Here is a 57671-nt window from a genome sequence, read left to right as displayed (position 1 = left end):
AGGCGATTCTCGATCACGAACGCGCCGCGTATGAGAAGGAATTCGGCCCGGTCACGCCGGCGGCGTTCCTGCAGATTCTGATCAACGGGTCCGGGTTTCGCTGGCTGACGCCGCTGTCGACGGTGATTGCGAGCGTCGACGAAATTCTCGACGACACGGAAGCCGACGAGGCCGACCGGCGCGCGACCGCTGAAGGCGTGGTCGGTCTGTTTTCGTCGGAGCAGCCGAACAACAGCTTCCTGCCGCGTTATCTGCCGCTGTTGCAGGCCGATCCGGCGATCCTGCATTACCACGGCGAAGTCGCGCGGCTGCTGCGCGGGGTGCAGGCATCGTCGTAGATACGTGTGCGCGACTGCGCGCTCCCGGATTTCCTCACCGTTAAAACGGCGGCTTCAACTCCGGGACGCGCGCCTGGCCCGCGCGCGGTTTAGCGCCTGCGTCTGGTCAATGAGTGGACAAGCGGCCGCACCCGATGCCCACGCCAACACGAATAGCCCTTATTCGAAGGCGTTTTGTACCAGGTACGTAAGAATGCGGACGCGCGGAAGTGGATTTTTGTCTTCCGCCGGTGGCGACGGATCCGCGCCCCGGCAAATTACCTGGCTTTGCTGAATAAAACCACGGTGAGCTTTTGCGGGATGCTCAACCGCGCGGCAGATACGGCAGCGGATCGACCGGCTTGCCGTCGCGCCGCAACTCGAAGCCGACCGACACCCGCGAATTGCTCTCGTCGCCCATCTCGGCGATCTGCTGCCCCTTGCGAACGACGTCGCCCATCTTGACCAGCAGCTTGCGGTTATGCGAGTACGCGGTCAGAAAATCCTTGTTGTGCTGCACGATGATCAGGCTGCCGTAGCTGTTGAGCCCGGTGCCCGCGTACATCACCTTGCCGTCGGCGGCGGCGCGCACCGGATCGCCGGCCTTGCCGCCAATCTCGATGCCGCGCGTCTCGCCCGGCTGGAACGCTTCGACGACGCGGCCCGTGGCGGGCCACGCGAGCGTCACGCTATTCGCGTGGCGGCGGGTTTCCTGTGTGACCTCGCGAACGTCGGCGGCGTCCACCGCTGGTGCGCCCGCCTGAGCCGACTGCTGCCCCGCAAGTTGTGACGAGGTCTGCGCACCGGCCTGCGCCGATGCCGCCGCCCGCGCGGCCGCCGCATTCGCATTCGCTTCGCGGACCGCGCGCGCCGTTTCGGGCGACGCAACGTGCAGCACCTGCCCCGGCTTGAGCCGCGCCGCTGCCTTCAGTCCGTTCCATGCCTGCAACTGCCTGACGCTCACGTGATGATGCTGCGCGACGCGGGCAAGCGTGTCGCCGCGCCTGACGCGATAGACGAGCGCCGGCGCTTTCTTCGACGCCGCGTTGCCGTCGGCGTCCAATGTGAGCGGCGCGGAGCCCGCAAACGTGGCCGCGGATCCGCCGACGCCATTCGCCGCCGCGCCGGCAGCAGCGGCGACACCCGTAGTCGCGCCGTCCTGCGCGTTCTGCTGGCCAATGTTCGCGCAACCGCCGAGCGCCAGTGCGACCCATACGCCCGCGACACTGGCCACTATCGTGCTGTCGAAACGTTTTCTCATTCTGTTCGACTCCTGCTTTTATAGATGCGTGGAATGCGTGAGCCGCCGTTCAAAAATCTGGCCGGATTGTAAAGTGCCTTTTAATACAAACGACCCGGTCCATACACTCTGAAACAGACGTTACGAGTGCTGTTCAAGTCGTAACGGCGACCGTGGCGAGTCGACCCGAAAGCACCCGTGCGAGCGCCGGCCGAACCTGCATTCACAGCTGTTGATAGTCGGCTTATCGGCAGACGCGCGCGGAACTTGAATTGCGCTCGGAAGCTGACCGGCAGGCGGCAAGGAATGGCCGGCAATGGGCAACAAAAAAGCCAGCCTTCGAAACCGAAGACTGGCTTTGCGCGACCTGGCGACCGCGTGCTGAAACCGGACTAGAACTTATGCCGGATCGCCGCGCGCACCACGACCTGCTTCGACGTCGACGACGGCGACTGCGTGCCCGGAATGAACGCGTAGTCGAGCACCGACAACGTCGAATCGCCGGTGATTTGCTGATACGCGCCTTGCAGATAGACGTCGGTGCGCTTGGACAGGTTGTAGTCCGCCATCAGCCCGAACGTATGGATGCGCGGCTTGACCCCGCCGTTCGACGCGTCGTAGGTCTCCATCGTGTACACGTACTGCGCGCCGACGAACAGCACCGGCGAGAACTGGTACTTGCCGTTGACTTCGAAATTCTGGTACTTCAGCGAATTGAGCAGCACGCCCGGCGGCGTGGCCGGCACGAGCGGCACCAGCGGCTCGATGCCGAGATAGCCGTTGGCGGTCGGCTGCAGATAGTTCGAATTGCTATAGACGAAGCCGGCCGTCGCCGGCCCGAACGAATACGTGATGCCGCCGCCGAACACGCGCATGCGGGTCGCGACGAAGCCGGCGTCGTTGGTGGTGATCGCGCCGTTCGAGCCGTGGCCCGGATTGTCGGCCTGCAGATAGGCGGCCGCGACCAGCAGGCCGCCGTACGCATACTGGCCGCCGACGCTATACGCGCGGTTGTTGGCGAAGCTGGTGTCGTTGCTGAAGCTGTAGGTGCCGCCGAACTGGAAGCCGGACAGCGACGGGCTCGTATATTTGACCGTGTTGTCGAGACGGAAAGTGTTGTCGGTGTTGTCGTTGTCGTACGGATGCGAGAACAGCTCGCCGCCCCAGTTGCCGTTGGCCGTGGTCTGCGCGAGGTAATCGACGACCGAATCGTATTGCCGGCCGAACGTCAGCGTGCCGTACGGCCGCGAACTGAGACCGACGAAGGCCTGGCGGCCGAACATCCGGCCGCCCTGGCCGAGCCGCCCGGAGTTCAGGTCGAAACCGCTCTCGAGCTGAAAGATCGCCTTGAGGCCGCCGCCCAGATCCTCCGCGCCTTTCAGCCCCCAGCGGCTGCCCTGTGCGAGACCGCTCGCGAGTTCATAAACATGTCCGCGGCCGACGTTGTTCGTGTAGTTGATCCCTTCATCGATCACGCCATACAGCGTGACGCTTGTCTGCGCGCCGGCGGGCGCGACGAAACCGGTAGACGCAGCAACGGAGACAGCCAGCGCGAACACTTGCTTGTTCATGATGATCTCCCTGCACCTCGAGTAATGGGACAACTCGATCCGGCCACTTATTCTTGATACCGCCTGTTTTCGTCACTTTCGCGCGGTTCTCGGGACCGCTCAATCAGTGCTTCGCCTTCCGGAAATCGTCACACGACAGTGACGGTCCGTCCATGAGAGGATGCGCCGATTTTTGAGATTGTTGCTAATTCTCCACTGCGTGCGGCTCCCTCTTTTTTCCGGGCGCGGCTTCGGGTAAGCGGCAACGCGATCTGCATCGCTCGCCCCGCTTTTGTCACGGAAAGAAATATAATCGGGGCGCTTTTGCTGCGGCGCAACGGAACTACTTGCCGCGGCAAGGGTCATCTTTACAACCCGCCGACACCGCGCCCCCAACTGAGCCCGGTCGAGCGCGGCGACGCGGGCCGCGGGCGCTCCCACAGTATCGAGCGCCGCGCCGCCGCAGTACCCAACCCCATATAAAAAGCCTTGTGAGACGCCCGCCGCGCTGCATCAGCGCGCCGTCGCACGGGGCTGCTTTTGACACGAACAATGCAAAAATCCTCGTCCCGTCTGATCGAGCTCGATTTTTTCCGCGGCCTGGTTCTGTTGATCATCGTTGTCGATCACATCGGCGGCAGCATCCTGTCGCGCGTCACGCTGCATGCGTACGCGCTGTGCGACGCGGCCGAGGTGTTCGTGTTCCTCGGCGGCTTCGCGACCGCCACCGCGTACGCGGCGCTCGCCGAGCGGCGTAACGAGACGATCGCGCGCGAGCGCTTCCTGCGCCGCTCGTTCGAAATCTACCGGGCGTTTCTGGTCACCGCCGGGCTGATGCTGCTGGTCAGCGCGGTGCTGACCGCGTTCAGCATCGACGGGCCGAATCTCGCCACCACCGATCTCGACGATCTGCTCACCACCCCGCTCGCCGCGCTGCGCGACATCCTGCTGCTGCGCCGCCAGCCGTACCTCGCGTCGGTGCTGCCGATGTACGCGTTCTTCGCGCTGCTGGTCCCGGCGATCCTGCCGCTCGCGCGGAGCAAGCCGTGGCTGCTGCTGGCCGGCAGCATCGGGCTGTGGGCCGCCGCGCCGATCATCGGCAAATACCTGCCGGCGGCGCCGGACATGCACTGGGACTTCAACCCGTTCGCATGGCAGCTGCTGTTCGTGCTCGGCGTGCTCGCGCGCTGCCAGCCGGTTTATCAGCGCATCAGCGCGCATCGGCTGGGCTGGCTCGTGAGCGTGCTCGCGCTCGTGGTGGTCGCAGGCGCCGCCTATTACAAGCTGGTGCTGATGCATACACCGCTGCCGGGCACCCTGAAGCAGAACCTGTCGTACCTGCGCGCGGGCAACTTCCTCGCGATCGCTTGGCTGACCGCGAATCTGATCGAACTCGGCTGGGCGAAGCGGATTGCTCGCCGGCTGCCGTGGGTCGGGCTGATCGGGCGTCAGGGGCTGCTGTGCTTTATCGCCGGCGCGGTGATCTCGCTGGTGATCGACTCCGTGCTGTATTGGGCCACCGACGGTTATCTGAACTACCCGCTCGGCCTGCTCGCCGATGCAGCGGCGGTCGGTGCGCTGTTCGCGGTCGCGCTCGGGGTGGAACCGTTCAAGCGGCTGGTCGGACGCTTCGTGGCGGGACGGCTGCGGACGTCGGCCTGAGCGGCCGGGTTCGGGGCTCCTGCTCGAAGAACTCTCGGCAGTCCTTCTAGCCCCTCGGGCGCTTCAGACGCTTCGGCCGCTCGCCGCTCTTCACATGCCCAGAAAAGTTTGCGCGCATAAAGCGCGGCCTGCCTCCCGCTGCGGCCACTACCGATCTCAAATCAGGCGTCAATGCTGATAGCATGGCGGCCGCCCGCGCCGCTCTTCGATACTGACATGCGTCGATTTCTCCGTTCCGCCCTCGTTCTGCTCGCCGTCATTGCCGCTGCGCCCGCGTTCGCCAGCACGGTCACGAGCCACAATTTTCATTCCGACGCGCTGGGCCGCGACTGGAACTACACGATCTATCTGCCGGCCGGTTATCGCGCGGACGGTCCGCGCCTGCCGGTGCTCTACCTGCTGCACGGCAATAACGGCGACGCCAACGACTGGATCACGCAAGGCCATCTGCAAACGGCCGCCGACGCGCTGATCGAGCACAAGGACATGCCGCCGGTAGTGATCGTGATGCCGCAAGGCGGCACCGACTGGTACGTCGATCGCAAGGAAAAGATGGAGACCGCGTTCTTCGACGATCTGCTGCCCGAGATCGAAACGCACTACGCGGTCGCGACGCAACGCGGCGGCCGGATGATCGGCGGTGTGTCGATGGGCGGTTTCGGCGCGCTGCGCTACGCGCTGACGCAGCCCGAGCTGTTCTGCGGCGCGCTGCTGCTCAGTCCGGCGATTTATTCGAACGAGCCGCCGCGCGCGTCGGCGGCGCGGCGGGTGGGCGTGTTCGGCGAACGGCAATTCGATCCGCATTTGTGGCACGAGTTGAACTACCCGGCGCAGTGGGATCGTTATATGAGCCGACCGTATCGCTTGCCGATGTTCATCGCATCGGGCGACGACGACCTCGATATTCAGGCCGAGGCTTCGCTGCTGTACACGCATCTGCGGCTCGCGGGCAATCCGGCGGCGCTGCGGATCATCGACGGCGGTCATACGTGGGACGTGTGGAGCGCGCTGCTGCCCACCGCGCTCAAATACACGCTTGGCTGCGTGAAGCCGCCGGCGACCGAGCACCCGTCGAATCAGCGGCCTTGAGGTGACGGCGGGACCGCGCCGGGCCGGCCGTGACGTCTTGCCGGCTCGCGCGACCTGACGGCCAGCAGCCCCGCGCGCCGACGCGCACTGCCCGCCAGGCTTCCCGTCACTACTCCACCAGATCGGTCCACAGCACCATCAGCACGGTCATCAGCGCCGGCCCGATGAAGATGCCGAGCAGCCCGAACGTCTCCGCGCCGCCGAGAATTCCGAACAGCACCAGCAGGAACGGCAGCCGCGTCGAATTACCGATCAGCACCGGCCGCACGAAATGTTCGGCGGCAAACACCACGATCGAGCCCCACACCGCAAGCCCGATCGCCCCGGCGAGCGAGCCCTGCGCGAGCAGCCACAGCGCCGCGAGGCCGAACGTGATCGGCGCGCAGAACGGCAGCATCGCGGCGATCGCGGTGATCAGGCCGAGCAGCGCCGCATGCGGCAGCCCGGTCACGAAATAGGCGATGCCGATCAGCACGCCCTCGCCGACGCCGACCACCACCAGCCCCGACACCGTGCCGCGCACCGCGGTCGCCATATGCGCGACGAGATCCGCGCCGCTGTCGCCGAAGCCGCGCCGCGCGGCCTTCAGCAGCGAGCCCGACAGCCGCGGCCCGGCCTGGAAAATCACGAACAGCGTGATCAGCATGAACGCGAACACCATCCCCGCGTGCAGTGCGCGCGCGCCGAAATGCCGGCCGAGCGACATCACCGTCGGGCTGTGCAGCCCCTTCATCGCGGCCGAATCGCGCAATGGCTGGGCCAGATTGGCCTGCCACCACGCGGTGATCTGCTGCACGCCGAACGGCAGCCGCTCGACGAATTGCGGAACCGCAATGCCGCTCTCGCGCACGCCCTGGAACCAGTCGTTCAATTCATGGGCTTCGTGCAGCGCCTGCGCGATCCCGACCCCGACCGGCAACACCACGAGCAACGCGATCACCAGTGTGAACACCGTCGCGAGCAGCGTCGTGCGGCCTCTGAACCAGCGGTTGTTCGCGACCTTGTGCAACAGCGGCCACAACGCGATCGCGACCACGCCGGCCCACGCGACCACCACGATGAAATCGCGTACGACCCACAGCGCCAGCAGGATCAGCCCGATGTAAAGCACGAGCGACGCGGCTTTCTGCTTTTTCAGGCGCTCCGGGGCAAGCGACGAGGATTCTCGGGAAGGAGGAACAGCGGGTGGGCGTGAACTCATGTGAACTCTGGTGTCTTCGGGGGTGTGCGCGAGCCGACCTGAAAAATTCAAACCAGCTAAACTGACGCCTCAGGTCGCCATTGCACAGCCACATCTTAAAGGAAGCGCTGGCGCCCTTACCGGGCCGGCTTCTCGTCGCGTGCCGGACAACACAGCGTTGCAAAAATGCGCATTATTAAAAACTCACATAAAAAAGCATTCAACGCCTGTTATTTCTCTCAATCGTGTTCCGCATCAGTAATTATTTCTGTTTAAAGAACAGTGTTTCAACGGTGGCACAATGGCTCTAATGCGCGCACAGGACTAAATTCGGCACTTCACAAAACGGAGCCGATGATGATGACCCTCGAGTCCATCCCCCTTGACGGTACCAATGGCGTGCGCATCGAAATTCTCGAAAGCTCCGACACGACGCTGGTTATCCGCTGGGTCGAGCCTGGTCGCTGCCATTATGGCGAGCAACGCTGGCGCCGCCGTTCGGCGCACTCCTCCGGCACCTGCGCGGTGTCGCGTCGCAAGATCCGCCGCGGTGACGCGGTGTTCAAGCCGGCGGAACGGCCGGCGCCGTCGAATGCATCGGCGATGATCTGCGCCGAAATCCTCGAACCGCTACTCGAAGCTGCCTGACACTGGCCTGCTGCCCCGGTCGAACTTGCCGTTCGCCGGGTTGGCCGCCGGCATGAGCGCTCTTTGCCGTTGCCGGCCGATGCTGCGCGCGGGATGATTTCGCCAGCTCGCGAACCTGTCATCCGCTCACGTTAATTGCGCCCCTACACGAGCACATGGCGGGCACATGGCGTGCCCGCAGCGCGCGTGCCCGGCCCACCGCGGCATGGCGACGCCGTGTGCCGTCGTCGCCCTCCGTCCGGTTGCCGCCCCGCGCCTCGTGCGTTAAGGTGGATTCGTTGCGCCCGCCCAGGTACCGGCCCGCCGCCGGTGCCCGGGCAGCGCGCCGTCCACCCACCGCGCCGCGTTCGCCGTGGCGCCGTCCAAGGGCTCATCATGGCAGAAGACACGCCGCAAACCCGCGCGGCCAACGCAGCGTCCAGTGCTTCACTTTCCTCCCCGCCGCCCGCGCCGCTGATCGCCCCGCAGCAGTTTTCGCTCGACGTGCTGCTCGAAAAATACGCGAAGGCCGACGAGCAATCGGCCGACGATGTCTACCGCCGCGTCGCGCGCGGCGTCGCCGAGGCCGAGCCGCCCGGGTTGCGCGCATCGGTCGAAGAACTGTTCGTCGACAACCTGAGACACGGCGCGCTCGGCGCGGGCCGCATCATGAGCGCGGCCGGCAGCGGCATCGCGGCCACGCTGATCAACTGCTTCGTGCAGCCGGTCGGCGACTCGATCCAGGGCGTCGACGAACAGGGGCTGCCCGGCATCTACGTCGCGCTGTTGCAGGCGGCCGAAACGATGCGCCGCGGCGGCGGGGTCGGCTACAACTTCTCCGCGATCCGGCCCAAAGGCGCGCGCGTTCACACCACCAGTTCGTCGGCCTCGGGCCCGTGCAGCTATATGGACGTGTTCGACGCGTCGTGCCGCACCGTCGAAAGCGCGGGCTCGCGGCGCGGCGCGCAGATGGCCGTGCTCGACTGCAACCATCCGGACCTGATCGAGTTCATCGAGGCCAAGCATTCGAAGGGGCGCTGGAACAACTTCAACGTGTCGGTCGGCGTCACCGACGAATTCATGCTCGCGGTCGAAAACGACGAGCCGTGGCAACTGGTGCACCGCGCCGAGCCGTCGCCGGCGTTGCGCACGGCCGGCGACGTGCAACAGCGTGACGATGGTCTGTGGATCTATAGCGAGCATCCGGCGCGCGCGATCTGGGACCGCATCATGCGCTCGACCTACGACGTCGCCGAGCCGGGCATCGTGTTCATCTCGCGGATGAACGAAGACAACAATCTGCGCGCGCTCGAAACGATCCGCGCGACCAATCCGTGCGGCGAGCAGCCGTTGCCCGCGTACGGCTGCTGCAATCTCGGGCCGTTGAACCTGACGCGCTTCGTCGTCGATCCGTTCGCGCAGTTGCAGGGCCGCCAGCCGTCGTTCGACTGGGACGGCCTCGCGCAGCGCACCCGCACCCAGGTGCGCTTTCTCGACAACGTGCTCGACGTGACGCTGTGGCCGCTGCCGCAGCAGTACGACGAATCGCGCGCGAAACGGCGGATCGGCGTCGGCTTCACCGGTCTCGGCGACACGCTCGTGATGCTCGGGCTGCGCCACAACTCGCCCGAAGGCCGCGACTTCGCGGTGCGCATCGCGCGGCTGATGCGCGACGAGGCGTATCGCGCGTCGGTCGAACTCGCGAAGGAGCGCGGCGCATTTCCGCTGTTCGACGCCGCGAGTTACCTGGAAGCCGGCACCTTCGCGTCGCGCCTGCCCGACGACCTGCAACAGGCGATCCGCCGCGACGGGATCCGCAACAGCCATCTGCTGTCGATCGCGCCGACCGGCACGGTCAGCCTCGCGTTCGCGGACAACGCGTCGAACGGCATCGAGCCGGCGTTTTCGTGGACCTACAAGCGCATGAAGGTGATGGCCGACGGCGGGCGCGAATCGTTCGATGTCGAGGACTACGCGTATCGCTTGTACCGCGAGCTCGGCGGCGACGTGAACCGGCTTCCCGACTACTTCGTCAGCGCGCTGGAAATGTCCGCGCGCGACCATCTCGACATGATGGCGGCGGTGCAGCCTTACGTCGACACGTCGATCTCGAAGACCGTCAACGTACCGGCCGACTATCCGTTCGATGCGTTCGAGAGCCTCTATTTCGATGCGTGGAAAAGCGGGCTGAAAGGCCTCGCGACCTATCGGCCGAACGACACGCTCGGCGCGGTGCTGAGCGTGACGCCCGCCCAGGCCGACGATACGCTCGCCGACAGCGATCTCGACCCGCTCAGGATTGCTATCGATCATCGGCCGAAAGGCGAATTGCCGGCCATCATCGAGAAAGTCGAATACCTGACTCAGGCCGGCAAGAAGTCGCTGTACGTGGCGGCGTCGTTTATCGAGGTGACCGGACGGCTCGGCGGCGAGGACGTGACGATCGAGCGGCCGATCGAGTTCTTCATCCCGACCGGTCAGCGCGACGAGTCGCAGCAGTGGATCACCGCGACGATGCGCTCGTTGTCGCTGGCCGCGCGTGGCGGCTTTGTCGCGCGTAATCTGCAGGACATGCGCAAGGTGTCGTGGGATCGCGGTCAGGTGCGGCTCGGCGAGGTGCAGCGTCTGGACGGTCATCGCGCGCCGCGCTGGCACGATTCGGAAGTCGCCGCGCTCGCGTTCGCGATCCAGCAGATCCTGTATCGACGCGGCTTTCTCGATGCCGAGGGCAACCAGGTCGCATCGCGGATGCTCGCGCGGCTGCCGCGCGGGCAGATGAAAACGGAGACGGCATTGGGCGCCGATTTCGGCATTCGCCCGGCTCCCGACGACAGCGCCGACACGTTGTTGCAGCCGAACGGCACCCAGGGACTGCATACGATGCTCGGGCGCAAATGCGGATCGTGCGGCGCGAATGCGGTGATTCGCAAGGATGGTTGCGATTTTTGTACCGCGTGCGGGGAAGTTGGCGCATGCGGTTAGTGTGAGCAGTGAAGCGCGCGGCCGGCCGTTGTGACCGGCGCGCGCTCATCCCCTCACCCCAGCCGCGCGTAATACAGATTCTGCGGATGCTTCGCCTCCGCGAAGAAAAACCAGCGCTCCGCAACCAGCCCCGCGTACTGCACGAGACACGCGGTGGCCAGCAGTCCGAACGAAACCCCGAGCGGCTGCAATCCCGCGCCGGCGACGACCAGCAAAACCGGCGCGATGAATGCACCCGCCAGAAAACCCCATTTGATATCACGCAGCGTGCGCGCCGATTTGCCGTGGAAAAACTCGCGCAGATTGAACGCGCCCGCGGTGAATCCGCGCGACACCTGCACGAGCTTCGGGTTGTGAATGCCGGTCGCGCTCTGCACAGTCGACTTCGGCCGCAGCCGCGCATTGCGCACCAGCGACGCCGAGCGGCTCGCGCAGCCGGCGAGCGTCAGCACGCATGCGCAAACGGCCAGCCCGATCGTCAACGCCGGCGCGAACCACGCGCTCAACGCGGTCGCCAGCGTGAAGCCCGATGCGCAGCCGAGCAGCACGAAGTTCACCAGCGTCAGCGGCGTCGCCCATTCCTGCAGGAAACGCAGACACGCGTAAATCATCGCGGTGCAAACGAACAACGCAGCGCTCGCGAGCACGCCGAGCCAACCCAATGCGAGCGACCACGGCGACGCGAACCAGTGCGCAACGCCGTACAGGAACGCGCAGCCGAGAAACGCCGGTAAACACAGGCATTCACGCGACAGCCACGAGGTGCGCCACATCGCGATCGCACGCCACGCGCGTTCCGGATGGCCGAGATGGAAGAACGACGCGATCAGGCCGAGGCCGCCGAGCAGCACCGCGAGCGCCGCGCCGGTCACATAAAACGCGGACGCCGGTTGAGCGATCACCCCGAGCGCCGCCGCGCTCTCCACACCGACGAGCGCAATCAGCAAGCCTTGCGCGGCGCCGCTCAAAGTCGTCAGGAACACTACGGAAAATGCCGGATTCATGTCGAGGCTCCGTCGTTATTCAGGCACATCAAACGCGGTTCGCAATCGACGCGAGATGCAACTGCCCGCGTTCAAGCTGCGCTTCGAGTTGCTCAGCCGGCGACGCGGGCGCTTGCGCTGCATCATCGGTTATCGCGGAGCCGGCCGATTTACACCCGCACGCGTCACTGCCGCAACCGGAGGCCGTAGTCGGCACGCGCGGCAAATAGTGATTCGCGGGACGCGTACCCCACTCCGGCATCAACTGATAACCGCCGCGCTCCCGGATTGCCTGCGACACGACCGACTCCGGATCGTGGATATCGCCGAACAGCCGCGCGGAAGTCGGACACGCGAGCACGCAGGCCGGCTTGCGATCGCGCTCCGACAGGTTCTGATCGTGAATGCGGTCGACGCACAGCGTGCACTTGGTCATCTCCTTGCGCGCTTCGTCGAGCTCGCGCGCGCCGTACGGGCAGGCCCACGCGCAATACTTGCAACCGATACAGCGATCGAAGTCCACCAGCACGAGGCCATCTTCCTTGCGCTTATAGCTCGCGCCGGTCGGACAGACCGGCACGCACGGCGGGTCCTCGCAGTGCAGACACGACTTCGGGAAGTGAATCATTTCGGTGTCCGGAAAGCTGCCGGCCTCGAAACTCTGCACCCGGTTAAAGAAGGTGCCGGACGGGTCCGCGTCGTACGGATTGAAGTCGGCGAGACTGCCCGACTCGCCCGACGTGTTCCATTCCTTGCAACTCGTCACGCACGCCTGGCAGCCCACGCATACGTTCAGATCGATTACCAACGCCATCTGGGTCATTGGAAGCTCCTTGCCGTTGACGTTGCCATTTACGTTGTTGCCATGGTCGGCATCGTTTGCGACGCGCTCACTTGCGTCGGCCCTCGCCGCGCAAACGCGCGGCGAACTCGCCGCGTCCCGCGAAATAGGTCTGCACGATTCGCGACACCACGCTCTTTTGCGCGACCGATCCCGGCAACTCGGACATCGCCGCGAATTGCGGCAGCGTATGCCGCGCATCGGCTTCGGCCGGATAGATGCGCACCCGCACGTCGTACCACGCGGCCTGGCCCGTCACCGGATCGGAGTTCGACAGCCGCGTCGCCGCTTCGCTGCCCGCCGGCAGTTCATCGGTAATCAGGTGATTGAGCAGGAAGCCGCGCCGCGCTTCGTTCGCGTTCGGGCCGAGATTCCATGCGCCCGCCGCTTTGCCGATCGCGTTCCACGTCCACACCGTTCCCGGCTCGACGGTCTCGCTATAGCGCGCAACGCAGCGCACGCGGCCCCATTGCGACTCGACGTAGATCCAGCCTCCATCGGCGATACCGTCCTGTGCGGCCGTCCGCGGATTCACATAAAGATAGTTCTCCCCATGAATCTGCCGCAGCCACGCATTTTGCGAATCCCACGAGTGATACATCGCCATCGGCCGCTGCGTAACAGCGGCGAGCGGAAACTGCGCGAGATCGGTCGCCGCGCTTTCGAGCGGCGCATACCAGAACGGCAGCGGATCGAAGTAGGTTTCGACGCGTGCGCGCAGATGCTCGGGCGGCTGCCGGCCGCTGCTGCGCCCTTGCGCGGCAAGCCGGAATTTCTGCATTACGTCCGAGTAAAGCTGGATCAGGATCGGTTCGTTGAATTTGCGAAAGCCGTTCTTCACCGCCCAGTCGAGATAGGGGCCATTGCAATTGCGCATGTATTGCAGCGTGTCGGGCAGCCGGTAATGAAATACACAGTTGTTGCTCGCGTACTGCTCCCATTGCTTCGGATTCGGTTCGCCGACCAACGCCTTGTCGCCGTCCTTGCCGCGCCAGCCGATCAGAAAGCCGACGCCGGAACCGGGCGAAGTCGTGTGATTGACGATGAAGTCCGGATAGTCGCGAAAGCGTCGTGCGCCGTCTGCGTTGGTGAAAGCCGGAAACTTCAGCCGCGACGCCAGCTCGATCAGCACTTCCTGGAACGGCTTGCATTCGCCGGTCGGCGGCACGACCGGCACGCGCACCGAATCGACCGGGCCGTCGAATTCGGAGATCGGCCGGTCGAGCATCGACATCGCGTCGTAGCGCTCCAGATAGGTCGTGTCGGGCAGGATCAGATCCGCGAACGCGGTCATCTCCGACTGGAACGCATCGCACACGACCAGAAACGGAATCTTGTACTCGCCGTCCGGATGTTTGTCGGCGAGCATCTCGCGCACCTTCATCGTATTCATCGACGAATTCCACGCCATGTTGGCCATGAAGATCATCAACGTGTCGATCGGATACGGATCGCCGCGCCACGCATTCGTGATCACGCTATGCATCACGCCGTGCACCGCGAGCGGATATTCCCACGAGAACGCCTTGTCGATCCGCACCGGGCCGCCGTGTTCGTCGATGAACAGATCTTCCGGCGCGGCCGGCCAGCCGAGCGGACCGGTCGCGAGCGGCGTGTTCGGTTTGACCGCGTCGGGACTGTTCGGCGGTTTCGCGGACGGCGGCACCGCGCGCGGAAACGGCGACTTGTGACGAAAGCCGCCGGGCCGGTCGATCGTGCCGAGCAGCGACATCAGCACGGCCAGCGCGCGAATCGACTGGAAGCCGTTCGAATGCGCGGCGAGTCCGCGCATCGCATGAAACGCGATCGGGTTGCCGGTGACCGTCTCATGAGTTTCGCCCCACGCGTCGGTCCAGCGGATCGGCAGCGTAATGCGATGCCGTCGGCTCGTGTCGATCATTTCGGCGGCGAGGCGGCGTATCGTGCCGGCGGCGATACCGGTGATCCCCGCGGCCCATTCCGGCGTGCATTCCGCCACCCGCTCGCGCAGCAACGCGAACGACGGCGCGACCGGTTTGCCGTTTTCGAGCGTATAGCGACCGTCGAGCGCGGGCGTCACACCCGGCGCATGATGCGGGACCGCGCGCGCGGTTTGCGGATCCCACCACAAGTGATTTTGCGGAAACAGCGGATTGCCGGCCGCTCTCGCCGGATCTTGCACGAATAGACCGAAGTTCTCGCTGCTGTCGTCGAGATCGATCAGCTCGGCCGCGTTCGTAAAGCGCTGCACGAATTCGTGATCCCATGCGTCGGCGGCAATCAGCTCGTGCAGGAAGGCCATGAACAGTGCGCCATCGGTGCCGGGCTTGATCGGCACCCATTCGTCGGCGATCGCCGCGTAACCGGTGCGAATTGGATTGATCGCGATAAAGCGGCCGCCCGCGCGCTTGAACTTTGCAATCGCGATCTTCAGCGGATTCGAATGATGATCTTCAGCGGTGCCGATCATGAAGAACAGCTTCGCGCTGTCCAGGTCCGGCCCGCCGAATTCCCAGAACGAACCGCCGATCGTGTAGATCATCCCGGCGGCCATGTTCGCGGAACAGAAACCGCCGTGCGCCGCATAGTTAGGGGTACCGAACTGCTTCGCGAACAGGCCGGTCAGCGCCTGCATCTGGTCGCGGCCGGTGAACAGCGCGAACTTCTTCGGGTCGGTCGCGCGAATTTTAGCCAGACGCTTTTCCAGCACGTCGAACGCCTGCTCCCACGTGACCGGTTCGAACTGCGCGCTGCCGCGCTCGGCGCCGGCCTTGCGCATCAACGGCTGGGTCAGCCGCGCGGGCGAGTACTGCTTCATGATCCCCGACGCGCCCTTCGCGCAGATCACCCCCTGATTCAGCGGATGTTCGGGATTGCCGTCGATATAACGCACCTCGCCGTCGCGCAGATGCACGCGGATGCCGCAACGGCACGCGCACATGTAGCAGGTGGTGGTCTTGACGTCGAGGCGTTCGTTCTGCGTGCGGGCGTGATGCTCCATACGGAATCTCCATCGCGGTGGCCGGTGAGCGCGAAGCGCTCGTCAGACGATGCTGTTCATCGTATGCGCGTCGGCGTCACAAGGGAAATCGCGATTTGCGACGGAAACTATCTGGTGCACCGATAGTTTCCGTTTCGCTTTCGGTTCGTCAGCCGCGCCCTTGCAGTTGCGCAATCAGTGCATCCGGAATCTCGACGCCTTCCTGATCCGCTGCCGCCGCCAGACGCTCGCGGCGATCGCCGGGCAAACGCACGTCGTCGTCGAGCAGCATCATTTCGATCAACGCGTCGACGCGCGACAGATACGCGTCGTCGCCGGCCAGCGCGCCCGGATCGATGGTCCAGAACAGATGGCCGATGCGCGAGCGCTCGCCCTCCTCGGTCAGGAACGAACCGGCCTCATAGCCGAAGTTCGCGCCGGTCAGCGCGGCGGCCAGCAGTTCGACCACCAGCGCGAGCATCGCCCCTTTGGCGCCGCCGAACGGCAGCATCATGCCGTCGAGCGCGGCGCGCGCGTCGGTGGTCGGCAGGCCGTCGCGGGTGGTCGCCCAGCCTTCGGGAATCGGTTTGCCGTCGCGCGCGGCGATCGCGATCTTGCCGCGCGCGATCTGCGACAGCGCGAGGTCGATCACCAGCGGCGCGCCGTGGCGGCGCGGAAACACCGCGGCGATCGGATTGGTCCCGAACAGCGCGCGGCGGCCGCCCCACGCGGGCATCGCGGCCGGCGAATTGCTGAACGCGAGCGCGACGAGGCCCGCTTCGCCGAGCGCGGCCAGGTGCGCCGCGCCGACGCCGAAATGATGGCTGCGGCAGATGCCCGCGACCGCGCTGCCGTATTGCCGCGCCCGTTCGGCGAGTGTCGCGATCGCGAGATCGCAGGCCGGGTATGCGAGACCGTCGGCGCCGTCGATCAACACGGTCGCGCCGCGATCCGCGACGATCGCCGGGTGCGCGGCGGGATCGACGCGGCCGTTGCGCAACTGCGCGCAGTACATCGGCAGGCGCGACACGCCGTGCGATGACAGACCGCGCACGTCGGCATAGACGAGCGCGCGGGCGGTCGATGCGGCGGTTGCCGGCAGCGCGCCCGCGCGTTGCAGCGCATCGATCGCAAGCGTGTTGAGCGCGTCGGGAAACAAACGGGCCATCTGGACTTCCTTGTGGTTGTTGTCGTCAGCGCATCACTGTGTCATTGGCGGCGGCAAGCGGCAAGCATCCAGTCCGGCGCCGCGCGCCTGTTCACTTCGCCGCTTTATTCAACAGCCCCGGCGCGCCGGCCAGCTCATGCTCCGCGGGCTCCGGCTGCCCCGCTTGCGACGGCTGCGGCTTGTGGGACGACTGCGGCTTCGCCTGCGCCTGCAGTTCGCGTGGCTGTGCGAGGAATTCGCGCGCCGCGCGGGCATCGAACGCGCCCTCCCAGCGCGCGACCACCAGCGTGGCGACCACATTGCCGATCATATTGGTCAGCGCGCGAATCTCGTTGAGCACCCGGTCGACGCCGAGAATCAGCGTGATGCCCGCGACCGGAATGATGTTGTGGGTCGACAGCGTCGCGGTCAACGCGACCAGCGCCGCGCCCGCCACGCCCGCGCCGCCCTTCGATGTCAGCATCAGGATCGCCAGCAGTCCCAACTGTTGCCACAGCGTCAGATGGATGTTGGTCGCCTGGGCGATGAAGAGCGAGGTCATCGTCAGATAGATCGCCGCGCCGTCGAGATTGAACGAATAGCCGGTCGGCAACACGAGCCCGACGATCGCGCGCGGACAGCCCATCCGTTCGAGCTTTTCCATCAGACGCGGCAGCACCGATTCGGTGGTCGACGTGCCGAGCACGATCAGCAGTTCCTCGCGGAAGTACTTCAGCAGCGGCCACAGCCCGACGCCCGCCCAGCGCGCGGCCGCGCCGAGCACGATCGCGATGAACAGGATGCTGGTGATGTAGAAGCACAGGATCAGCAAGCCCAGTTGCTGCAGCGTGCCGATCCCGTACTTGCCGACCGTGAACGCGATCGCGCCGAACGCACCCAAGGGTGCGAGCCGCATGATCATCTCGACGATCCGCATCAGCGCATCGCCGAACTGCTCGATGCTGCGCATCAGGAGCCGGCTGCGCTGCGACATGATCGACAACGCGATCCCGAACAGCACCGAGAACAGCAGCACCTGCAACAGGTCGCCGCGCGCGAACGCGCCGACCACCGAGTTCGGCACGATCATGTCGATGAAGCTAGACGACGCCGAATGCGCGGTCGCGACGTAATGGGTGACCGCCTGCGCGTCGAGCGACGCGGGATCGATATTGAGCCCGGCGCCCGGCCGCAGCACGTTGGCGACCACCAGACCGAGCACCAGCGCGATCGTCGTGACGACCTCGAAGTACAGCAGCGTCTTGAAGCCGACCCGGCCCACCTGCTTGAGGCTTTCCATTCGCGCGATGCCGACGGAAACCGTGCAGAAGATCACCAGCGTGATCAGCATCTTGATCAGACGGATGAAGGTGTCGCCGAGGGGTTTCATCTGCACCCCGAACGAAGGTGCGAAATGACCGACGATAATGCCAGCCGCAAGTCCGATCAGGACCTGCACATAGAGATGTTTGAGCACGCGCAAGATGGTGTCTCCTCCACTCGCTGCTGCCAGATATCGAGCCGGCGCCACTGCCGCCTGAGCTGCCGGTCACGTGGGGCATGTCCGCCCTTCTGCGTGCCGGCATGCGCCGGGAATGTGGGGCCGCTCCGCGCGAACCGCGCTGGCCGCGCGGCTCGCCGGAGCGGTACAGCCGCGCGCGTCAGGCGCTTTCGAACAGACGCGTCAGCACGAACTCGCGATGCCCGAGCGCTTCGGCCGACGTGAAGCGGCCGTTGACCGTCGCCATCATGCATTCGAGCAGTTTGTCGCCGCTCTGGTCGAGGTTCTGTTCGCGCTGCAGGATGCCGGTCACGTCGACGTCGATATGCTCGCCCATCGTGCGGACCGTGCGCGGATTCGCGCAGATCTTGATGACCGGCACGATCGGATTGCCGATCACGTTGCCCTGCCCGGTCGGGAAGAAATGCACGACGAAACCGGACGCCGCGCACAACGTCACCATCTCCGCGGCCGCCGACGACGAGTCCATGAACCACAGGCCCGCATGGGTCGGTTCCTCGGCTTTGTCGAGCACGCCGTCGACCATGCACTTCTTGCCGATCTTCTGGATGTTGCCGAGCGCCTTTTCCTCGATCGTGGTCAGCCCGCCGGCGATATTGCCCTTGGTCGGCTGCGACTCCGACAGGTCGTCGGTTTTCCAGCGGTTGATCATCTCCTGATAGCGGTTGAACATGAACTGGAAGCGCTCGCGCACGCCGTCATTCGCGCAGCGTGCGGCGACGATCTGCTCGCCGCCGGTCAGCTCCGAGGTTTCGCCGAACACGAGCGTGGTGCCGAGCCCATAGAGCTTGTCGAACGCATTGCCGACCGTCGGATTGGCGCCGCAGCCCGAGGTGGTGTCGGATTCGCCGCACTTGGTCGATACCCATAGCTCCGAAATCGAGCATTCCTCACGATCGAGCGAAGTCGCGTACTGGACCATTTCCTTCGCGGCCTTCGACGCGCGCAGGATCGTGTCGTGATCGCCGTGCAGTTCGATGCCGAAGCCCATTACCGGCTTGCCGGTTTTCGCAATGCCGTCGACCACGCGCTTGGTCCAGCCCTCCTCGATGCCGATCACGATCACCGCGGCCACGTTCGGATTGCTGCCCGCGCCGATCAGCGTGCGGAAATGCAGGTCGAGGTCGGCGCCGAACTGCAGCCGCCCATACGGGTGCGGCAGCGCCATCGTCCCTTTGATGTTGTGCTCGACCGCCTGCGCGGCGGCATTGGACAGATCGTCGACCGGCAGGATGATCACGTGGTTGCGTACGCCGACGCGGCCATTGTCGCGACGATAGCCGCGGAAAGTCGTACCCAGGTCAATCACGCTCATGGTGTCTCTCTCGTTCGAATTGGTGCAAGTGAGGGGCGGCTCGAGGCCGTAAAGCGGGCTGCGGGAAACCGACCGGCGCTGCGCTGACTGCGCGGAGAATGCGCTGAAACGCGCGCGCCGCGGCCGGTCCTTACCAGCGCTTGGTCTTGATGTTGTGCACGTGCGCGTGCTCGCCGGCCTTGATCGGCGCGACCACCTTGCCGATGTCGACGCCGTACTTGAACACCGTGTCGCCGACGGCCATTTCCTTCAGCGCGACTTTGTGACCGATCGGAATGTCCTGCTTCGCCTGCACGGTGACGACCTCGTCGTCGTCCATGATCCATGCGTTGAGCAGCGTGCCCGCCTTGATGCCCTCGACGACCGCCACGCCGACCGTGTCCTTCGCCTCGTGCAGCACGATGTGAATCGTTCTGCGCTCCGCGGACGCGCCCGCTGCGGGGTTATTGATGTCTGCCGTGGGATTGCTCATTAGCGTCTCCGTTCATGGTTTGAATGCGGTGTGAGGGCCGCCGGGGCAGCGCAGCCAGGTGCGCCGCGGTGAACTGATAGTAGGCGCCGTTTTCTTCGATGTCAACTAGGTCATCTATATGTGTTAGAAGAGTCTGATGAATGGCCGAATGATCCGGTTGCCGCCGGCGGCACGTTGCAGTTGCGCGCCGGCCACCTATGATTCATCCAGATGTACCAGATGACCTGGTCGTTTAGAATCGGGTCGGGTTCAATCCAGCGAGCGGCACGACTCGCATCTTCGGGAGGTTTTCATGAGCACGCTCGCCATCAATGGGCCCGCGCTGGGCGGCACGCGATACAAGGAAGTGAAGAGCGCGATTCTCGCGGCGCTCGCCGACGGCGAATGGAAAGGCGGCGAATGCATTCCTTCGGAAAAACGCCTCGCCGAACGCTTCGGCGTGTCGATCGGCACGCTGCGCAAAGCGATCGACGAACTGTGCGCGGAGAACATCCTGATCCGTCATCAGGGTCTGGGCACCTTCGTCGCGATGCATCAGCGCGACCGCCACTTCTTCCGTTTTTTCCGCGTGGTGCGGCGCGACGGCGACAAGGCTTATCCGGTCGTCACGCTGATCGAGTTCAGGAAGGCGCGCGCGTCGCGCGAGGTGGCGGCCGTGCTCGGTATCGAGACCGGCGCGCGGGTGCTGCAGTTCGTCAACGGTCTCGCGCTGCACGGCAAGACCGTGCTGATCGAACACATCACGGTGCCCGAAGCGCTGTTTGCGGGACTGACCGAAAGCAAGCTGCGCAACCGGCCGAATACGCTGTACAACTTCTACCAGGACGGTTTCGGCATCAACGTGGTCGATACCGACGAGCGCGTGAGCGTCGCGCTCGCCAATCCGCTCGAAAGCGAGCAGCTCGGTGTCGAAGTCGGCGCGCCGCTGCTGGAGATTCGCCGGATCGCGTATTCGTATCATCGCAGCACGGTCGAACTGCGGATTTCCCGGCTCAATACCGAGGAGTACGAATATATCGGCACGCGCGCGACGCGCGACGACGACAAGTAAGCTGCGCGAAAGCCCAGGCTCCGCTCGCCGGGGCTGGCTTCAGATCGGCGTCAGCACCGGCTCGCCGGCAAAATGGCGCCGCGCGTTTTCGAGGAAGTTATCGACCGACGCGGTGATCGCCTCCGGCGAGCGGCCGCCGATGTGCGGCGTCAGCACCACGTTGCGCAGTCCGACGAGCGCCGTCGGTGCGTCGGGCTCGCCTTCGTAGACGTCGAGCGCGGCGCCCGCCAGCGTTTGCCCCGCTAGTGCGCGAGCCAGCGCGGCGGTATCCACCACACTGCCGCGCGATACGTTGACGAGAAAGCCTTGCGGCCCGAGCGCCGCCAGCACCTGTTCGTCGATCAGATGACGGGTGGCCGCGCCGCCGGGCGTCGCGATCACGAGAAAGTCGCTCCATTGCGCAAGCGCGACGACGCTGTCGAAATAACGCAGCGACCGCGCATCCGCGCGCGGCTGGCGGTTGTGATAGCCGACCTCCATGTCGAAGCCGGCCGCGCGCCGCGCGAGCTTCGCGCCGATCTGGCCGAGTCCGACGATACCGAGGCGCCGCTTCGACACGCCCGGCAGCATCGGCAGATGATCGCGCCATGCACCTTCGCGGGTCGCGCGGTCGAGTTGCGGCACGTCGCGCACCACCGCGAGCAGCAACGCGAACGCGTGATCGGCGACGCAATCCGCGTTGGTGCCCGCACCATTGGCGAGCACGATGCCGCGCGAGCGCGCGTGATCGAGCGCGAGGTTTTCGTAGCCGGCGCCCAGCGCGCTGACCAGTTCGAGTTGCGGCATGCGGTCGATATCGGCGGCCGCGAGTCCCGTCGTGCCGTTGGTCAGCACCGCGCGGATCGTCGCGCCGTGGCTCGCGAGCGCGGCTTCACGGCGGGTGGGATCGGGGGCGTAGATGACGTCGAACGCGGCGTCGATGCTCGCGCGGCTCGCGTCGCTCAACTGGATCAGCACCAGTAACGATGGTTTCATGACGGCGTTTTCCCGGTAATTGGAGAAACGGAGTGCGGACCATGCGCTTAGGAACGCATGGCGATCGAGTGTAGCAAGGGCCGCTCGCGCACGCAGAACACCGACGCGGAGCACCCGCGCCGCCGCCCGGCTAAGCGAGGCGATCGCGGCGTAGGCACATCGGCGAAAAAGCCACACGCCATCGGTTCGCCAGTTCCGGCCAGCGTCTGGCCGACATAAAATAGCCGCACTTCCGATCCCGAGAACCCCATGCTGGATATCCTGAAGAGCGGCGCCGCGCCGATCAACGACGACTCCGGAATGTTCGAGCTCGCGCCCGTGTCGCTATGGCTCGAGGATTTCAGCGGCGTGCGCGCGCTGTTCGACGCGTGGCGCGCCGCCGGCGTGACCGACCTGCGCGCGCATTTCGCCGAAGATCCACGCCGCGTGGCCGAATGCGCGCATCGCATCCGCGTGATCAAGGTGAATCGCCAGACGCTCGCGCAGTTCGAGGCCGCCGATTTCAACGCGCTGACGACCAACCTCGCGTCGGTGTTTCGCGACGACATGCTGAAGACGCATCTCGAGGAACTCTGCCAGTTGTGGGCCGGGCAATTGCACTTCTCGAGCCACACGGTCAACTACACGCTCGGCGGCCGGCGGCTCGACGTGCTGCTCAAGGGCTCGGTGCTGCCCGGTCACGAGGAGCGCTGGGATCGCGTGCTGGTGTCGACCGAAGACATTACCGAACTCGAAAGCGCGCGGCGCCGCGTCACGCTCGCCGAGCAATACGCGCGCGGACTGTTCGAATATTCGCCGGTGTCGCTGTGGGTCGAGGATTTCAGCGCGGTCAAACGCCTGCTCGACGGTGCGCGCGCGGCCGGCATCAACGATTTCCGCGTGTTTACCGACGTCCACCCGGAATTCGTCGAACGCTGCATGGCGGAAATTCACGTGCTCGACGTAAACCAGCACACGCTGGAGATGTTCGCCGCGAAAGACAAGAAGACGCTGCTCTCGCGCGTGGCCGACGTGTTCCGCGACGACATGCGCGCGCATTTCCGCGAGCAGCTGATCGATCTGTGGGACAACAAACTATTCCAGCAACGCGAGGTGCTGAACTATTCGCTCGACGGCAGCGAGGTGCACGTGCACCTGCAATTCTCGGTGCTGCCCGGCCACGAAGACACCTGGGGTCTCGTGCTGGTCGCGCTGACCGACATCACCGCGCGCAAGAAGGCCGAGGCGTACCTCGAATTCCTCGGCAAGCACGACGTGCTGACCAAGCTGCGCAACCGCTCGTTCTACGTGGACGAACTGAACCGGCTCGAACGCAAGGGGCCGTGGCCGGTGACGATCATCATGGCCGACCTGAACGGTTTGAAACGCGTGAACGATCAACTGGGCCACGCGGCCGGCGACGCGCTGCTGCGCCGCGCCGGCGAAGTCCTCGCGAAGGCGACGGAAGCGCCGTTCCACGCGGCGCGGATCGGCGGCGACGAATTCGCGATCCTGATGCCCGACACCGACGAGCGCGGCGGCGCGGCGATGATCGACGCGATTCGTCAGTTGGTGGAACTGAACAATCAGTTCTATCCGGGCTCGCCGCTGAGCTTCTCGATGGGCGCTGCCACCTGTCAGCGCGGCGACCGGCTCGAAGCGGGCGTGCAACGCGCGGATCTGTTGATGTACGACGAGAAGCGCGCGCACTACGACGACCAGCGTGGGATCGGCGCGGCTGGCGCGTAAGCGGCCTTCAGCCGGGCAGTTTCGCCGCCAGCACGTCCAGCTTGACGATGTTCGGCGGCGTTGCCAGCAGGTCGCCGGCCTTCGCCATCAAGGCCGCCGCGACCTTGCCCTGCAGATGCGCGTCGCGGCCGGCTTCGTCGTCGAACGTGTCGAAAATGGCGTAGATCGACGGTTCGAGCATCAAAGCGAACCACGTAACGGTGGCCGGTTCCTGTTCGACCAGCGGCAGAGCGCCGAGCAAAAACGTTTCGACCTCTTTTTCCTTGCCGGGTTTGGCTTCCAGACGGACATACAGAGCGGGCTTGGCCATGATGCGACTCCTGGTGAGTGAAGCAGCGGGCAACGCTCAAAAAGTATAGGCCGGCACGAATGGAACACCTGGGCGCTTGCGGCTGCGTCAGACCGCAGTAACGTAACGCGGCACCGGCTTGACCGGACGCGGCGGCGCATCGTGAGCGACGCGCATCCGTTTGACTTCGTCGCCGGGACTCAGGCCGAACAGCCGCTTGAATTCGCGGCTGAATTGCGACGCGCTTTCATAGCCGACGCGCGCGGCGGCCGCGCCCGCGTTCAGGCCGTCCTGCACCATCAACAGCCGCGCGTGATGCAGGCGTGTGGTCTTCACGTATTGCATCGGCGAGGTGGTGGTCACCGCCTTGAACTGCGCATGAAACACCGCGAGGCTCATGCCGGCTTCGGCCGCGAGCGTATCGACGTCGAGCGAGCCGTGGTAATCCGCATGGATGCGGCGCAACGCCTTCGCGATCCGGCCGAAGTGATTCTGATGCGTGAGGGCCGCGCGAATCGCGTTGCCCTGCTCGCCGGTCAGCACCCGATAACAGATTTCGCGCACGATGCCCGGCGCCAGAATGCGCGCGTCGAGCGGCGCGGCGAGTGCTTCCATCAGACGCTGCACCGCGTTGCTGAGCGCGGGATCGAGCGGCGTCGAATAGATCCCGACCGGCTCGTGCTGCGCGATGCCCTGGCTTTCGTTGAGGGTCATCAGCAGTTCGGCGACCATGGTCAGATCGACGCGCACGGAGATGCCGAGGAACGGCTCCTGCTCGCTGGCCTCGGTCTCGCATTCGAACGGCAGCGGCACGGACAATACCAGGTACTGCTGCGCGTCGTAGCTGAACACCTGATCGCCGAGATAACCGCGTTTGCGTCCCTGGCAGACGATCACGATGCACGGCTCGTACATCACCGGCATGCGCGGCATCGGCCGGTTCGCGCGCATCAGGTTCACGCCCTCGACGCTCGAATGCGTGATGCCGGCATTGGGCGCGAGCAGATCGAACAGTTCGAGTACGCGCCGGTGCGCGGGGTCGTTTGTAATGGGAACGACAGCTTCAGTGACCATGACGATATAGTGACGGGCGAGAGAATAATGCTTGAAATTTAGCATCAAAAGATCTACTGCGCCGTCGCTCAGGAGTTTTAGGCAAAGCTTCAAGACGATCAGGCATTCCGCGAGCGCGGGCCGGCTCCTAAGATGGGAACCCTGCCGGATCGCCTTTTTTGCCGCGCAGCGTGCCGGTCTTCACCGCGATGGGATGTGTGTCCCGTCAGGTTGTGAACGACATCCACCTACGCTCGCGCCCGATCCCGGTTCATGCTGCGGCGCCCGCCTCCGCGACTCAGGTCGCGCATCGCCGACGCGCCGCACTCTTGCTCGACCACCCTCTTTTGCTGGAGTTACCCATGAGCACGACTTACGCCTATGCAGCGAGCGACGCCACCAAGCCGCTCGCCCCGTTCGAATTCCAGCGCCGCGCACCGCGCGCCCATGACGTGCAGATGGAAGTGTTGTTCTGCGGCGTGTGCCATTCCGATCTGCATCAGGCTCGCAACGAATGGAAGAACACGGTTTATCCGGTGGTGCCGGGTCATGAGATTGTTGGCCGCGTGACGGCGGTCGGTCCGGACGTGACGAAATACAAGGTGGGCGATCTGGTGGGCGTCGGCTGTCTGGTCGATTCGTGCCGCACCTGTTCGAGTTGCGAGGAAGGTCTCGAGCAGTATTGCGAGAATGGCTGGGTCGGTACTTATAACGGTGTGGACCGCGTCGACGGCCAGGTCACGTATGGCGGCTATTCCACGCAACTCGTGGTCGACGAAGAGTTCGTGCTGCGGGTGCCGACCAATCTCGATCCGGCCGGTGTTGCACCGTTGCTGTGCGCGGGGATCACCACGTATTCGCCGCTGCGCACGTGGGGTGCGGGTCCGGGCAAGAAAGTCGGGATCGTCGGCCTCGGTGGCCTCGGCCATATGGGTGTGAAGCTGGCGCGGGCGATGGGGGCGCATGTGGTGCTGTTTACGACGTCGCCGTCGAAGATCGAGGATGCGAAGCGGCTTGGCGCGCATGAAGTGGTCGTGTCGAAGAATGCCGCGGAGATGGAAGCGCATGTGAATAGCTTCGATTTCATTCTGAATACGGTGGCAGCGCAGCACGATCTGAATCCGTTTTTGAACCTGCTGAAGCGGGACGCGACGATGACGTTGGTGGGTGCTCCGGAGCACGATCATCCGTCGCCGCAGGTGTTCAATCTGATCTTCAAGCGGCGCCGGCTCGCTGGGTCGTTGATTGGCGGGATTGCCGAGACGCAGGAGATGCTCGATTTTTGTGGTGAGCATGGGATCACTTCTGATGTCGAGTTGATTCCTATGCAGAACATCAATGACGCTTATGAGCGGATGCTCAAGAGTGATGTGAAGTATCGGTTTGTAGTGGATATTGATTCGTTACGGAAGTAACTGGGGGTTCTTTTTTTTGCTCGCGCAGTGGGTGGGGGTTTTTGCGCCTGCGGCGCGGGCTTCTGTTTCTTCTTTTCGGTGCTCTATTGCTTTTGGCCTTTCCTTGTTTTCTTGTCGGTCTATTAGCGTTGCCCCTGTGCGGGGCGGCACCTACTTTCTTTGCTGCTGCAAAGAAAGATAGGCAAAGAAAGCAGCTTCACACCGCTAATTCTTAAGCGGGTCCCTCGGTCAACCACCGGTAGTGGTGCATCTGGAATCTGTGCTCCCGCACATTCCACCCCGGTGACAAAGCAGTCATTCTTCCGGCGACGCTCCGCGCGCCGAAATCCGGAAGCCAAACAATCGGCCGTTTTTCGCGTCTCGCCGAGGCGCAGCCGATGGCCCCCACAAACAATAAGAACACCACCGCTTTCCCTTGCATACCCGTCCGCGACGCACGCAGTGCGGAGTGGGAGCCGATGACGGCTTTGTCACTACCGCGGAGTGTGCGGAAACACGGATTCCAGATGCACCACTACCGGTGGCCCGCTACGGTTCCCGCTTAAGAGTTAGCGGTGTGAAGCTGCTTTCTTTGCCTATCTTTCTTTGCAGCAGCAAAGAAAGTAGGTGCCGCCCCGCACAGGGGCAACGCTAATAGACCAATAACAATTCAAGGAAAGGCCAACAACAACAGAACACCGAAAAGAAGAAAAACCACCAAAAGAACCAAAAAAAACAGCCCCACTGCCGCAGGCAAAAAAAACCACCACCATCAAGGAGTATGCCCCGTGATTGACAGAATAACTGCAATGCGCACATTCATCCGAATCGTGGACACCAACAGCTTCACCCGCGCAGCGGAGTCATTAAACATCCCGCGTGCAACCGCAACAACAATCGTCCAGAACCTGGAAGCCCTGCTGGGCACAGCACTATTAGTCCGTACAACCCGCCGCCTGAGCGTCACGCCGGAAGGCGCCGCGTACTATGAGCGTTGCGCGCAAATCCTCGCCGACATAGACGAAATGGAAGCCAGCATCCGTCACGCAACCGACAACCTGGCCGGCCGCCTCCGTATCGAAATGCCCAGCGCCGTCGCCGGCGCAATCGTGCTGCCAGCCCTCGACGACTTCCATGCCCGCTACCCGAACCTCGATCTCACCATCGGTGTCAGCAACCGGACCGTCGATCTGGTCTCCGAAGCAATCGACTGCAGCATCCAGCTCGGTGAATTGCCCGATTCGAATCTGGTCGCCAAACACCTCGGCACCCTCGAGCACGTCACCTGCGCGAGCCCCGACTACCTGGCCCGCCACGGTGCGCCCGCCGACCTCGCCGAGTTGCGCGCGCACGTCGCGGTCAATTGCGTGTCGCCGCATAACGGCCGCGAATGCGATTTCGACTTCGAAGTGGACGGCGAAGCGCTCAGCGTCAAGCTCAAAGGCTTCATCCAGGTCAGCGACGAACAGGCCTATCTGAGCTGCGGTCTGCAAGGCCTCGGGCTGATTCAGCCCGCGCGGGTCGCCGCGCAGCCCTACCTCGATTCGGGTCTGCTGCGCGAAGTGCTGCCGCAATGGAAACCGGTGCCGATGCCGGTCTCGGTCGCCTACGTGAAAAACCGTCGGGTGTCGCCCCGCGTGCGCGCATTCGTCGACTGGCTCGCGGAGCTGTTCGAGAAAGCCGGTCACGTCGAGCAGGATCTGTCGCGAGTGCGGCAGTTGTTGCGCGGCCTGCATCCCGCCTGAGGCGGGTGTAGGCCCGCGTGTAGACCCGTGTGTAGGCCCGTAACCCGCGCGCATTTAAAAAATCTTAGTCCGGTAATTTCACCGGCACCGGCCGCGTCAAAAGATCGACATAGAAATCGAAAAAGGCCGGATTGTCGAAACGTTTGACGATCGTCATTTTCTGCAACCCCGCCGGCGGCGAACTTTTATAGCCGGTTGCCTTGCCATCGTTGGCGCCGAAACCCGCATCCACGTCCACCCACTCGTCGACCGTCTGCGTCGCGAACGACGGATGCATGAGGTAAGCCAGCGTCAGCGTGTCCCAGATGTTGGTCGTGTAATTCGGGTTCGTCTCGAAGCCGTTCTTGCCATCGTAGCCATAGCCGTTCAGCGTTTTGAACAACTGCGTGACGATGGTCTGCTTCGCCGGATCGTGCGCGACGCGATCGTACAGCGCCTTGTCCATCTGCACGGTGTTGGTCACGTCGAGCGGAATCACCGTCTGTCTGATCGGCAAACGCAGCACCGTTTTCGCCGCCTCGGGATCGAACCACCAGTTGAACTCGGCGGTCGGCGTGGTATTGCCGGGCACCTCGATCGCGCCGCCCATGTAAATGATCTGCTTGATCAGCGGCACGATCTCCGGATGCTCGCGGGTCGCGAGCGCGATATTGGTCAGCGGCCCTATCGCGAGTATCGTGACCTCGCCCGGATAGCGCTTCACCGAGTCGACGATGAAATCGACCGCGCTCTGCCTTTGCACCTTCGTGTGCGTCGCAAAACCGTCCGGCGGCGCAACGAGGTCGCTCGCCGATTTCGGTTCGGGCATGCTCCACGCGCCGAGATAACCGTCGCCGCCGGGGAATGCTTTCAGTTCCTGCTGGATCGTCGCGTAGTTATGCGACAGCGGGTAATTGGCGCCCGCATACACGCCGATCCGATTTTCGACGCCCAGACGCTCGACCGATTTCAACGCATCGGCCACGCCCTGCATCAGCCACTGGTTGCCCGACACGACGGTAATGCCGAGTACTTTCAGCGCTCCGCGCGCCTGCAATTGCGCGGCCATCACGCCGAGCTGGCCGTCGTCGGAGAGCGTGTTGTAGTCGCTGTCGATGATCACCTTCGGCGCACCCGCCGCGGCATTGAGTTCGCTACCGCCGCAAGCGCCCGGATTGACCATGATTGCCACGCTCGCCGCCCAGCTCAATGCCACGAGAATTCGCCTCATCGATCTCCTCCTTAAAGGATGCCGCCGTACCGCGCGGAAAAGGAAAACAATCATAGGCTCAATCGCGATGAAATCAACGTGTTATGCAGAACCAATCAATCACGGAATCAACCGACGCCGCCGCAACTCGTCGAAAATACCGAACAGCATGGTTTCCGTGTCGACGAACTGGTGAAAGCCGAAGCGCCGCGCCTTCGAGCCATCGCCGAACATGTCGTAGTCCCAGGAGAAAACGAAGTCGGCGAATCGCCATGACGATAGCTGTTCGTAGGCGACCGGCTGCAAACCATGCTTGCGCGCCATCGCGTCCCACAGCGGCGCTTTGTCGGCCATCACCGTGGCCAGCGACAACGGCAACGGCGGCGCAACCTCGAGCCCGAAATAACGGGCGATTTTCGGCCACAAGTCGTTCCAGCGAAACAGATCGCCATTGCCGATATTGAACGCCTGGTTCGCCGCGCGCGGCTCGGTCGCGGCCCAGACGGTCGCGCGCGCGAGCAGACCGGCATCGGTCATTTCCAGCAGCTTGTCGTAGGCGCCCGGCTTGCCGGGAAAACGCAGCGGCAAACCCAGTTCTTTCGACATCGATGCATAGACGGCAATCGCCAGCGCGAGATTCATCGGATTGCCGAGCGCGATCCCGCCGACCACCGCGGGACGGATTGCCGACCAGTTCCAGCGCCCGTTCGTCCGCCGCGCTTCCAGCAGGCGTTGCTGATCGAACATGAATTCGGGCGGCATGAATTGCGCGTCGTCTTCGCGCGCCGGCGTCTTGAATGGCCCGAGATGACCGCCGTACACCTTGTAGCCCTGCATCAGACTCACGTGTTCGAGGCCCGCCGCGACCGGCTCGAGCGCGTCGAGCAGGTTCGTCAGCATCGCGAGATTCGGCGCGACCAGTTCGGCCCAGCTACCGCGGTCCTGGTAGGCCGCGTAAAACACATGCGTGACGTGATCGAGCGCGCGCAGCTTCGCGCGCGTGTCAGCCGCGTCGAGCAGATCGACGCCCACGTATTGCACGCGGCCGTGCGCAGCGCCCGCGCGCCGCGCGAGACCGATTACGTCCCACTCGTCGAGCGTGGCCAGATGGTCGATCAGATTGCGGCCGATCACGCCGTGCGCGCCGGCCGCCAATGCCACTTTCTTCGTTGTCTTTACCGTGTTCATCGCCAGACTCCGTCCGTTATGTCGAGTAAGCGGAAGATATCGGCGCGTACGGGGTTTCGGTAGACTGCCCGCTGGCACATCACCTGTGAACTGAACTCACGATGGCACGATTGGACGTGAACCGCTCCGGCGAACTCGAAGTGTTCGTGCGGGCAGTCGAGCTCGGCGGGTTTTCCGCGGCGGCGCGCGCACTCGGCATGGCGCCATCGGCGGTCAGCAAACTCGTGGCGCGCCTCGAAACGCGGCTGGGCGCGCGTCTGTTGAATCGCTCGACGCGCAATCTGCAACTCACGCCCGAGGGCTGCGTGTTCTACGAACGCGGCGTACGCGTGCTCGCCGAACTCGACGAGACCGAGCGTAGCGCCGCGGTCGGCGCTACGCCGCGCGGCCGTCTGCGCGTGCATGCGAACGTGCCGCTCGGCCGCCACTATCTGGTGCCGCTGCTGCCGGCCTTTCTCGACGCGCACCCGGACATTACGGTCGATCTCGTGCTGACCGATCAGGTCGTCGATCTGCTCGAACAACGCACGGATGTCGCGATTCGCAGCGGCCCGCTAAAGGACTCGCAGATGGTCGCGCGCAAGCTCGGCGACGCGGCGATGGTGATCGTCGGCGCGCCCGCGTATCTCGAGCGCCGCGGCACGCCGCGCACGCCGGCCGAGCTGCGCGCGCATAACCGGCTCGGCTTCGGTTTCTCACGCGCGGTCAACGGCTGGCCGTTGCTCGATCCGCGCGACGGCAGGATCGAAGTGCCGGTCGACGGCAACGCGCTCGCCAGCGACGGCGACACACTGCGGCAACTGGCGCTGGCGGGCGTGGGACTGGCGCGGCTCGCCGCGTTTCAGGTCCGCGACGACGTGCGCGCGGGACGTCTGACGGTGCTGCTCGACGAATTCGCCCCCGGCGACACCGAGCCGGTCAACGCGGTTTATCTCGGCCGCGGCGGCCCGCTGCCGGCGCGCGTGCGCGCGTGGCTGGATTTTCTCGCTCAACACGTGCGGATCGAATGATCCGGATGACTAATGATCGGCGCGGCCGCCCGACGTAGCCGGCCACCGAGGCCTGCCTGCGCCACTTAACCCGTAAACGACCGCGGCTCGTGACGTCCCTACGAACGTAACGAGCCGCCTGAATCCGCACGCCACCGACAAACCATCGGGCCGGCGCGCCCCTGCTCAACCCCACAGCGTTACTGCGATTCCTCCGCCCACACCGCGTTTTCGCGCGCCATCAGCGCGGTCGATGCCGCCGGCCCGAACGTGCCCGCCGAATACGAACGCGGCCGCTCGCCGGACTTCGCCCAGCCGTCGAGAATCGGCTCGGCCCACGCCCATGCGGCCTCGAGTTCGTCGCGCCGCATGAAGTGCGTGAGGCGGCCGCGAATCACATCGATCAACAGGCGCTCGTACGCTTCCGCGCGACGCTCGGTGAACGCCTGCTGCAAATCGAGATTCAGGTTCACCGGCAGCATATGCATGCCGCTGCCCGGCTCTTTCGCGAGCATCTGCAACTGGATCGATTCCTCCGGCTGCAACTGGATCACCAGACGGTTACCGTAAGTGCGCCCGCCGCTCGGAATGATCGAGAACGGCAATTCGGAGAATTCGATCACGATCTCCGACAGCTTCTTCTGCATCCGCTTGCCGGTACGCAGGAAGAACGGCACGTTGGCCCAGCGCCAGTTGTTGATCTTCGCGCGCAGCGCGACGAAGGTCTCCGCGCGGCTGCCGGCCGGCACGTTGTCTTCCTCGAGGTAGCCCTTGACCGCTTCGCCGTCGACCGCGCCGGCCGTGTACTGGCCGCGCACCGTGTCGCGCGCGATGTCCTCGGGCGTCATCGGCCGCAGCGAGCGCAGCACCTTGAGCTTTTCGTCGCGCACCGCGTCGGGGTCGAGCGACACCGGCGGCTCCATCGCGACGATGCATAGCAGCTGCAGCAGGTGGTTCTGCACCATGTCGCGCAGCGCGCCGGTCTTGTCGTAGAACCCCGCGCGGCTGCCGACGCCGACCGTTTCGGCCACCGTGATCTGCACGCTCTTGATATACGGCGCCTGCCACAGCGGCCCGAAAATCGGATTGCCGAAGCGCAGCACCATCAGGTTCTGCACGGTTTCCTTGCCGAGGTAGTGATCGATCCGGTAGATCTGCGCTTCGCTGAAATGCTTGCCGACCGCGGTGTTGATCGCCTGCGCGGACGCCAGATCGTGGCCGAGCGGCTTTTCGAGCACGACTCGCGAGTGAGCATCGACGAGCCCGGCCGTCGACAGGTTCTCGCAGATGTTGGTGAACAGATCCGGTGACGTGGCCAGATAGAACACCCGGCGCACGCCGTCGCGCGACGCTTCCTTCAGGCGCTGGTAGTCGTCCGGCGCATCGACGTCCATCCGCACGTATTCGAACAGCGCGAGAAATTTGTCCCACGCGGCCGCGTCGAACGCTTTCTTTTCGATGAAGGGCTTGGCCTTCTGCTCCATGAATTCGGCGATGTATTCGTCGCGCGACCACGGCTTGCGGCCGATCGTCAGAATGCGGGTTTCGGGCGGCAGATTGCAGTGCAGATGCGCCATGTAAAGCGCAGGCAGCAGCTTGCGGAACGACAGGTCGCCGGTGCCGCCGAAGATGATCATGTCGAGCGGCAGGTCGGGTGTGGCGGAAGCTTGTTGGGTCGTCATGGCACGGTCGCAGCGTCTAGAGAAAAGGCGTCGATCAGGAATCGGCGAATCGCGAACGGGTCAACGGCACACGTCCACGTGGCGCTTTTTCCGGCAAACGCCTATGGTGCAACGTTTTGGGATAGTTTGCACGGCAACATCTGCCGCAGCTTGGCGCAAGATGCCAACACCCTGCGGCAGAGGCCTGTTTTTAAGGGATTTTTTGCAATTCCGGCGGCGGCCGTCGGCGCCGCATTCACCGTATCAATTACCCGCCAGCGCCGCCCGCGCGACCCGGCACGCGGCGAGATCCCACGCCGCGCAGCCGACGCTCTTGAACACCACCGGTCCCGCCGGCAGCGGCTGCGCGTTCTGCAACACGGCCGCGATCCCGCCGACCCGCGCCCAGTCCACACCCGCCTGAATGAAATCGCCGGCCTCGTGCTTCGCGCCGGCCAGATCGTCGACGAACAACGCGCTGCCGGCGAGCGTGCTCGCGCCGATCTCGACCATCTCAGGCGTGAACGCGCCGACGCCGATCACGAGCCGCCCGGCGCGCGCCGCTTCGTCGTAGACCGGCTGCCGGCTGGTGGTCAGCGCGATCACCGCATCGATCGACTCGGGCAGCGCCGCGAGCCCGGGCGCGAGCGGCTGCAGTTCGCGCACCTTGCCGCGCTGCGCGGCGCAAAACGCGTCGGCGCGCGCCGGCGCGCTGCCCTTCACCCACACGCGCGCGTCCGGATACAGCTCGCCGATCGCTTCCAGATGATTGAGCGCCTGGGTGCCGGTGCCGATCAGCAGAAATTCGCGCGGCGCGCGCGCGGCGAATGTCGCGATGCCGAGCATCGACATCGCCGCGGTCCGGCGCCCGGTCACGGTCGGGCCGTCGAGCACGAACAGCGTCTCGCCGGTGTCGGCGTCGCAGGCCATCACCTGGCCGTGAATCGTCGGCAGATTGCGCGCGCCATTGCTCGCGCACACGTTGACGAGTTTGTGAATCGCGAGGTCGGGCGCGGTCGCGGGCATCGACAGCATGATGCCGCCGGCGTTCAGCGGTACGACGAGCCGTTCGGGACTGACGATGCGCTGCTGCGCGTAATCGATGCTCGCGCGCTTGAGCGCGTCGACGAGAGCGGCATACGGCATCAGGCGCGCGCTGGCGGCGGCGTCGAAGATCTGCGTGGTCGGGCGGCTCATGGGCGGGACGGTCCAGTGCTGGGTTGAGGTGGGTATGCGCCACCGTAACCGAGCGGAAATAAAACCGCCAGTCGCGCGCCGCGTTATTGCTTCGGGCTGTGCTCGCCCTTCTTGCCGCCCTTGAACATTGCCCGGCATGCCGGACTCAGCTCGTCGACGTGCTGCTTCATACAGGCGGTGATCTTCTCTTCGTTCGGAATTTCCGCGGCGCAGAAGTGCATCGCGTCGCCACGGCAGGCGTGGGCCTGTTCGTCGCGGCTCGCCGCGGCGGCTGAGCTGGAGGCGCCCAGCGCAACAAGGGCGGCGGCAAGCAGACACAAATTTTTGTTCATCGCAGCTCCGTGGGTCGAACGTCGATCCACGCCTGGTAGCACGAAACAGGCCTGCCCCGTCGGCACGACGTTATCGCGCGGGCAGGCTCAGCGTCATCCCCCGCCCCGCATAGAAACGCGCGATCGTCGCGAACGGCAGATACACGTCGGCCTGATACGGCGCGACACCCGACGGATTGTGAAACCACACGCCGTTGCGATCGCGCCCGTGCAGCAGGATCAGATGACCGCCGCGGTGCTGGTTCGGCCGCTCCGGATAGCGGATCTCGGGGCTCACCGACACGATCGCGAAGGTGTCGGCGGCGAGCCGCGTGGCGATATCCTCGATCGATACCTGCGGCAGCACCTCGACTCTCAGCCCGAACGCGTCGCCGACCCACCCGGCGAACGGCCGGTAGATCAGGCCATCGACGCCGCCGTCGTCGCGCAGCCGGTACACGCCGTGCCGCAACGCGTCGTCGAGCAACGCGGCGCGCGGCGCGTGCGCGATGCGCCAGTAGTCGAGCACCGATTCCAGGCAGGTGAGCCCGCACAGCCGTTTCGCCCAGAAGCGATAGCGCTCGGGGTCGGCGAAACCGCTGCGCTGCCAGTGCGGATCGTCGCACGGGTCGCGTTGCTGTTCGACGATCTCGCGCACCCACTCGGGGCTACCCCATTGCGTGTAGTACGGGACATCGGCGTGGCGCAGGGCGGGTTCGGTCATCGGTGGTTGCGGTGGCTTTTAAGCGGTGGTTTTTAGCGACGGCTTTAGCGCTATAGGTGAGCGTGAAGCGTGGCGTTACAGCATGCTGCGCGGCCGCTGCATCGTGCCGTCGAAGAACCGCTGCAAGCGGAACGCCGACAGATCGAGCGACGCCTGTCCGCCGTCGTTCAGTTCCGCGAGCAGCTTGCCGACGATCGGCCCCATCGCGAAACCGTGCCCGCAGAAGCCGGTCGCGATCGTCAGGCCGGGCACCTGCGGCGGCGCGTCGATCACCGGAATGCCGTCCGGCAGCACGTCGATCAGACCGGCCCACGCCTCGACGACCTGCGCATCGCGCAACGCCGGAAACAGCGCGCGCAACTTTTGCAGCGCGCGCGGCGCATGGCCCGCGTTCGGCTGCGGCTGCGGATCGCGCGGAGAGAGCACGCGCCCGGCGTCGGGCACGCCGCCCGGCAAGCGCTCGCGCAAATCGCGCAGACACGCGCCGTTCAGATGGAAGCTGAATTTCTCGCGCTGCTTCCACAGCTCGGGCAAAAACCACTTGAGCGCGCGGAAGTGGCCGAGCGTCATGTCGACGTCGACCTGCATGTCGTCGGCGAGATTGATCGCGCCGTTCGCGCGCTGGCGGATGCCGAGCCCGTGCCCCCAGAACGTCGACGCGGTAATCGGCGGCAGTGGATTGGTGCGCATGCAGGTGCCGCGCACCGCCTGCTGCGGCAGTTCGAGCCCGAGCGTCCTGAGCAGCCGCCAGCTGCTCGCGCCGGCCGCGCAGATCAAGCGCGAGGTGGTCACCGTGCCGCGCTCGGTGACCACGCCGGCGATCGCGCCGCCCGCGCGTTCGACGCCGACCACCCCGCAGCCCTCGAAAAACAGCGCGCCGGCTTCGGCGGCCCGGGCCGCGAACGCCGCGGCGGCGCGGCGCGGTTCGGCCTGACCGTCGCTCGGCGTGTAGAGGCCGCCGAGCGCGGGCCCCTGCATCCCGGTCACGACCGTATCGATCTGCTTGCGGTCGAGCGTGCGCGTGTCGAGCCCGTATTGACGCGCGACCTCGAGCCATTGCTGGAACGATGCCCAGTCTTCTTCATCGGACGCGACGTACAGACAGCCGCCCTGGCGCCACTCGAGATCGAAATTCAGCTCGCGCTCGAGCTCTTTCCATAATGGAATGCTCGCCATCATCAACGGCACTTCGGCGGCTTCGCGGCCCTGCTGACGCACGAAGCCCCACGCGCGCGACGACTGCTGCCCGGCGATCCGCGACTTGTCGAGCACCACCACCGACAGCCCGCGGCGCGCCAGATACCAGGCGGCCGCGCAACCCATGATGCCGGCGCCGGCGATCACGACGTCGGCATGGTTCGGAAACGGCTGGTCGGCCCGGGTGAAGTTCGAATGCAGCGGGTAAGTCGTGGTCATGACGGAACGGGTGACGGGAAGTGGGCGTCATCTTCGCAGGCGCACGCGTTGTTCGCAATGCCGCGCGCGCGAGACCGAACACCTCGCGAGGCGCGCAAACCCGCGCTGCGCGGACGTTACAGCGGAATTTTCGATGCGTCACCATTTATTCGCAAAACGAATATTTGACGTTTATTCGCCAAACGAATATTTGACAAATATTCATCTCGCGAATAAACTGCATTTATTCGTTTCACAGATAATCCGCCATGCTCAATCTCATTGCCACACCGGCCCAACTGGCCCAGCTGCTGTCGGCCAGCCGCCGCGAGGCCGGCTTCACGCAGGCCGAAGCGGCCGCGCGGATCGGCGTCAGCCAGAGCCGCATTTCCGCGTTCGAGTCCGACGCCAGCGCCGTGACCGTCGCGCAGCTGCTGGCGCTGTGCGGTGTCTACGGTCTGCGGCTGCAGGTTCAGGATCAGGACGAGCCGCCGCCCGTGGAAACCCCAGCCGTGACCGAGTGGTGAGATGGCGCGGCCCACTCACTCCCGCGCCCTGTCGGTCTGGGCCAACGGCGAACGCGTCGGGGTCTGGCGCCTGCCCACGCGCGGCCCGATGGAATTCGTCTACGAAGCCGGCTGGGTCGCGTCGCCCGCCGGGCGGCCGCTGTCGCTGTCGTTGCAGTTCATGCCCGGCAACCGCGCGCACAAAGGGCCGCACGTCCTCAACTACTTCGACAACCTGCTGCCCGACAGCGAGGCGATCCGCAAGCGCATCGCGGCGCGCTACCAGACCGAGACGCTCGACGCCTTCGATCTGCTGCAGGCGATCGGCCGCGACTGCGTCGGCGCGGTCCAGCTGCTCGCCGAAGACGACGTGCCGAGCGGTGTCGACCGGATCGAGGGCACCCCGCTCACGGACGACGAAATCGAGCGGCTGCTGGCCCAGACGGTCACCAATCCGACGCTCGGCGCGCCCGACCAACCCGACGACTTCCGCATCTCGCTCGCCGGCGCGCAGGAAAAGACCGCGCTGCTGTGGCACGAGGGGCGCTGGCAGCGGCCGCACGGCGCCACGCCCACCACCCACATCTTCAAACTGCCGCTCGGCCTCGTCGGCAACCGGCTCACGGATCTGAGCACGTCGGTCGAGAACGAATGGCTGTGTCTGCGGATTCTGCGCGAGTACGGCTTGCCGGTCGCCAACACCGAAGTGCTCAGCTTCGGCAAGCAGCGCGTGCTGGCGGTCGAGCGCTTCGACCGCCAGTTGCATTCGAGCGGCAACTGGCTGCTGCGTCTGCCGCAGGAAGACTTCTGCCAGGTGTATGGCGTGCCGTCGCATCGCAAGTACGAGAACCAGGGCGGCCCGGGAATCCGCGAGCTCGCGCGAATCCTGCAGCAATCGGTCGATGCGCGGCGCGACCTCGAAACCCTGCTCGCCAGCCAGATCCTGTTCTGGATGCTCGCCGCGCCCGATGGCCACGCGAAGAATTTCAGCATCCGCCTGCTCGCGCGCGGCCAGTTCCGGCTCACGCCGCTCTACGACGTGATGTCGATCTGGCCGGTCGAAGGCAACGGTCCGAATCAGTGGTCGTGGTACAAGGCGCGCCTCGCGATGGGCCTGTGGTCGCGCAGCAAACACGACGCGTTTCGCGACGTGCAGCGGCGGCATTTCAACGCGATGGCGCTCAAGTGCTCGTACGGCGACGACGCCGAGCCGCTGATCCAGCGGCTGATCGAACAGACGCCCGGCGTGATCGACCGGGTCGCGGCGGCGTTGCCCGATCGCTTTCCGTCGAAAGTCGCGGAACGGATTCTCAAAGGGCTGAAAAACGCGGCGCGCAAACTCGACGCAATGCCGGCCAACTGACCCCGCTCGATTCCATTCGCGCAATCCCTACCGTGTCGTCAGCGTTTCGCCGGTAAAATACTTTTATTCGTTAAGCATAAAAAAGTCGTTGGCGTGGGCCGTTGCGTCGCTTGTCATCGACGACCCGACGGGTAGCCTGACAAAATCACAAATTGTGAATTTTTTTACGGTACATTTGCTGACCCCGGCGTAGCCGATCCTTGCGCGTTGCCCGCGCCTGGGCGGTCGCGCCTGTCGATCGCGCTCCCCCTGTACCCTTTAAGACGGCGGATTCTCAAGCAGTATGGCCAACGAAACACACTCACCCGACTCCATCGCGGTTGCCGAGCGCGTGCGCGAGTTGATGAGCCGGCATGGAATCGGCAAACGCCAGCAGACCACGGAGCTATGCCGGATCCTCGACCTGAGTTTTTCCCAGGGGCATCGCAAGCTGCGCGGCAATAGCCCGTGGACCCTGTCGCAGATCAAGAAAGTCGCCGAGGTTTTCGACGAACCCGCGGCGCAGCTGTTCGGCGCGCAATCGCTCGATCCGGGCGTGGTCGGCGCGGTGGCCCAGGAGGCGCTGTTCTGCATCGGCGCGAATGAACTCGCCTGCACCGCGTGGGTCGGCGCCGCGCTCGAGCCCGGCAGCCGGCCGGAGTTCATCGCCTATTCGCGGCTCGGTCAGTGGCGCGTCGCGCGGCACGACGGCACGCTCTACCAGAGCGCCTACGAAGTCCACAAGATCGAGATCTATCCGCGCCGCGCCGAAACCGACAAGCCGACCATCGCGGTCGTCGACGACGATCGCGCGAGCGCCGACAACCTGCGCGACTATCTGGAGCGCAGCGGCTTCACGGCGGTGGCGATCTACGGGCTCGCGGCGTTCACCGAACAATTGCAGACCCAGGTGTTCGACGGCGTGATCGTCGACTGGCTGTTCGGCTCGCAGACCTCGGCGGCCGCGATCCGCGCGGTGCGCGGGTCGGAAAACCCGGATGCGCCGATCTTCGTGCTGACCGGCGAACTGCTGACCGGCAAGGCCAGCGAATCGGAGATCAGCCAGGTGATCCGCGATTACGACGTCGCCTGTTACGAGAAGCCCGCGCGCATGGCGATTCTGGTCGCCGATCTGTCGAAACGTCTGAACCGGCCGTGAGGCTGAGGGGCGGCGAAGTCGCAACTTGTGCCGCCGTGTGCCGCCGTGTGCCGCCGTGTGCCGCCGCGAATCGCGCAGGCTGCGCGGCCAGCCGCCCGCCGTCACCCCTTCTGCCGCGCTGCCAGCGCCCGCTGCAGCGCGTGCTTCAGATCCTCGTAATGTACCGGCTTTAATAACGCCTCGAAGAACGGCGGCGCGTCGCTCGGCCCTTCGCGCACGACCTCCGGCGCGTACGCGCTGACCACGATCACCGGCACGCCCGCCGACGGTCCGCCGCGCGTCGCGAAGTCCGCGAGAAACGTGTAGCCGTCGCGCTCCGGCATGTGCAGATCGAGCAGCACCACGTCGCAGCGGTGGCTGTCGAGCCACGCGAGCGCGTCGTCTGCGTTGCCGAGCGCATACGCGTCGTAGCCCATGTGCTCGGCCATCTCGCCGAGCGACTCGCGAATCAGCCGGTTGTCGTCGACGATCAGCACGCAGGGCCGCGCGCCGTCCGGCCGCGCCTGCGCCTCTTCGCCGAGCGGCTCGACGGTCGCGACCGGCACCACCGGGATGGTCACCGTGAAGGTCGTGCCCTTGCCCGGCGTGCTCGCGACCTCGACCGTGCCGCCGAACAGCTTGACGAGCCCCTGCACGATCGCGAGTCCCATCCCCGCGCCTTCGAAGCGGCGCGTGCGCGACGCGTCGAGTTGCGTGAACTCCTCGAAGATCCGCGGAATCTGCGCGAGCGGCACGCCCGGGCCGGTGTCGCTGACGACGAACACCAGCAGCGCCGGCTGCTGCCGCAACTCGACCCGCACGCCACCGGTTTCGGTGTAGCGGATCGCGTTGGTCACGAGGTTGTTGACGATCTGACGGATCCGGTGCGGGTCCGACTCGACGAGGCCTTCCGCGCCGCTGGTCGCGCTTTCGAGTGTGAGGCCGCGGCCTTCGGCGGACATCGTGTGTTCGTCGACGATCGATGCCAGCAGCTCGCGCGGCTCGAAATGCTGGTGCCGCAATTCGAGCTTGCCGGCGCCGAGCCGCGCGTAGTCGGTCAGGTCCTTCATCTGCGCTTCGAGATGACGCGCGGCGGTTTCGAGCCGCTGGATCACCTTGCGGTCGGCCTCGGAGTGATAGTTAAAGCCGAGCAGTTCGACCGACGACACGATCGCGTGCAACGGCGTGCGCAGCTCGTGGCTGATCATGCCGAGAAACGCGTCCTTCGCGAGCGCCGTTTCGCGCGCGGCGCGGCTCGCCTGATGCTCGGCGTCGAGCGCCGCGCGCTGCTGATGCATGAGCCGGGTACGGCGCCGGCCGTTCAGCACCAGCAGCAGCGTCGCCGCCGCCGACAACAGCAGCAACAGCAAACCGCCGGCGAACAGGATCCGCCGCTTGTCGATGAAATCGCGATTCATCGCCTCACGGTCGGCGACGTCGGCGAAGCGGCGCGACAGCGCGAGATCGTTGACCTCGTTCCAGTGCTCGCGCATCTGCCGGACGATCTGCGTCGCGCCGCGCCGGTCGTGCTCCAGCGCGTCGAGCTCGGGCTGGATCCCGTCGAGCAGATGATCGAGCGAGGTGATCTCGTCGAGCTGCCGTTGCAGCAGCGCGAGTTCCGCGGACAGCCGGTGCGTCGACCCGGCCATCACGTGCAGCTTCGATTGCAGCAGCTGGAAACGCAGTTGCAGCCGCTGGTAGTCGTCGTCGGAGCCGGACTGGTACAGCAGCAGCTGGTTTTCGAAGCGCGCGTAGGCGATCTGCAGCTGCGCGGCGTCCCAGTAGAAGCCGTCGTAGGTGCCGGTCAGCTGCTGGGTCGTGCGCGGGTTCAGCAGGTTCGCGTACAGCAGGTAGCCGATCGCGCCGGCCGGCGCCGCCAGCGCGGTCAGCCAGATCAGCACGTGCATGAACCGCCGCCACGAGTGCTGCGCTATCTGACGATGAGGGCCTTGATCTGCCATACGAATTTCGAATCGCCTAGCGCACCCTTCAGTTCGTCGGGAAACGCGTCGCGCGGGTAAATGAGGAACAGCGGACCGAAGTCGCTGAGTTTCAGGCGCTGGCCGTTCATCGCATACGCGACGATCACGCCGTAGTGCGCGCAATCCGATACCGGCACCGTGTACGTGTAGTCGTCGAAGGTGCGAAATTCGATCTCGGTGCCTGACGCGCCGACCGTCTTCAGAATGTCCGCGAGCAGCGGACCGGTGAAGGTCGAGCGCGGGGTCCAGGTGGTCGCGGTCGTGATCGTGTGGGTCGGCAATGCGAGCAGTTGCGCCTCGTTGAAGTGATAGACGCGGTGCGCGGCGTCGTTGGTGTTGGCGATCCTGCCTTCCACGTCGAGCGACAACGCCGGGCTCTGCTGCGCAGACGCGCAGCACGCGGCCAGCGCGAGCATCAGACCCACCAGCCAGCGCGCCCTTCCGGGAGCGCCAGTTCCGCCTGCTCTGTCACGCAGCGTTGCAATCACGTTGGCCATCTATTTTGTTATCCGTTTTTTGGTTGATTCGCGGGACCGGTCCACCGGCGGCGGTGATGCCGCGATGCCGCCGCGGTATGCCGCGCCGCGCCGCGAGGTCAAACGCATGCCACCCCGACACGCGACCTTTGACCCGCATGCATAATATCGCCAAAATCCGCTGTCTCAAAAGCACGGCAGCACGGCGTCGCGCCGGCACGTCAGCCTCGCGCCGCCCGCGTTCCCGCGCCCATTCGCCATCCCTCGCGCGACCTCGCGCCTCGATAGTCATGAACAAGCCGGTCCTGCCTCTGACGTACGAACAGCTCGATCACTGGATCGAATCGCTGCAACCCGCGTTGCTCGCCGAGCAATTCACGCTGGCGCTCGGCATTCTGCGCGGCGGCGCGCCGCTCGCGCTGATGGTCTCGCACGCGGTCGGCACGCCGGTCGCGTTCCTGCGCTACGACCGGGCCACCCGCGCGGTCGCGTGGGACTCGACGCTGCCGGTTCCGCCGGCCGGCTCGAAAGTGCTGCTGTGCGAGGACATCGCCGGACGCGGTTTCACGCTGGTCGATTGCATCGCGTTTCTGCGCGCGCAGGGGCTGGAGGTCAAGACGCTGACCGGCGCGGTCGACGACCTGAGCCGCGCGCAGCCCGACTACGCGATCGACGCGCGCGGCTACTTCGCGCTGTTTCCGTGGGAGCGCCAGGCGTACACCGAGCAGTACCGCGAGGACTGGGCGCGCGTCGAAGCCGGCGCCGCGCCCGCGATGGCCGACGATCACGACTACGCGGCCTACGCGATCGATCTCGACGGCATCCTGCTGCCCGACGTGCCGCTCGCGCGCTACGACGAGGACCTGCTGGCGGCGCTGGCCGAACGCGATGCGCTGCTGCCGTTCGAGGTGCTGCCCGGCATCGATCTGCAGCGCGTGCGCACGATCATCACCGGCCGTCCGGAGATGGATCGCGCGCGTACCGAGGCATGGCTCGCGCGCCACGGCTTCGGTCATCTGCAACTGGTGATGCGCGCGCCCGGCACGCACGACGACAGTCCGGCCGGCGCGGCCGCGCACAAGGCCAGCGCGGCGTTGCGCGCGGGGGTGACGCACTTTGTGGAGAGCGAGCCGGTGCAGGCGCTGCTGATCGCGCAGCAGGCGCCGCTGTTGCGGGTGATCTGGTGGGATGCGCTGACGCGCACCGGGATGCTGGTGAGCGGGCGGGCCTGGAGCTGAGTTGGGTTGGGCTGGGTTGAGTTGAGTCCGGCGCGCGCCGGCCGGTGTCGACCGCGGCCGGCGCAGAACCTAAGCGCCGGCCCTAAGCGGCGGCCCTAAGCATTGACCCTAAGCGTCGCCGCCCCCGCTTCGCTGCAAATGCCGCGCGGCACGCTGCGACGCGACCACGATCAGCTTCATCGTCGCGCGCGTCGCGCCGACGAACAGCTTGCGGGCGATGCGCTCGTCGAACGCGTCGAAGTCGATCTCGGTGAAGATCACGCACGGCACCGCCTGCCCCTTGAAGCGATAGATCGACTCGAACAGCACGTCGCCCTCGCGATACTCGGGATTGCCGAACAGATCGTATTTGCCGGTGAAACTGCGCAGCCGATGCGGCCCGAGATGATCGAGCGCGGTCAGTGCCGAACCCTCCCTGCCGCGAAACGACAGCACCGCGATGTCCTGTTTGCGAAAACCGAGCGACAGCGCCTGGGTGATCGCGCGCTTGGTCGCGTCCACCGCGCTTTCCGGCGCCTGCGCGTCGTCGTACGCCGATAGCGAGACCTCGGAGCCGTCGAACGGACTACCCGATGTCAGCGCCGCGGCCAGCGGCAACGACGGCCCGAGCACCTCGCGCAGATAGTCGAGGATGTCGCGCGGACTGCGGTAATTGGTGGTTTCCTTCAGCGTGGTCCAGCCCGCCAGCGCGACCGGCTCGCGCATATACAGATTCTGCAGCGGATCCTCGAGCCACCACCACGCGCCGCCGGGGCTCAACAGCCGCTCGAGCGCGGCGACCCACGGCTGCTGGAAGTCCTGCCCTTCGTCGACGATCAGCACGTCGAACTGCCAGTGCGGCCCGATCGGCGTCGCGGCGAAGCCGCTCTCCAGTTGCTCGAATACCTGCGCGGCCTGGAAATCGGGCGCGCGGCCCGCGTCGCGCAGCACCCAGTCGCACAGCTGGTGATAGTTCGCGACCTTCGCCTCGGGCGGCGCGACCCGCGCGATGTGATCGGCGAGCGGCCGGTTGAAGCACACGTACAACGGCCGCGCGCCGCGCGCGACCGCATCCTTCATCACCTGCACCGCGAGCTGGGTCTTGCCGGAGCCGGCGGTGCCGATCACGCGCAAACGGAACGGTTCGAATTCGAGCCTGCGAGCCCACGTGGCCAGACCGCCGGCGAGGCGCGTGACCAGCGTGCCGGCCTGGCCGACCAGCGCGCTGGTATCGGGCGTGAGCGCCAGTTCGTCGGCGAGAAAGTGGTGGATTTTCGATGCGCACGCGAGCCGCGGCTCGTCGGCCGGCAACGCTTCGCGGATCACCGCGGCGAGCCGCTCGCGCCGCGTCGCATCGACGATGCGCGCCGGATTCACGCCGGCGATCGCCGCGTCCTTGACGATGTGATCGGGACAGTACAGCAGTTCCTCGATGAAATACGTGCCCGCGCCGAACGCCGCGGTAAAGCGCCGGTGCAACCCTTCGATCGTATGCGCGAGCGCGATCGCCACGTTGCGCTCGGTCTGCAGATAGACCTTCACGAGCCCCTTCGGCGTCTCGCGCAGAAAGCCGGTTTTCTGCTCGACGATCATCACCCGCCCCGCCGGACTCACGATCACGAAATCGGCCTCGCCGAACACCGAGAAGTTCTGGTTCAGCCGGGTCCAGTGCACGCCGTGGTAGACCGTGTAGTCGGCGGGCAGCGCCTTTTCGAGCAGCGCGAGGGTTTCGCGTTCGCGCGCGGCCGCGCCGGTCGCTTCGAGGCTCTTCCAGTCGTCGGGAACAATGCGGGCCATGCGGTGCCTCAATGTGTTTGGGATGCCTGAGCCGGCTGCGCGATTCAGGGTGCGGACATTGTACGCATCGGGAGATCGCTCGAAAGAGCCGCTCCGCACTCGCATGCGTGCAACGGCACGCGCATCGTGTATCGTTACCGGCTGAACGCCGCGCGCGCTGCGCGGCTTGCCAACCGTAAGAGAAAGGATTGACCGGATGATTACGATCTGGGGACGCACCAACTCGGTCAACGTCCAGAAAGTTTTGTGGTGCTGCGACGAACTCGTACTGCCGTTCGACCGCATCGACGCCGGCCTGCAATTCGGCCGCAACAACGAACCCGACTATCTCGCGATGAACCCGACCGGCAAGATTCCGACGCTGGTCGACGACGACTTCGTGCTGTGGGAATCCAACTCGATCCTGCGCTATCTGGCGATGCAATACGGCGAATCGAGCCTGCTGTATCCGGCCGAGCCGAAACTGCGCGCGGGCATCGACCGCTGGCTCGACTGGTCGCTGTCGACGTTGCAGCCGACGGAGCGCCCAGTGTTCTGGACCTTGGTGCGGACGCCGGCCGCCGAGCGCGATGCGACCAGACTCGCCGCCGACGTCAAAGCGGTCACCGCGCTGTGGCGTCTACTCGACACCCATCTGCAGGGGCGCTTCTTTCTCGAAGGCGAGAAGTTCACGCTGGCCGACATCGTGATCGGCGCGTATGCGAAGCGCTGGTTCGGGATCGATGGCATCGAACGGCCGTCGCTGCCGAATCTCGAGCGCTGGTATTCGCGTCTTGCAACGCGCTCGGGATTCAAGAAGTACGTGGATTTTCCGCTGACCTGATCTGATGAACGAAGCTGCAAGCCCGCGCGGGCGCCGAGCCGGCAGTTGCGCTTGCCGGTGCCCGTCGCGTGTGGCAAGTCCGCCGCGGCGGCGCGACCCGCGGGCCTCTATAATCGACGCATGAAGAACCCCAAGCCCGCCGCGACCGGCCCTCAGGCCTCCCCCGCCGACCTCGCCCATTCCGCTCACTCCGTCGCTGCGCACGACCCGCATGCGCATCACGACGGCCATGACGCGCACGGCCCGTCGCAGGAAGCCGCGCTCGCACTTGCCGAGGAATACTGCCGCGAACGCGGCGAAAAGCTCACGCCGATCCGCCGCAAGGTGCTCGAACTGCTGCTGAACTCCGGCCGCGCGACCAAGGCGTACTCGCTGCTCGACGAAATGCGCCAGATCCATCCCGGTTCGGCGCCGCCAACTGTCTACCGCGCGCTCGACTTTCTGCTCTCGGCCGGACTCGTGCATCGGATCGAGTCGATCAACGCGTTCACCGTCTGCCACGACCTGACGCAATGTCAGCACGGCATTCTCGTCGTGTGTCAGCAGTGCGGCAGCGTCACCGAGCTGCACCAGCCGAAGCTGCGCCAGGCGCTGGTCGCACAGATCGAGGACGCGGGCTACCGGCTCGCGAGCGATGAAATCGAACTGAAGGGATTGTGTTCGGCCTGTCAGGCGGCCTAAGCGGCGGCTGCCGCCGCGCCGGCGGCCACGACCGCGGCGAAATAGCTAACCCGCAGCTAACCCGCGGCTACCCCGCCGCGCACCGGCCTGCACCGGCCGCTACTCGACACCCGACACGACCCGCTACGCGAAGACCTGCAACGCGAAACTCAACCCGCCCCGCGCGCGTCGATCGCGTCGTGCAGCAACGTGACGAGAGCTTCGGGCAACGCGGGTTTGGTCATGAAATGCTGGAAGCCTTCGCCGATGCTGCGCAGACGATACGCGTCGTCGGTATGGCCGGTGAGCGCCACCGCCACCGCCGGCGAGTGATCGCCGCGAATCTCGTGATCGCGCAGTTTCTGGATCAGGTAGAAGCCGTCCATCGCCGGTAAATCGAGGTCGCAGACGACCGCGTCGGGCAACAGCCGCATCGCGGCTTCGACGCCCTCTTCGGCATCCGCCACCGCGCACACGTTCGCGCCTTCCGCCTCGAGTAACAGGGTTAGCGACTCACGGCTGTCCGGGTCGTCTTCCACCAGCACGATCGTGGCTTGATCGAGCCTCATTGCTGCGTTCATTTTCTGTTTCTGTTGTTGCGCTGGGAAACCGGTCAGGACATCCGAACCGGCCAAACTGTCAATTTGCTGCTCGCCGCCGAGATGCGCGGCCAGGGTGTTGCTGTCCATGATTCCGACTCGATTTCGCACGCCGAGTTGCAGACAGGTCCGCGATTTTAAAGCATCGCTCACAGCCTTCCCGAGTACAACGCGTGCGCACGGTAACGCGCCAAAATTGCACGCCGATGAAAAAACGGCTTTCGGCAGCCGCCGCGATAGTGCTGTCTGCTTTCCGCAGTTTTCCGCGGCTCGCCGATTGCCGGCACCCGACTCGCCGGCGCGGTCCGTGCGAACCCCGTTCGCACCGCGTTCCCCGCCGGCTAGCGTTTCTGTCCTTCGTATAGTTCGCGCGACGCGACGCGGTGCCTCTAGTTGCGTGGCTTCGCCTTCACCCCGACAGGTAGCACGTGGCGTGCCTTCGCGGCACGAGTCGCGGCGGGTGCATCGGTTTGGCGCAAAGTGACGGACGTGTGGCCGATAAACAGTCTTCCCGCTGCAGCTGCCGCTGCGGCGCGTGGCTTCAGTCGCCCTTGTCCGGCCCGATCCCCTGCACCAGCAGCGCAATCGCATGCCGCGCGATGTCGGCGGCGCCGAGGTTGCGCCGGACCGGATCGTTGCGCCACAGCTTCGAGCTCGCGAGCGGCAGAATCGTCATGCCGAGCAGCGTGACGAACACCAGCGCGGGCTCCAGCGATGCATTCAGGCGCCCCTCCTTCTGCCAGCGCGCGATCGCCAGCAGCGACGCCTTCTGGTTCGCGTAGCCGTAGCGCTCGTGCATGCGCTGGCGCAGCAATCCGCCGTCGCTGATCACTTCGCGCACCCACAACGACGCGAACCACGGGTTGTCGCTCGCGACCTGGACGAGACGCTCCGTGAGTTGCGTGATCGCCGCGACCGGATCGTCCGGATGCTCGTGAAACGGCACGCCCAGGCTCTCGCGCAACGGCATGAAACGCTCGTCGATCAGCACGTCGAGTAGCTGATCGCGGTTCTTGAAGTAGTAATGCATCATCGCCGGCGTGAAACCGGCCTCGCGGGCGATCTCGCCCAGCGAGGTTTCGAAGATGCCCTGTCGCGCGAACAGCGTGAGCGCGGCGTCGAGCAGGCGCGCGCGCTGTTCGGGGCCGCGCGCGGAGCCGCTCGGCCGGCCCGGGCGGCGGGTGGTTGCGGGCGTGGCCGCTGCGGGGCCGTCTACTGGAATCCTTGCCATTGCATTCAATTTGACGTTGGAGACGATGTCGCATATATTAATCGCCACGTTAATTAATTTCAACGCGTCGTCGCCATGAAACAACCCGTCACGAACCCGTCCGTCGACCCCGCCCAGCCGGATCGGCAGGCGGCCCCGGTCGCCGCCGAGCATCCGCCGGTGCGCCTGCTGTTCCCGGCCCTGCTGCTCGTCATGCTGCTCGCCGCGCTCGATCAGACGATCGTGTCGACCGCGCTGCCGACCATCGTCGGCGAACTCGGCGGGCTCAACAATCTGTCGTGGGTCGTGACCGCCTACCTGCTCAGCTCGACGATCGTCGTGCCGTTGTACGGCAAGTTCGGCGACCTGTTCGGCCGCAAGATCGTGCTGCAGACCGCGATCGTCGTGTTCCTCGTCGGCTCGGCACTGTGCGGGATCGCGCAGAACATGACCCAGCTGATCGTGCTGCGCGCGCTGCAAGGTCTCGGCGGCGGCGGCCTGCTGGTCGTCACGATGGCCGCGATCGCCGACGTGATTCCGCCCGCCGAGCGCGGCCGCTTTCAGGGTGTGTTCGGCGGCGTGTTCGGTCTGGCCACGGTGATCGGCCCGCTGCTCGGCGGCTTTCTCGTCGAGCACCTCACGTGGCGCTGGATTTTCTATATCAACCTGCCGCTCGGCGTCGTGTCGCTGCTGGTGATCGGCGCGGTGTTCAAGCCGCGCGTGCAGCAGGTGAAGCACACGATCGACTACATGGGCGCCGCGTTTCTCGCCGGAGCGCTGACCTGCATCATCCTGTTTACGAGCCAGGGCGGCACGATCCTGCCGTGGACCTCGCCGCAACTGTGGTTCACGCTCGGCATCGGCCTCGTGTCGATCTGGGGTTTCATCCACGAGGAACGCACCGCGGCCGAACCGATCATGCCGCTCGAACTGTTCAAACAGCGCACGTTCCTGATCAGCAGTCTGGCCAGCTTCATCATCGGCGTATCGCTGTTCGGTTCGGTGACGTTCATTCCGCTCTATCTGCAGGTCGTCAAAGACTCGACGCCGTCGCAAGCCGGCATGCAGATGCTGCCGATGATGGGCGGCCTGTTCATCATGTCGATGGTGACCGGCCGCATCATCAGCAAGATCGGCAAGTACCGGATTTTTCCGATCATCGGCACCTTCCTCGTGTCGGTGGCGATGCTGCTGCTCTCGCGCCTGCAGATCGACACGCCGGTTCGTGTGATGTATCTGTACATGGGTCTGCTCGGCTGCGGTCTGGGCATGGTGATGCAGGTGCTGGTGCTCGCGGTGCAGAACACCGTCGAGTTCAAACACATGGGCGTGGCCACCTCGGGCGTGACGCTGTTCCGCTCGATCGGCGGTTCGATCGGCGTGGCCGGCTTCGGCGCGGTGTTCTCGAACGGCCTGAGCGCGCGCCTCGAAAAGCTGATCCCGCCCGATACCGAACTGCCGCATGCGCTCGGGCCGACGGCAATTCATCAGTTACCCGAAGCATTGCGCAACGACTATCTGCATGCGTTCGCCGGCGCGCTGCATACGGTGTATCTGTCGGCGGCCTGCGTGGTGGTGCTGGCGTTCGTGCTCGCCTGGCTGCTGAAGGATCATCCGCTGCGCAAGCACTGAAAAAAGCCCGCGAAACGTGCGCGCGCGGCGCTAATGCAAGCGCTTAATGCACGCACATGACGACCGCCTGCCTGACGAGGCCGCACGCGCAACGCGTCGGCCTCGTTTTCATTTTGCCGGCCCTTTCTTCGCGGCACGCGATGCGGTGCCCGCGCATGCGCCGACTTTCTTCATACGCCAGAGTGTGCGTTAGCGCACACAACATAGGGGCCCCTGGCAATTGACGTTCTGTTTGAAACACCACATATTGGAAACCTCACCAACGTAGGCGAGACTTACGTCTCCGAGACTCTCCCCGCATGTGGATCGTATTCCGCGGACAAGGCTCCTGCCTCAACACGATCCGGAGCATGCCTTCATGGCATCGTTTACTAAAGGTGGGTCCACGGCATGTCTACCCAGACAGCAACTGGCCAAAGTTTTCCGACGCCCTGCAAACGCTGCGGCGGCGCGCTGTACCGGCAAGTCGATTTATGTCCGTATTGCGGCACCGCGCATCCGCTCGAATGGGATCCGCATCACCGCAGCGGTATTCCCGGCAGTCGCGCGAGTGCCACGCACAAGCCGCTGCCGCGTTTCGACGACGCGCCCGGCGGCGCTGACGGAGCGAGCTTCGCCACGCCCGCGCTGCATCCCGAAGAGCTGCTGCCCAGCCAGCCGCTGAGGCGCACCGCGCTGGTATCGACCACGGAAACGACGATCCCGGAGTTCGAGGATCCGTACTATGCGCCGAGCAACACTGCGCAGACGATTCGCCGTGTGCTGTACGTGATCGGCGCGCTCGTCCTGGGCGTGATCGCCTACGTCGCTTATGCGCTCTTCAGCGTCGGCGGCGAATCGGAAGACAAGGGCGTCGAGCAGATTACTCAGGATCCCAGACCAATCGCCGGCACCGCGCCGACCGGCTCCATCACGGCCGGTACGATCGCGCCGCTGGCGGCGGCCCCGACGACCGCGCAGGCGCTCGGCGCGCATGCGGCCGCGACACCCCGACCGGTTGTACTCGCTGCTCCCGCGCCGACCGCTGGCCCTCAGACCGCCGCCAATGGCGCCCCGCCCGCGCCTGCTACGCCCGCAGCGCCTGCCACCCCCGCCACCGCAATCGCGCGAGTCGCGCCCGCGGCACCGCTTGCGGCGGTCACACCCGCGGCGCCGGCAGCACCCGTTGCGCCCGCCGCGCCTACGCCGCCGCTCGCCACGGCGACCGTGCGGCCCGCGCCGCAGTACCGCGACGCCGCGCAAGCGCTGCAGGCCGCGCGCACCGCGTTCCGCGCGAACGATCTGTCGCAGGCTCTCGCCGCGCTCGCCGTGGTCCAGACGCTGCAGCCCGGCAACAGCGACGCACGCGATCTGGCCGGCCAGATGCGCCCGCTCGTCGAGCGCCGCGACCGCGCATTGCAGGCCGCGCAGACCTGCGTCGCGCAGCAATCGTGGCCGTGCGCGCGTCAGCACGCGAACGACGCGCTGGCGATCGATAGCAGCAACGACGCGGCGAAGACCATTCTCGAACGCGTGATTCGCGAGACCGGCTGGGCACCGCTCACGCCGCCGCACGCGGCGGCGCCGGGCGCAGTGCCGCCGGGCGCGCCGCTCGCGCACGCGCCCCTGGAGACGGCTCTGGCCGCGGGCGGGTAAGCGCCCGGCGAACCACGGCCGGCAGCGACCGGAAAACACCTGACGAATCGCTTCGACCGCGCCGCGCGCCGGCGCGTCGCGTGAACAGTCGTCGGCACGCGGGTGTCACGGGCAATGTCCCACGACACCATTCGAGCGACGCTCGGGACACGCATCGCGCTACCGGGTCCGAGGAAAACTATTCGCATACCGAATCAAGTAGCCGCTGTCTGTTCTACCCCGCACACTATTGCGCGTCTTCTGAGCGGCAACAGACGGACCGACCTTCACAGCGGCTCGAACATGACATGGCAACCGGATCTCTGGTGCTTGGCGTGCGAGCCGCGCGCGAAGCTGGATCAACCTGACCGATAGGTAGAAAGACCATGCTGAAGAGACTTTTCGCGGGGTGGCTGGCGCTGGCGGCACTGGTTCTAGGTTTGCCGGCGAGCGCCGAGCCGACGCACTATAAGATCGTCACCGGTCCCGAGCGCGGCACCTATATCCAGATCGGCAATGATCTGGCGAAATGGGTGGCTCCGCCGGTCAACATCGATCTCGAAGTGGTGGCGTCGAAAGGCTCGGCGGAAAACGTGCAGCGCATGCGTTACGAGCCGAACGTGAAACTCGCGCTCGTGCAGTCCGACGTGTATCAGGCGTTCATCGACATGGCCAACTCGGGCAACCCCGATGCGGGCACGACGATCCGGCCGTTGCGGCTGATCATGCCGCTCTACGACGAGGAAATTAACGTCGTCGTGCGCGCCGATTCGCCGCTCAAAACACTCGCCGACATCAAGGGCAAAAACATCAGCGTCGGGCTGCTCGGCAGTGGCACCGCGCAGTCGGCGACGACGCTCTATCGACTGATGTTCGGCCAGCCGATTCCCGAACAGAACGTCCAGCATCTGAGCAACGAGGATGCGCTCGCCGCGCTGATCGTCAACAAGATAGACGTTGCGATCATTGTGGTCGGTCAGCCGGCGAATCTGTTCAACCAGATGAAACCCGAGCTGCTTTCGCAGTTGCGTCTGCTGCCGGCCGATCCGAACGCGGCGGAAACCACGCGCGCGAAGCAGACCTATTTCCCGACCACGATCCGCCAGAGCAGCTATCCGACCTGGCTCAAGGAAGACGTGCCCGGCCTGACCGTGAAGGCGTTCCTCGTCACCTACGATTACGGTCTGCGCGATACCGTTAGTAATCTGAATCATTTTGCCGACTCGCTGTGCGCGAACTTCGACAATCTGCAGGAGCACGGCCACCCGAAATGGAAGCAGGTGAAACTCGAACTGCCGACGCTGGTGCGCGGCTGGAAGTACTACTCGCCGGTCGAGAAACATCTGCGCGCGTGCCTCGCGAACCGCACCGCGCAGAACGCGACGGCCGTGCAGGCCGCGCAGAAGCCGCGCACGCCGTGCTCGGAGCAGGAGCGGATGCTGTTGCTGTGCAAATAGCGAGGTCGCGGTAGCCGGGCGCGCGGCGCTTCGCGGTGCAGCGACGGCACGGGCGCGCGCGTCAAACGTGCTTGAAGTGCGCTTCAAGCGCGCTTCAAACCCGCTCGTGCGCGCCGGCCACCGCGCTCGTCTCCATCGCCCGTTGCAATGCCTCGTACACCTTCGGCCGATTGCATTGCGACACATTGAAACGCAGGAACCCGGCCGCCGCCTGCGACGCGCTGAACACGTTGCCCGGCGCGAACACCACGCCCTCGCCCAACGCGTGACGCGCGACCTCGGCGGCATCGAGCCCGCCGGGCAGCCGCGCCCACACGAACAGCCCCGCGCGCGGCAGGGTCCAGATGCCGAGGCCCGCGTAGCCGAGCCGCCTGACCGTCTCGCCCATCGCATCGGCAAGCTTCGCGCGCATCGCTTCGAGATGACGCCGATAGGTGCCGTCGACCAGCATCCGGTGCACGACGCTCGCGGTCAGTTGGCCGTTGCCGAACGAGGTCGCGAGCTTCAGATCGATCAACGGCTCGATCCAGTCGCCACGCGCGGCGATATAACCGCAACGCGCCGCCGCCGACAAGGTCTTCGAAAAACTGCCGATCGACACCACCCGCGCGAGGCCGTCGAACGCGGCGAGGCGCGGCGCGGCTTCGTCCTCGAAATCCGCGAAGATATCGTCCTCGACGATCAGCAGGTCGTGCTCGCCCGCCAGCTTCAGCAAGCGGTGCGCGACGGCCGGCGCGAGCGTCGCGCCGGTCGGATTGTGGATCGCCGAGTTGGTCACATACAGCCGCGGCCGATGCTCGCGTAGCGCCCGTTCGAACGCGGCGAGATCCGGCCCCTGCGGCGTATAAGGCACGCTCGCGATGCGCACCCGGTGCGCGCGCAGCAGCGCCTGGAAATTGAAATAGCACGGATCGTCGATCAGCACGGTATCGCCCGGCTCCAGCAGGAAGCGGCACACCAGATCGAGCGCGTGAGTGCCGCCGTCGGTCAGCACGATCTGCTCGGGCGGCGCGTCGACACCGTGCTGCGCGAGCCGCCACGTCAGTTGCTGGCGCAGCGCCGGCAAGCCGGCCGGACTCGAATAGTCGGCCAGCAGCGACTGCGGATCGCGCGCCACCGCGCGCAGCGCGCGGCGCACTCCGTCTTCCGGCAGCCACGATGCCGGCATCCAGCCGCAGCCGGGTTTCAGCGCTGCCGAGCCGGTTTCCAGCGATTGCCGCGTGAGCCACAACGGATCGACCTCGCGATCGAGCCGCGGGCCGAGATCGGCGAGCGCGAGCGGCGGCGCATGACCGGACACGAAAAATCCTGAACCGCGCCGCGCGACGATCGCGCCTTCCGCGACCAGCCGGTCGTAGGCTTCGACGACGGTCGACTTCGACACGCCGAGCGTATCGGTCATCGCGCGAATCGACGGCACGCGTGCGCCCGGCATCAGCGCGCGGCTCGCGATGCGCTCGCGCAGACGCTCCATCACGAGGCCGACACGCGTGCCCGGCCCCACCTCGTTGTCGCTGCTTTGTGCCATCTGTACTGCTCCTTGTTCAGTACAGTTTGTGCGAACTGTACTGATCTGTAGCTTACCCTTTCCGGCGCCGGCGAGCATCATGGAGATCTTTTAGCGCACGGATGTTTGCGATGGACAAGACCACCAACGGCTGGCTCAGCGGTTTCGCGGGCGTACTGATTTTCAGCGGCTCGCTGCCGGCCACCCGGCTCGCCGTGCAGGGACTCGATCCGGTGTTTCTGACGGTCGCGCGCGCGACCATCGCCGGCATCCTCGGTCTGCTGCTGTTGCTGGTGTTTCGCGAAACCCGGCCGCAGCGGCGCGATCTGCTGCCGCTGGTGGTCGTTGCGCTCGGCGTGGTGGTCGGCTTTCCGCTGTTGACCGCGCTCGCGCTGCGCCACGTGAGCGCCGCGCATGCGGTCGTGTTCATCGGCCTGCTGCCGCTCGCCACCGCGATCTTCGGCGTGCTGCGCGGCGGCGAGCGGCCGCAGCCGGCGTTCTGGCTGTTCTCGGCGCTCGGCAGCAGCGCGGTCGCCGCGTTCGCGCTGCGGCACGGCATCGACGCCTCGCCGCTCGGCGACGCGCTGATGCTCGCGGCGATCATCGTCTGCGGGCTCGGCTATGCGGAGGGCGCGCGGCTGTCGCGGCATCTCGGCGGCTGGCAGGTGATTTCGTGGGCGCTGGTGCTGTCGCTGCCGCTGATGCTGCCGCTCGCGTGGTGGACCCGGCCCGCGTCGTTCGACGGCGTCGGCGCGGCCGCGCTGTGGGGGCTCGCATACGTGTCGCTGTTCAGCATGCTGATCGGTTTCGTGTTCTGGTATCGCGGGCTCGCGCTCGGCGGCATTGCGGCGGTCGGGCAGCTGCAGCTGCTGCAACCGTTCTTCGGACTGCTACTGGCCGGCGTGCTGCTGCATGAGCAGGTGCCGGCGTCGATGATCGTCGTGACCGTGGTCGTGGTGGCCTGCGTGGCGGGGGCGCGGCGCTTTGCGCGGGCTGCACCCGCGCGGCGGCCGGTCTGAGCCACAGCGCCCATGCCGGTCGCGCGAGTCTCGCGGCGCGGCGCGGCACCGCACGAGCGCTTTTTCGGGACCGGATCTAACGGCGCGCGAACCGGTGTGTCATCATTTCACCGATCGCCTTACCCACCGACTCGCGCCGCAGCCAGGACCACCCGCATGAGCGTCACTAGCGTTACCACCAGCAGCCCCGTCATTCGCGACGCGACCGAAGCCGACCTCGTCGCGATTCAATCCATCTACGCGCACCACGTGCTCCACGGCGTCGCGTCGTTCGAAGAAACCCCGCCTTCCGTCGACAATCTGCGCGGCCGCCTCGCATCGGTGCGCAGTCACGGGCTGCCGTATATGGTTGCGGAAATCGACGGCGCGATCGCCGGCTATTGCTATGCAACGCCGTATCGGCCGCGCGCCGCGTATCGCAACACGATCGAGGATTCGATCTATGTGAACGACGCGTATCGCGGCCGCGGGATCGGCCGCGTGCTGTTGGAGGCGCTGATCGAACGCTGCGAGCAGGGACCGTGGCGCCAGATGGTCGCGGTGATCGCCGACGGCGGCAGCGGCGGCTCGCTGTCGCTGCATACGCAACTCGGCTTCGAACTGACCGGTACGCTGAAAGCGGTCGGCTACAAGCACGGCCGCTGGCTCGACACCACGCTGATGCAACGCACGCTCGGCGCGGGCGCGTCGGCCGCGCCCGACGATGTTTCAAACGCAGCGGCCGGCGCGCGGCGCTAGGCCCGCGCGCTGGTGGCCGCGCGCACGGCCGCGTTAGAATCCGTGCATGCCGAACCTGCCTTCCTCCGCTCCGTCCGCGTCCGCTCAGCCGGCCAACACCGCGCCTCGCAACGAATACACCGTCGACGAACTCGCGCGCGTCACCGACACCACGGTGCGCAACGTGCGCGCGTATCAGGATCGCGGTCTGCTCGCGCCGCCGGAGAAGCGCGGCCGGGTCGGCGTCTATGACGACACGCACGTGTCGCGTCTGAAGCTGATCAATCACCTGCTCGCGCGCGGCTACACGCTCGCGAACATCCAGGATCTGATCAAGGCGGTCGACGAAGGTCACGATCTGCGCTCGATCCTCGGACTCGAAACCGCGATCGGCGGACGCTGGTCGCGCGAACGGCCGCGCAAGTACTCGCTGATCGAACTGCTGCAGATGTTCGGCGACAAGGCTTCGCCGAGCGCGCTCGCGAAAGCGGTCGAACTGGGCGTGCTGGAACGCGACGGGCTGTCGTTCGTATCGAGTAGCCCGAGCGCGATCGCCGCCGGCGCGACGATGGCGAAGGAAGGCATTCCGCTTGCCGACCTGCTGGACGCGGTCGACATCGCGCGGCCGCATTTCAACGCGATCGCGAAGGCGCTGGTCGATCTGGTCGTGCGTCAGCTCGATCGCTACGAAGCCGACGCGCTGCCGCCGCCCGCCGACGTGCCCGAACTGGTCGATGCGATCTGGCGGCTGCGGCCGCTCGCGAACGTGCTGGTCGAAGGCGAAATGAATCGCGCGCTCGAAGAAGCGTCCGGCGATTATCTCGGCGACCGCGTCGCGGCGATCATGGCGACGAAGCTCGGCCATCCGGCCGACGGCCACAGCGAGCGCGAACGGGAACGGGAACGGCCGGCGGAAAAGCGCGGCGCGGCGCGCAAAAGCAAAGCGAAGAAATAGGCGCTGCGCTGCGCGGTGCCGGTGCCGCACAAAACCCTACAAAACCCTACAAAACCCTGACACCCACCGGCTTCGTCAGGCATTCCTGATCGAACGCCCCTCCTAGAGCCCCGCTTCTAACCGGCGCCTTGCGTCCAACCTTATCCGCCTCTATTGTTACATCACTCAATGTAACAGTTAAGAACGTAAGCAAGGAGACGGTCCGGATGAACGCCCGCACGATGCCCCACGACGCCGCCCCGCCC

General features: G+C 65.5%; 49 protein-coding genes (1 of these 49 running past the window's edge). 22 read left to right on the top strand and 27 right to left on the bottom strand.

The features are described 5' to 3' along the window. Positions 1-338, top strand: the 3' portion of a protein-coding gene (locus BTH42_RS25735; RefSeq protein ID WP_075303991.1) for a hypothetical protein. It extends 64 nt beyond the left edge of the window; the window shows 338 of its 402 coding nt (coding positions 65-402); its start codon lies beyond the left edge, outside the window; its stop codon occupies positions 336-338. 304 nt (positions 339-642) lie between these two features. Here the strand turns inward: BTH42_RS25735 and BTH42_RS25730 are convergent, their stop codons facing one another. After that, positions 643-1578, bottom strand: a complete 936-nt coding sequence (locus tag BTH42_RS25730; RefSeq protein ID WP_075303990.1) for a peptidoglycan DD-metalloendopeptidase family protein — start codon at positions 1576-1578, stop codon at positions 643-645. Positions 1579-1949: 371 nt separating this feature from the next. Further along, positions 1950-3128 (bottom strand): porin, encoded by a 1179-nt coding sequence (locus BTH42_RS25725; protein WP_075303989.1) that lies wholly within the window; start codon positions 3126-3128, stop codon positions 1950-1952. A 531-nt stretch (positions 3129-3659) separates the two neighbouring features. Between BTH42_RS25725 and BTH42_RS25720 the strand changes: the two genes are divergently transcribed. Continuing rightward, positions 3660-4769, top strand: a complete 1110-nt coding sequence (locus BTH42_RS25720) for an OpgC domain-containing protein (RefSeq protein ID WP_075303988.1) — start codon at positions 3660-3662, stop codon at positions 4767-4769. A 216-nt stretch (positions 4770-4985) separates the two neighbouring features. Beyond that, positions 4986-5858, top strand: a complete 873-nt coding sequence (locus BTH42_RS25715) for an esterase family protein (protein WP_075304028.1) — start codon at positions 4986-4988, stop codon at positions 5856-5858. Positions 5859-5967: 109 nt separating this feature from the next. Here the strand turns inward: BTH42_RS25715 and BTH42_RS25710 are convergent, their stop codons facing one another. Continuing rightward, positions 5968-7059, bottom strand: a complete 1092-nt coding sequence (locus BTH42_RS25710) for an AI-2E family transporter (RefSeq protein WP_075303987.1) — start codon at positions 7057-7059, stop codon at positions 5968-5970. A gap of 339 nt (positions 7060-7398) precedes the next feature. Between BTH42_RS25710 and BTH42_RS25705 the strand changes: the two genes are divergently transcribed. Then, entirely contained in the window at positions 7399-7686 is a 288-nt protein-coding gene (locus BTH42_RS25705; protein WP_075304027.1) for a DUF3331 domain-containing protein, read from the top strand. A gap of 375 nt (positions 7687-8061) precedes the next feature. After that, positions 8062-10647: an adenosylcobalamin-dependent ribonucleoside-diphosphate reductase gene (locus tag BTH42_RS25700; RefSeq protein WP_075303986.1), complete on the top strand. Its 2586-nt coding sequence runs from the start codon at positions 8062-8064 to the stop codon at positions 10645-10647. 53 nt (positions 10648-10700) lie between these two features. Here the strand turns inward: BTH42_RS25700 and BTH42_RS25695 are convergent, their stop codons facing one another. The 7 genes from BTH42_RS25695 to BTH42_RS25665 all read right to left on the bottom strand — a co-directional run bounded on the left by BTH42_RS25695 (position 10701) and on the right by BTH42_RS25665 (position 19886). After that, positions 10701-11651 carry a DmsC/YnfH family molybdoenzyme membrane anchor subunit gene (locus BTH42_RS25695; RefSeq protein WP_075303985.1) on the bottom strand — a complete coding sequence of 317 codons (951 nt, stop codon included), beginning with the start codon at positions 11649-11651 and terminating at the stop codon, positions 10701-10703. 28 nt (positions 11652-11679) lie between these two features. After that, a complete protein-coding gene (locus tag BTH42_RS25690) occupies positions 11680-12453 on the bottom strand; it encodes a 4Fe-4S dicluster domain-containing protein (RefSeq protein ID WP_075303984.1) in 774 nt (257 codons plus the stop codon). Positions 12454-12520: 67 nt separating this feature from the next. Further along, positions 12521-15451 (bottom strand): molybdopterin-dependent oxidoreductase, encoded by a 2931-nt coding sequence (locus BTH42_RS25685; protein WP_075303983.1) that lies wholly within the window; start codon positions 15449-15451, stop codon positions 12521-12523. 148 nt (positions 15452-15599) lie between these two features. Next, positions 15600-16598 (bottom strand): Ldh family oxidoreductase, encoded by a 999-nt coding sequence (locus tag BTH42_RS25680; RefSeq protein ID WP_075303982.1) that lies wholly within the window; start codon positions 16596-16598, stop codon positions 15600-15602. A 91-nt stretch (positions 16599-16689) separates the two neighbouring features. Further along, positions 16690-18060 (bottom strand): C4-dicarboxylate transporter DctA, encoded by a 1371-nt coding sequence (dctA, locus tag BTH42_RS25675; protein ID WP_075303981.1) that lies wholly within the window; start codon positions 18058-18060, stop codon positions 16690-16692. A 178-nt stretch (positions 18061-18238) separates the two neighbouring features. Beyond that, the gene (locus tag BTH42_RS25670; protein ID WP_075303980.1) at positions 18239-19414 is read right to left on the bottom strand and encodes a UxaA family hydrolase; all 1176 of its coding nucleotides are present in this window, start codon (positions 19412-19414) and stop codon (positions 18239-18241) included. A 130-nt stretch (positions 19415-19544) separates the two neighbouring features. Further along, complete coding sequence (locus BTH42_RS25665; RefSeq protein ID WP_218642022.1) at positions 19545-19886, bottom strand: UxaA family hydrolase; 342 nt, start codon at positions 19884-19886, stop codon at positions 19545-19547. A 292-nt stretch (positions 19887-20178) separates the two neighbouring features. Between BTH42_RS25665 and BTH42_RS25660 the strand changes: the two genes are divergently transcribed. Then, complete coding sequence (locus BTH42_RS25660; RefSeq protein WP_075303979.1) at positions 20179-20937, top strand: GntR family transcriptional regulator; 759 nt, start codon at positions 20179-20181, stop codon at positions 20935-20937. Positions 20938-20976: 39 nt separating this feature from the next. Here BTH42_RS25660 and BTH42_RS25655 read toward each other — a convergent pair whose 3' ends face one another. Beyond that, the gene (locus BTH42_RS25655) at positions 20977-21912 is read right to left on the bottom strand and encodes a 2-hydroxyacid dehydrogenase (RefSeq protein WP_075303978.1); all 936 of its coding nucleotides are present in this window, start codon (positions 21910-21912) and stop codon (positions 20977-20979) included. Between the two features lie 249 nt (positions 21913-22161). Between BTH42_RS25655 and BTH42_RS25650 the strand changes: the two genes are divergently transcribed. Continuing rightward, on the top strand, positions 22162-23640 hold the full coding sequence (locus tag BTH42_RS25650; protein ID WP_075303977.1) for a sensor domain-containing diguanylate cyclase: 1479 nt from the start codon (positions 22162-22164) through the stop codon (positions 23638-23640). Positions 23641-23647: 7 nt separating this feature from the next. Here BTH42_RS25650 and BTH42_RS25645 read toward each other — a convergent pair whose 3' ends face one another. Both BTH42_RS25645 and BTH42_RS25640 read right to left on the bottom strand, forming a co-directional pair. Continuing rightward, entirely contained in the window at positions 23648-23950 is a 303-nt protein-coding gene (locus tag BTH42_RS25645; protein WP_075303976.1) for a putative quinol monooxygenase, read from the bottom strand. An 87-nt stretch (positions 23951-24037) separates the two neighbouring features. Then, complete coding sequence (locus BTH42_RS25640) at positions 24038-25003, bottom strand: AraC family transcriptional regulator (RefSeq protein ID WP_075304025.1); 966 nt, start codon at positions 25001-25003, stop codon at positions 24038-24040. Positions 25004-25344: 341 nt separating this feature from the next. Between BTH42_RS25640 and BTH42_RS25635 the strand changes: the two genes are divergently transcribed. Together BTH42_RS25635 and BTH42_RS25630 are read left to right on the top strand one after the other, a co-directional pair. Further along, the gene (locus BTH42_RS25635; RefSeq protein ID WP_075303975.1) at positions 25345-26397 is read left to right on the top strand and encodes an NAD(P)-dependent alcohol dehydrogenase; all 1053 of its coding nucleotides are present in this window, start codon (positions 25345-25347) and stop codon (positions 26395-26397) included. A gap of 767 nt (positions 26398-27164) precedes the next feature. Next, positions 27165-28121: a LysR family transcriptional regulator gene (locus tag BTH42_RS25630; protein WP_075303974.1), complete on the top strand. Its 957-nt coding sequence runs from the start codon at positions 27165-27167 to the stop codon at positions 28119-28121. Between the two features lie 64 nt (positions 28122-28185). Here BTH42_RS25630 and BTH42_RS25625 read toward each other — a convergent pair whose 3' ends face one another. After that, entirely contained in the window at positions 28186-29331 is a 1146-nt protein-coding gene (locus tag BTH42_RS25625) for a nucleoside hydrolase (protein WP_075303973.1), read from the bottom strand. A 99-nt stretch (positions 29332-29430) separates the two neighbouring features. Beyond that, entirely contained in the window at positions 29431-30498 is a 1068-nt protein-coding gene (locus tag BTH42_RS25620) for an SDR family oxidoreductase (protein ID WP_075303972.1), read from the bottom strand. A gap of 101 nt (positions 30499-30599) precedes the next feature. On the opposite strand from BTH42_RS25620, the gene BTH42_RS25615 reads away from it, so the two are divergent. Continuing rightward, a complete protein-coding gene (locus tag BTH42_RS25615) occupies positions 30600-31508 on the top strand; it encodes a LysR family transcriptional regulator (RefSeq protein WP_075303971.1) in 909 nt (302 codons plus the stop codon). A 179-nt stretch (positions 31509-31687) separates the two neighbouring features. On the opposite strand, the gene zwf is transcribed toward BTH42_RS25615, so the two are convergent. The 5 genes from zwf to BTH42_RS25590 form a co-directional block, all read right to left on the bottom strand. Then, entirely contained in the window at positions 31688-33169 is a 1482-nt protein-coding gene (gene zwf, locus BTH42_RS25610; RefSeq protein ID WP_075303970.1) for a glucose-6-phosphate dehydrogenase, read from the bottom strand. Positions 33170-33412: 243 nt separating this feature from the next. Next, complete coding sequence (lhpI, locus tag BTH42_RS25605; protein ID WP_075303969.1) at positions 33413-34345, bottom strand: bifunctional Delta(1)-pyrroline-2-carboxylate/Delta(1)-piperideine-2-carboxylate reductase; 933 nt, start codon at positions 34343-34345, stop codon at positions 33413-33415. 83 nt (positions 34346-34428) lie between these two features. Beyond that, positions 34429-34677 (bottom strand): hypothetical protein, encoded by a 249-nt coding sequence (locus BTH42_RS25600; RefSeq protein ID WP_075303968.1) that lies wholly within the window; start codon positions 34675-34677, stop codon positions 34429-34431. A gap of 70 nt (positions 34678-34747) precedes the next feature. Then, entirely contained in the window at positions 34748-35380 is a 633-nt protein-coding gene (locus tag BTH42_RS25595; protein WP_075303967.1) for a C39 family peptidase, read from the bottom strand. Positions 35381-35455: 75 nt separating this feature from the next. Then, on the bottom strand, positions 35456-36796 hold the full coding sequence (locus BTH42_RS25590) for an FAD-binding oxidoreductase (protein ID WP_075303966.1): 1341 nt from the start codon (positions 36794-36796) through the stop codon (positions 35456-35458). A 248-nt stretch (positions 36797-37044) separates the two neighbouring features. On the opposite strand from BTH42_RS25590, the gene BTH42_RS25585 reads away from it, so the two are divergent. From BTH42_RS25585 to BTH42_RS25575, 3 genes are all read left to right on the top strand, one after another. After that, entirely contained in the window at positions 37045-37302 is a 258-nt protein-coding gene (locus tag BTH42_RS25585) for a helix-turn-helix domain-containing protein (RefSeq protein ID WP_075303965.1), read from the top strand. A gap of 1 nt (position 37303) precedes the next feature. Then, complete coding sequence (locus tag BTH42_RS25580) at positions 37304-38644, top strand: type II toxin-antitoxin system HipA family toxin (protein WP_075303964.1); 1341 nt, start codon at positions 37304-37306, stop codon at positions 38642-38644. Between the two features lie 283 nt (positions 38645-38927). After that, positions 38928-39782 carry a helix-turn-helix domain-containing protein gene (locus BTH42_RS25575; RefSeq protein WP_075303963.1) on the top strand — a complete coding sequence of 285 codons (855 nt, stop codon included), beginning with the start codon at positions 38928-38930 and terminating at the stop codon, positions 39780-39782. 101 nt (positions 39783-39883) lie between these two features. Here the strand turns inward: BTH42_RS25575 and BTH42_RS25570 are convergent, their stop codons facing one another. Together BTH42_RS25570 and BTH42_RS25565 are read right to left on the bottom strand one after the other, a co-directional pair. Continuing rightward, complete coding sequence (locus BTH42_RS25570) at positions 39884-41722, bottom strand: ATP-binding protein (protein ID WP_075303962.1); 1839 nt, start codon at positions 41720-41722, stop codon at positions 39884-39886. Further along, on the bottom strand, positions 41692-42240 hold the full coding sequence (locus BTH42_RS25565) for a molybdopterin-dependent oxidoreductase (RefSeq protein WP_075303961.1): 549 nt from the start codon (positions 42238-42240) through the stop codon (positions 41692-41694). The genes BTH42_RS25570 and BTH42_RS25565 overlap by 31 nt, the downstream gene beginning before the upstream one ends. A 269-nt stretch (positions 42241-42509) precedes the next feature. Here BTH42_RS25565 and BTH42_RS25560 point away from each other — a divergent pair, with 269 nt between their 5' ends. After that, positions 42510-43457: a phosphoribosyltransferase gene (locus BTH42_RS25560; RefSeq protein WP_075303960.1), complete on the top strand. Its 948-nt coding sequence runs from the start codon at positions 42510-42512 to the stop codon at positions 43455-43457. 108 nt (positions 43458-43565) lie between these two features. On the opposite strand, the gene BTH42_RS25555 is transcribed toward BTH42_RS25560, so the two are convergent. Beyond that, positions 43566-45233 (bottom strand): ATP-dependent helicase, encoded by a 1668-nt coding sequence (locus tag BTH42_RS25555; RefSeq protein ID WP_075303959.1) that lies wholly within the window; start codon positions 45231-45233, stop codon positions 43566-43568. A 196-nt stretch (positions 45234-45429) separates the two neighbouring features. Between BTH42_RS25555 and BTH42_RS25550 the strand changes: the two genes are divergently transcribed. Continuing rightward, entirely contained in the window at positions 45430-46056 is a 627-nt protein-coding gene (locus BTH42_RS25550; RefSeq protein ID WP_075303958.1) for a glutathione S-transferase family protein, read from the top strand. A gap of 120 nt (positions 46057-46176) precedes the next feature. Next, entirely contained in the window at positions 46177-46737 is a 561-nt protein-coding gene (locus BTH42_RS25545) for a Fur family transcriptional regulator (RefSeq protein WP_075304024.1), read from the top strand. Positions 46738-46886: 149 nt separating this feature from the next. Here the strand turns inward: BTH42_RS25545 and BTH42_RS25540 are convergent, their stop codons facing one another. Continuing rightward, positions 46887-47405 carry a response regulator gene (locus BTH42_RS25540; RefSeq protein ID WP_075303957.1) on the bottom strand — a complete coding sequence of 173 codons (519 nt, stop codon included), beginning with the start codon at positions 47403-47405 and terminating at the stop codon, positions 46887-46889. A 451-nt stretch (positions 47406-47856) separates the two neighbouring features. Continuing rightward, positions 47857-48546, bottom strand: coding sequence for a TetR/AcrR family transcriptional regulator (locus BTH42_RS25535; protein WP_075303956.1), 690 nt, complete (start codon positions 48544-48546; stop codon positions 47857-47859). A 75-nt stretch (positions 48547-48621) separates the two neighbouring features. Here BTH42_RS25535 and BTH42_RS25530 point away from each other — a divergent pair, with 75 nt between their 5' ends. From BTH42_RS25530 to BTH42_RS25520, 3 genes are all read left to right on the top strand, one after another. Continuing rightward, positions 48622-50157, top strand: coding sequence for an MDR family MFS transporter (locus BTH42_RS25530; RefSeq protein ID WP_075303955.1), 1536 nt, complete (start codon positions 48622-48624; stop codon positions 50155-50157). A 390-nt stretch (positions 50158-50547) separates the two neighbouring features. Continuing rightward, positions 50548-51792 (top strand): hypothetical protein, encoded by a 1245-nt coding sequence (locus tag BTH42_RS35620; RefSeq protein WP_075303954.1) that lies wholly within the window; start codon positions 50548-50550, stop codon positions 51790-51792. Positions 51793-52157: 365 nt separating this feature from the next. Continuing rightward, entirely contained in the window at positions 52158-53228 is a 1071-nt protein-coding gene (locus BTH42_RS25520; RefSeq protein WP_075303953.1) for a TAXI family TRAP transporter solute-binding subunit, read from the top strand. Between the two features lie 94 nt (positions 53229-53322). Here the strand turns inward: BTH42_RS25520 and BTH42_RS25515 are convergent, their stop codons facing one another. Further along, positions 53323-54756 (bottom strand): PLP-dependent aminotransferase family protein, encoded by a 1434-nt coding sequence (locus tag BTH42_RS25515; protein WP_075303952.1) that lies wholly within the window; start codon positions 54754-54756, stop codon positions 53323-53325. Positions 54757-54866: 110 nt separating this feature from the next. Between BTH42_RS25515 and BTH42_RS25510 the strand changes: the two genes are divergently transcribed. From BTH42_RS25510 to BTH42_RS25500, 3 genes are all read left to right on the top strand, one after another. Continuing rightward, positions 54867-55754 carry a DMT family transporter gene (locus BTH42_RS25510; RefSeq protein ID WP_075304023.1) on the top strand — a complete coding sequence of 296 codons (888 nt, stop codon included), beginning with the start codon at positions 54867-54869 and terminating at the stop codon, positions 55752-55754. Between the two features lie 156 nt (positions 55755-55910). Next, positions 55911-56492: a GNAT family N-acetyltransferase gene (locus BTH42_RS25505; protein ID WP_075303951.1), complete on the top strand. Its 582-nt coding sequence runs from the start codon at positions 55911-55913 to the stop codon at positions 56490-56492. A gap of 46 nt (positions 56493-56538) precedes the next feature. Continuing rightward, positions 56539-57426: a MerR family transcriptional regulator gene (locus BTH42_RS25500; protein ID WP_075303950.1), complete on the top strand. Its 888-nt coding sequence runs from the start codon at positions 56539-56541 to the stop codon at positions 57424-57426. Positions 57427-57472: 46 nt separating this feature from the next. On the opposite strand, the gene BTH42_RS35840 is transcribed toward BTH42_RS25500, so the two are convergent. Next, positions 57473-57671: hypothetical protein (locus tag BTH42_RS35840; RefSeq protein WP_218642021.1), on the bottom strand; the 199-nt coding region annotated here is incomplete at its 5' end.

The sequence above is a fragment of the Burkholderia sp. SRS-W-2-2016 genome (assembly GCF_001931485.1).
In the GTDB taxonomy this organism is placed as follows: domain Bacteria; phylum Pseudomonadota; class Gammaproteobacteria; order Burkholderiales; family Burkholderiaceae; genus Paraburkholderia.
The sequence above is the reverse complement of the archived record's forward strand: the minus strand, read 5'-3'. Positions and strand labels throughout refer to the sequence as shown.

Coding starts and splice junctions, on each gene's coding strand:
- BTH42_RS25730 (WP_075303990.1), bottom strand. CDS start 1,578: ATGAGAAAACGTTTCGACAGCACGATAGTGGCCAGTGTCGCGGGCGTA.
- BTH42_RS25725 (WP_075303989.1), bottom strand. CDS start 3,128: ATGAACAAGCAAGTGTTCGCGCTGGCTGTCTCCGTTGCTGCGTCTACC.
- BTH42_RS25720 (WP_075303988.1), top strand. CDS start 3,660: ATGCAAAAATCCTCGTCCCGTCTGATCGAGCTCGATTTTTTCCGCGGC.
- BTH42_RS25715 (WP_075304028.1), top strand. CDS start 4,986: ATGCGTCGATTTCTCCGTTCCGCCCTCGTTCTGCTCGCCGTCATTGCC.
- BTH42_RS25710 (WP_075303987.1), bottom strand. CDS start 7,059: ATGAGTTCACGCCCACCCGCTGTTCCTCCTTCCCGAGAATCCTCGTCG.
- BTH42_RS25705 (WP_075304027.1), top strand. CDS start 7,399: ATGACCCTCGAGTCCATCCCCCTTGACGGTACCAATGGCGTGCGCATC.
- BTH42_RS25700 (WP_075303986.1), top strand. CDS start 8,062: ATGGCAGAAGACACGCCGCAAACCCGCGCGGCCAACGCAGCGTCCAGT.
- BTH42_RS25695 (WP_075303985.1), bottom strand. CDS start 11,651: ATGAATCCGGCATTTTCCGTAGTGTTCCTGACGACTTTGAGCGGCGCC.
- BTH42_RS25690 (WP_075303984.1), bottom strand. CDS start 12,453: ATGACCCAGATGGCGTTGGTAATCGATCTGAACGTATGCGTGGGCTGC.
- BTH42_RS25685 (WP_075303983.1), bottom strand. CDS start 15,451: ATGGAGCATCACGCCCGCACGCAGAACGAACGCCTCGACGTCAAGACC.
- BTH42_RS25680 (WP_075303982.1), bottom strand. CDS start 16,598: ATGGCCCGTTTGTTTCCCGACGCGCTCAACACGCTTGCGATCGATGCG.
- BTH42_RS25670 (WP_075303980.1), bottom strand. CDS start 19,414: ATGAGCGTGATTGACCTGGGTACGACTTTCCGCGGCTATCGTCGCGAC.
- BTH42_RS25665 (WP_218642022.1), bottom strand. CDS start 19,886: ATGAGCAATCCCACGGCAGACATCAATAACCCCGCAGCGGGCGCGTCC.
- BTH42_RS25660 (WP_075303979.1), top strand. CDS start 20,179: ATGAGCACGCTCGCCATCAATGGGCCCGCGCTGGGCGGCACGCGATAC.
- BTH42_RS25655 (WP_075303978.1), bottom strand. CDS start 21,912: ATGAAACCATCGTTACTGGTGCTGATCCAGTTGAGCGACGCGAGCCGC.
- BTH42_RS25650 (WP_075303977.1), top strand. CDS start 22,162: ATGCTGGATATCCTGAAGAGCGGCGCCGCGCCGATCAACGACGACTCC.
- BTH42_RS25645 (WP_075303976.1), bottom strand. CDS start 23,950: ATGGCCAAGCCCGCTCTGTATGTCCGTCTGGAAGCCAAACCCGGCAAG.
- BTH42_RS25640 (WP_075304025.1), bottom strand. CDS start 25,003: ATGGTCACTGAAGCTGTCGTTCCCATTACAAACGACCCCGCGCACCGG.
- BTH42_RS25635 (WP_075303975.1), top strand. CDS start 25,345: ATGAGCACGACTTACGCCTATGCAGCGAGCGACGCCACCAAGCCGCTC.
- BTH42_RS25625 (WP_075303973.1), bottom strand. CDS start 29,331: ATGAGGCGAATTCTCGTGGCATTGAGCTGGGCGGCGAGCGTGGCAATC.
- BTH42_RS25620 (WP_075303972.1), bottom strand. CDS start 30,498: ATGAACACGGTAAAGACAACGAAGAAAGTGGCATTGGCGGCCGGCGCG.
- BTH42_RS25615 (WP_075303971.1), top strand. CDS start 30,600: ATGGCACGATTGGACGTGAACCGCTCCGGCGAACTCGAAGTGTTCGTG.
- zwf (WP_075303970.1), bottom strand. CDS start 33,169: ATGACGACCCAACAAGCTTCCGCCACACCCGACCTGCCGCTCGACATG.
- lhpI (WP_075303969.1), bottom strand. CDS start 34,345: ATGAGCCGCCCGACCACGCAGATCTTCGACGCCGCCGCCAGCGCGCGC.
- BTH42_RS25600 (WP_075303968.1), bottom strand. CDS start 34,677: ATGAACAAAAATTTGTGTCTGCTTGCCGCCGCCCTTGTTGCGCTGGGC.
- BTH42_RS25595 (WP_075303967.1), bottom strand. CDS start 35,380: ATGACCGAACCCGCCCTGCGCCACGCCGATGTCCCGTACTACACGCAA.
- BTH42_RS25590 (WP_075303966.1), bottom strand. CDS start 36,796: ATGACCACGACTTACCCGCTGCATTCGAACTTCACCCGGGCCGACCAG.
- BTH42_RS25585 (WP_075303965.1), top strand. CDS start 37,045: ATGCTCAATCTCATTGCCACACCGGCCCAACTGGCCCAGCTGCTGTCG.
- BTH42_RS25580 (WP_075303964.1), top strand. CDS start 37,304: ATGGCGCGGCCCACTCACTCCCGCGCCCTGTCGGTCTGGGCCAACGGC.
- BTH42_RS25575 (WP_075303963.1), top strand. CDS start 38,928: ATGGCCAACGAAACACACTCACCCGACTCCATCGCGGTTGCCGAGCGC.
- BTH42_RS25570 (WP_075303962.1), bottom strand. CDS start 41,722: ATGGCAGATCAAGGCCCTCATCGTCAGATAGCGCAGCACTCGTGGCGG.
- BTH42_RS25565 (WP_075303961.1), bottom strand. CDS start 42,240: ATGGCCAACGTGATTGCAACGCTGCGTGACAGAGCAGGCGGAACTGGC.
- BTH42_RS25560 (WP_075303960.1), top strand. CDS start 42,510: ATGAACAAGCCGGTCCTGCCTCTGACGTACGAACAGCTCGATCACTGG.
- BTH42_RS25555 (WP_075303959.1), bottom strand. CDS start 45,233: ATGGCCCGCATTGTTCCCGACGACTGGAAGAGCCTCGAAGCGACCGGC.
- BTH42_RS25550 (WP_075303958.1), top strand. CDS start 45,430: ATGATTACGATCTGGGGACGCACCAACTCGGTCAACGTCCAGAAAGTT.
- BTH42_RS25545 (WP_075304024.1), top strand. CDS start 46,177: ATGAAGAACCCCAAGCCCGCCGCGACCGGCCCTCAGGCCTCCCCCGCC.
- BTH42_RS25540 (WP_075303957.1), bottom strand. CDS start 47,405: ATGGACAGCAACACCCTGGCCGCGCATCTCGGCGGCGAGCAGCAAATT.
- BTH42_RS25535 (WP_075303956.1), bottom strand. CDS start 48,546: ATGGCAAGGATTCCAGTAGACGGCCCCGCAGCGGCCACGCCCGCAACC.
- BTH42_RS25530 (WP_075303955.1), top strand. CDS start 48,622: ATGAAACAACCCGTCACGAACCCGTCCGTCGACCCCGCCCAGCCGGAT.
- BTH42_RS35620 (WP_075303954.1), top strand. CDS start 50,548: ATGTCTACCCAGACAGCAACTGGCCAAAGTTTTCCGACGCCCTGCAAA.
- BTH42_RS25520 (WP_075303953.1), top strand. CDS start 52,158: ATGCTGAAGAGACTTTTCGCGGGGTGGCTGGCGCTGGCGGCACTGGTT.
- BTH42_RS25515 (WP_075303952.1), bottom strand. CDS start 54,756: ATGGCACAAAGCAGCGACAACGAGGTGGGGCCGGGCACGCGTGTCGGC.
- BTH42_RS25510 (WP_075304023.1), top strand. CDS start 54,867: ATGGACAAGACCACCAACGGCTGGCTCAGCGGTTTCGCGGGCGTACTG.
- BTH42_RS25505 (WP_075303951.1), top strand. CDS start 55,911: ATGAGCGTCACTAGCGTTACCACCAGCAGCCCCGTCATTCGCGACGCG.
- BTH42_RS25500 (WP_075303950.1), top strand. CDS start 56,539: ATGCCGAACCTGCCTTCCTCCGCTCCGTCCGCGTCCGCTCAGCCGGCC.